The sequence below is a fragment of the Fibrobacter sp. UBA2449 genome (assembly GCF_002342555.1).
GTDB lineage: Bacteria > Fibrobacterota > Fibrobacteria > Fibrobacterales > Fibrobacteraceae > Fibrobacter.
Window position 1 is genome coordinate 98516 of record NZ_DDQF01000016.1, and the last position, 57671, is coordinate 156186.

Consider the following 57671-nt stretch of genomic DNA (forward strand, 5'->3'; position numbering starts at 1 on the left):
TATTTCAGTTATCGTACGGTTCAGGAGTTCCTCCTCGCCAAGCGGAACGAACGGGACTAGCCATGCGTCTGCTTGTCGCACTGCTGTGTTTATTTGTTGGCCTTTCCGTGGCGGCTCCGAAGAAGACGGAAGCCCAGATCAGGGAGCAGAAGAACGCCCTCAAAAAGCTGGAGTCCGATCTTGCCAAGAAGCGCGAAGAGCTCGTGCTGCTCGAGACGGAAGAGAAGGGGGTCATCAATACGATTTCGCTTTTGGACCAGAATCTGAACCAGACGCGCATCTATATCAACGAGCTTTCGAAAAACGAGTCGCTGGTGCAGCGTGCGGTAGAACAGCTCCAGCACGACATCGATTCCCTGGACCAGAAGATACACGTGCGTCGCGAGGCGATGAAGGTCCGCATCCGGAAACTGTATGTGAGCGGCCGCTACAGCGATGCCGAGGTGCTCTTCCAGCTCCTGACGCGCGAAGGGAACCCTCAGCGCGAGGCGTACTGGGTGCATCACGTGCTGAACGAGGACCGGGTGCAGGTGGAAACGCTTGCCGCGATGATGGCCGAACGCGATGAGATGAAACGGCAGGAGGAAGAGCACCTGGCGGATTTGGGAAAGTTGCGTGAAAAGAAAGCTCGCGAAGAGAAGGGCCTTGTGACGCAGATGGGGAACCAGGAACAGATGCTCCTGAGCCTCAAGCACGACAAGGCGATGCAGCAGCGGGCCCTTCAGGAATTTGAAAGAAACCAGAAACTGATGCTGACGCTTATCGCGAAACTGGAAGAAAAACGCAAGCGCGAGATCGAGGCGGCGAGGAAGGCGGAAGAGGCCCGCAAGGCCGAAGCGGCGCGACGGGCGAAAAAGAAGCAGAAAGAGAAGAAGGTTGTCGAAAAACCGAAGAAGACGATTGCGGGTTCGGTCAAGGGACCGAAGTGCATGCCTCTCGAAGGCGATATCATAAGCCAGTATGGCCTGCAGGAACATCCGGTCCTCCACATTATGACCCGGAATCTCGGGGTGGAAATCCGCGGTAAGCGCGGGGCGTCGGTCCGCGCCGCTGCGGCGGGAACTGTCGCCATGGTTGCCGAAATCGACGGCCGCGGCCCCTCCGTGATTATTGAACACGAGGGAGGAACCTATTCCGTCTACGGACACCTGAAGTCCATCCGCGTCCAGGAGGGAAAAACGGTACGTAATTGCGAAGAAATTGGCGAAGTGGGCGATATCGCAAGCCTAAATGGAATTAAATTGTACTTTCAAATTAGTGAAGGGACCCAGACGGTGGATCCCCTGCAGTGGTTGAAACAGAAATGATCGAGTATAGACTGAATGGACCGGTTTCCCAGGAACGCCAGCGCATCCGCGTGATGGCGGCGCTTCGCGAATGCAGATTTCCGCAGGCCATACTTATTGACGGCCCCGGCGGCATCGGCAAGAAGGCCTTGGCCATGGAAATCGCGAAGGCGCTCCAGTGCACGGACCCGAACGTGCGGCCGTGCGGAAAGTGCTTCGGCTGCAAGATGGCGATGGATCCTGGGGCTACGGACAACTGGGTCTTGCCGATGGAATCCAAGGAGGCGCATGCCCGTAGTGCGGACGAAGTGTCGGCGGGTAGCGTCGCGAAGACGGTGCAGGATTTCAAGCAGGCCTACATCGAGGAAATCGTCAAGAATCCCTACCGCATCGATGTGTTCGGTGCAGGTGCCGAAATTTCCGTGGACCTGGTGAGGAACATGACGGGCTCCTTTGCCTTGAAAGGCGACCGGGTCCGGGTGGTCATTATCGCGGAAGCCGACAGGATGAACGATTCTGCGGCGAACGCCTTCCTGAAGACTCTGGAGGAAGTCCCTCCGGATACGTATTTTGTCCTCACGACGTCTTCGCGGGAAAGCCTGCTCCAGACGATTCGCTCCCGTTGCCTCGCGTTGCACCTGTTGCCGCTGACCGATGCCGAGGTCCGCAGCGAGACCCTGCGCGTTTTGGGGGATGATGAAGATGCCGAACTTTCGGACGACGTGGTGGGCCTTGCGGTCGGTTCGCCCGGCAAGGCTCTCTATTATATGAACCGCGCTGCGCCCTGGTGTAAACTGGCCGCGGATTTTGTCGTCTATAGCCTGCGCAACGAGTATAGCGAGGCGTTTGCGAGCCTGGCCGAAGCGTCGCTGGAAGATGCTGCCGAGGCGAACCGTTTTTTGGAAGTGCTCTCGTTTCTGCTTTCGGACCTTTTGCGCAAGCAGGCGCATGCGCCGTTGCGGTTGGCCTCTACGACGGGTGCATTGGACATGGACGCTTTCCCCAGGGTCGACGCGAGCGCTCTGGAACTAGCCCTTTCGGCCGTGCAGGAAATGATGACCCGCATCGCAAGTCGACGCTCGGCTCCGATGGTCTGCCTGCAGTCGCTGTCCATCAAGCTTTTCGAGGGGTTTAAGTGATGCTCGATACGGTGGCATCGACCCTTTCTCGGGAACTCAAGATTCCGCATCTTGTAGCGCGGTTCCTGGTTTCGCGTGGAATATGCAATGCGGTCGATGCAAACCGGATTCTTTCGGACGGAACGGGCGCAGAACACTCTCCGTGGCTCATGATGGGAATGGAAGAGGCCGTGCGCTGGGTGCTGGATGTCCGGGAAAAAAAGCAGAAGGTGTTTATCTTCGGCGATTACGATTTGGACGGCATGACCTCGGTGACTCTTCTGTCGCGAAGCCTTTCGCAGATTGGAATCGAGTCGGACTGGCGGCTCCCGAACCGCTTTGGCGATGGCTACGGGCTTTCCATTTCGGCCGTGGACGAAATGTACGAGGCGGGCGCACGCTGCATTCTCACGGTCGATACGGGTATTACGGCAAACGAGGAAATCGCCCATGCGAAGTCGTTAGGCATGTCCGTGATGGTTGTCGATCACCATCAGCCCTCGGGGGATGGACTTCCGCCTTGCGATGTCCTTTTGGATCCGCATCAGAACGGGGATTCTTATCCCAATCCGGAACTCTGTGGCGTCGGCGTTTCGTACAAGTTGATATGCGCCATCTACGAACGCCTGCAGATTCAGGTCCCGGAATCGCTCCTGGAGCTTGTAGCCCTCGGGACTCTTGCCGACCTCGTGCAGATGACACCCGAGAATCGAGCCTTTACGAAGCGGGGGCTCAGGCTGTTGCAGAATAGCGGCTGGCCCGGAATCCAGGCGCTCTATGCTTCGCTGATGAAACCCGGCAGCATGGTCGGCGGCATCGACGTGATGTACAAGGTCGCCCCGCTCCTGAATGCGCCCGGCCGCATGGAAAAGCCGGATCCGGCACTCAAGCTTTTGATGTGCGAAGACAAGAATCTTGCGGGGACGCTCCTTTCCGAACTCAAGGACTGGAATGCGCTTCGCAAGCAGAAGGAAGCGGAAATCACGGAAATGGCTCTGAAGCGCGTGAAGGAAATCTATGGAGACGAGATTCCGAAGGTGCTTGTGGTCGATGGCGAAAACTGGCATGTGGGAGTCATCGGTATCGTTTCGGCGAAGCTGGCTCAGGAATTTGTGCGGCCTGCGGCGGTACTTTCTGTTGTTGACGGTATCGCCCATGCGAGTGCGCGCGCCGTTCCCGGTTTCAACTGGCACAAGGCCCTGTTCAGTTGTCGGGAACTTTTTGACCGATGGGGCGGGCATGCCAATGCGGCGGGCTTTTCCCTGGCTACGGACAAGATTGGCGAACTGCGCGAACGTCTCGAGGCTTCGGCGGTGGAGCAGGGATATTCGGGCGATGCGGAAATCGTGGACGAGTCCCACGCCTATGACATCCAGGTTGCTTTGGGCGAACTCGTCGTCGAGGGCAGCCGTCACCGTATCGACAGGACGGTTCTCGACTATTTTGACATGATGGAACCCTTCGGTGGAAACTTCCCGTATCCGGTGCTCAAGGCGACGGACGTGACGGTTCACCGTGTGAAGGAACTCCGCGGCGGTCACTTGCAGATGGAAGTCTCCCAGGCGGGAAGCCCCGTGTTTTCGGCCATCGCGTTTGGATTGCGGAAGTGCAAGTCGCTCCTGGGCGCGGGGAAGAAAGTGTCTATCGTGTTCGAGCCCTCGTGGAACTACTTCAACAACAAGAAGACCATGCAGCTTTGCATCAAGGCTATCGAATAGCGGACGCATGCGTAAACTCCTTCCCTACTTTTTCTCCTTCCTTACGGTCGTCGTGGCCGGTATAGCCTTGTTCGAACCCTATGTGCGGTTGCGCGACGTGGGGGCGGTTCGCGAGATGGCGGAGCCTGTTCCGGAGGCGGAGGAATTCCGGAGTTTCAGCGGACGGGTGGTATTGCCTTCGGTCGATGACATCTACGTGTTGGACAATTCTGCAGGCCGTGATATCCCGGCGTTCGTAAAGTACCTGGAAGGCCGTGCTGCCGGACTCCACTGGCTTGCTCGGGCCTACTTCAAGGCCCACCGCGGTTCGGGGGATGTGGCTCTCGGACTCCGCCTCACCATAGATTCGTTGGGGGTCTTCCATTGTGGGGAGTTCCAGTTCTCGGATGCCAAGGACCGCTCCCTGGAAAGCGACCTCAGGGAACACATCGAATTTTACTGGCGATACCGCCGCAGTACGCAGGGAAAGACGGAAATCTGGTTCCCGATTCGGTGGAATGAAAAGTATAGCCGTTGATGGAGCGGGCGGCTAGCCCTTCAAAATCTTCAGCAGCTGTTCGGTGCGCTTCTCGATGAGGATGAACGCTTCGAACATGCGGGCTTCGCGCCACTTGGTCAGGTACTTCACGCGCCATTCCGCGGCCACCTGGTCAGGGGCTTCGGGTGCGTCTTCGTTACGGTACCACACTTCCTTCGTGATTTCGCGAATCATGTCGCCCATCTCGGCGGCAGGCTGGAGGGACCCCTTGCACAGAAGCAGTGCGCGGAGGTTGTCGAGCAGCACTTCGTCGCTCGGGTTTTCCGAGTCGTCGCGGGCGCAGTCCCAGATTTCGCCGCGGTGGCGTTCCGTCCAGCCCATGAGGTGCTTCTCGGTGCGTTCGAGTTCACCCTTCGCGAGCTTTTCTTCCACGGCTTCGCGGGGGTAGTAGATGCTGTTCGGGTAAAATTCGATCATGGTCATTCCCAAGGTTAATGCCCGGGGCGGGACTTGAACCCGCACGAGGTTGCCCCCAAGGGATTTTAAGTCCCCAGTGTCTACCATTCCACCACCCGGGCAGGTGTGCGTGCCAAATATAGCATTTTCCGTGGCCGCACTTGCAAAAAATTGTTAGATTGTTCTTTGATGACACCTCTTTCGAAAAGTTTTCGTTCTGTTCTGGGGGCAATCGCCATTGCGTTTGCCCTGTGCGTGCCCGTGTTCGCTTATGACGAGGATCTGGATACCTACCGCGAAGTCCGCGAGGAACTCGCTTCGCTCCGTGATAGCTACATCGCCGACATCAACATGGCCATGGAGGAGGCCAATGCGGATAACCCCGAGGGCTGGTTCAAGGCTCGGCAGGACGGGTTCGGGCGATCCTGGAAGGATACGGATTTCGAGGCCCCGATGAGCGAAGTCTTTACCATCGAGGAAATTCCCTACGGGTTCAAGGTTCGCGGGAAAAAGGGCGAATACAAGTTTAATTTCGAGGTCGTGGTCGCAACCCGCGATTCGGACATCTTCTACGTGGTCTCGGTCCGCTCGGGTACAAACCCCGCCGCGAAGGAAATCGTAAATGAGGTCTTCAAGAACGAAGCCTCGGATTACCATAGTCCCTGCCCGAAGGATGCCATTACCTGCTATAAGGGCCGCGCGGTCTACGGAAAGTAGCGAAAATAGTTCAAAAACGGCAAAAAATCTTATTTTTGCATTATAGTAAATAAAACTTTACCGCATCCGGCGTTTTTAATATATATTTAAGGAGCCGGTTGTCCGCGGAGCCGGTTTTTTGAGGTGTATAAAAATCCGCGGAGGGTTTGAATTGCTAACTTTTTGAGTATCAAGTAGTTGTGATTTTACAGGAGTGCAGGATGAAACTGGGAATACGCCCCGGAAAAGCTGGTTTTACCTTGGTCGAGGTCCTCGTGGTGGTCACCATCATGGGCATCCTCTCCGGTATCGGGGTGGCCAGTCTGCGAAACGCGGTGGCGAACAGTCGCATCAAGGATGCGGGCATCAACGTGACTGCCTTCATGCAGCGCGCGGCGAACGAGGCTACGCGGTTGAACGAGAAACTGACTGTGGAAGTGGAAAATAACAACAAGTCACTGAGACTTTATAAATGTACTACAGTTGGCGATGATGGAAACTGCTCTGCGCATGATTCACAAATTCTTGATGAGATGACGCTCGAGTCGATAAGCGCGTTTGTTCCTGGACAGGCTGATGGTACTGACTGTCCGACGCTTGGGGGCGAAACGACGCTAAATGCCAAGACGTCAATATTGCTTACTCCTAAAATAGGTGTGTCACCTATTTCCAGTGGTTGTATTTTGATCCGATATGGAAGTACAGACCGGTTTGCGGCCTCCATCAAGTCCCCGACGAAGTTCTCTATGTATTATGAGTTGAGTTACGATTCTGGTGCGAGCTGGTTTGAACCGTAGGTGTGTTATGGATAAGTTAATGAAGAGCAAGAAAGGTTTCGGCATCACGGAGGTGCTTATCTCCGCGGTGGTTCTCGGTCTTTTGTACATGGCGATTCTCCACATGCAGACGGGCAACCGCGAGGCTTTGCTCCGTATCCGTGGGCGTGACGGCGCCATCGAGGTCGCACAGCAGGTCATAGATTCCCTGAACCGTATCGGCATCGCGTCCATTCCCGATGAGTCTACGCCACCAGGGGACGACAGTGAAGATGAGGTTGTTGGCCATGACTATATCTGGAAATGGGACCCGATACAGCGTTCCTGGGACCGTGGCGAAAAGGTCGGTGGAGGACAGTCCACCATCCAGTATACTCCGACCGTGACGGTTTCTCCTACGACCGACTATACTGCGACAAGCGAATCGAACCTTGAGTCGGTTCAACATGTCTATGCCAAGCAGGTGAACGTGCAGGTCTCCTGGCAGTTCAAGGGCTCCACGCAGTCCATTAATATGTCCACCGTGATTCGCTAGGCCGCATTGACTGTGATTTTCGCCGGGATTTGCTCCCGGCTTTTTCTTTTGGATTTGCATTTCTAATTTTTTTATATACTTTTTAAAGAGTATGGTTTTATTAGGAGATTCCGTATGGTTAGGAAATCTACCCTCTTGAAAACAGTAACTGCGCTTGCGCTTTCTTTTCTCGTGACAATCTCCTGGTCCGCGGACCTTTCGGACGAGCAGGAAATGTCTTCCAGGTTCTATTGCGTGAAGTTGACGCGGAATGTTAATTATAATGCTGCAATCCAGCTGTCGCAGCAGAATGCATCGTACGAACCGGACTCGGGCGAGTCGTGTTTCGAAAAATGGGATTCTCCGGAGGGTTACCAAACGGCATATGAGTTTATTGGCGAACTTCTCTATAATTCTAACGTTCAGCCAGAAGCGTTGTTGCTTGCTTCGGATATCGACTTCGGCGGTTATGACGGGCAGACGCGGTCGTGTAACGAATATTTCAAGCCATTCGAGTTTGATATTACGTCTCAGATAAAACTTACAAGTGCGGAAGACGGTATCTATACGATTAGGGGAATCTGTTATACCTCGCTTTCTGATGAGGCTTCATTTGGCGGAAACCTGATTGGTTCCATTCAGAACGTCCGGTTCGAGAACATTCGTCTGGAATCCCTTACCTTTGCGAGCCTTTTTGGCACGGCTGTGAATGAACCCGAAGTGAATAATGTCTATGTTGCAAACGCGGCCATAAGTGCCCCTGTAGCGGGCCTTTTCGTTTCGTCGTCGGTCGGGCTTTATGTGACGGATTTCGAGGGAAGCTCCATTCAGGTCCGTTCTGTTCCCGATATGGACTTGAATGACGCTGTCGATTTAATTTATCCTTCTTCGGTCGCGATTGGAGGCCTTGCGGGCAGCGTGTCTAATATGTCTGCGGTCGGCGTCTCCGTAGATGGCTTTAGCGTGTCGAACAACGCATACCTCTGGGATGGCGCCCCTCACTTTGTCGAGGAGGTTGCCATGGTTGAAGCGCACATAGGTGGAATTGTTGGTCATACAGGGCGTGTCGAACTGCGCCGGGTGGGGCTTGACAGATCTTTGTTGAGCGACGATGCTTCTGCGGGAAAAAAGCAAATGTCTTACCTGGGCGGACTTGTCGGCTCGCTTACGTACAATACGATGGTGTGGTTCCATTCCACCTACACCTTTAGCGATATCACTTGTTCATTGGAAAGGGGCCCGCAACATTGCAAGGCGGGTTACCTTGTCGGTTTGGCCGAGTTCCCGGATTCCCTGTATAAGGGCGCAAATGATATGAGTATAGTCTCGAACTTCCATTACACCGAAGCCGCCAACGATTCCGCTTCAGGCATGTTTGGTGAAGCTTACTGCGACTACCTGAAAGAATATATGCCGGAAAATGAGCAGAACCAGGAGCATATATCCTGTGCATACGAATTGAATACCTTTGGCGAACTTTCCGTGATTGACGTTGAAGAGAAAGCCCTCGCTCCCAAGGCCTATGCCCACGGCAACTACCGGAGCGCAGCCGGGAATACGGTGGCGACGGACAACTTTGACTCGGACACCTACATGTTGGGTGGAGATACGCGCGAAGCGGTCTCCGTGGGCATCATTGAGAAGGAGTATATGCAGGGTCAGACCTTTGCCGATGTCCTGAACCGCTTCAATGCAGATTACGGGAATGCCACGGTGGAGTGGATTGCAGATTCCTCACGCGTTTATCCGTATGTTGCATCGACTTTCCATGGAGTAAATGCGGAAATCTCCAACGTGCACAGGATTGTGTTTATGCTTGACTGCATCGAGTCGGGCTGCCTTACCGAAAGCGAAGAGCGCATGCTTGGACAGTTTAATAATTACCGGATGGGTACTAACGAGTTCGAATTTGAGACGGACGAATCTGGAGCAATCACAAATACGGCGTGGCTCGAATTTGCGGCTAGCCTAGAACAGCCGAATGCTGACCGCGACCCTGTTCACTGGGAAGGCCCGAGCGACAACGGTCCGTACAAGAGGTTCTCTGCGGACGAGGCGTACGATGGTGATTACTTCTTCAAACTTATGGCAGGTGCTTCGCCAGATTCAAACGGCGTGGATGAGGGAGAAGTTGATGTGGCTTCCTCGACTCTGTTCCTGTCGGGTAACGCTGTCCAGCTTGCCGTAAAGACGGACGACTTCACGATTGGAAATGGAACGCCTTTTGTAAGTGTTTTCCTCGAGGATTTGGACGGAAATGTAATCGATGATTCCACGATGGATTTTCCGAACGGCGGATGGCCCGAAATGATCACGTGGGAAAAGTATCCGCTTGCCGCAGGCATGTACCATGTCGTCGCAAAGATGTACAACGGGAAGGGCGACAATCCGGACGTGCGCGAGTGGGATTTCGAGGTGAATGGCGAAATCGCGAATGATTGCGGAGACTGCTGGCAGATGATTGCGCTTTCGGATGTCGATTTCGATAGCTATAAGTGGAACGATGACGGGGTGTTCTACTGGTGGGATGAATTTGCCAGTTTCGGCGATTACTGGCAGTACAAGAATTTCACAAAGAAGGATTCTCCGGAACAGGGAAAGGGGTACTGGTACAATTCGCTCGAAGGCCGCCCGCTTGTGCTCAAGGACGAAGCCTTTACCGGCGAGGCCGTGTGGCAGCTCGATAGCGTGAACAGCGGCTGGAACATGGTGGCCAACCCCTATGGCTGGAAGATGAAGATTGGCGTTGCTGGCCAGGAAAATCGGGAAGAAATGCCTGAGTTGGAATTCTGGCATTGGAACGCGCAAACTGGCCAGTACGACCCTGTGACGGAGTTGGGACCTTACGAAGCCGTGTGGGTAAGGCTCAATCGCGGCGTGGCAAAGGATTTGCCGCTTTCTACGGAGCCGGCCTTTGTCGATTTCGTGAATGAGGAAGGTGAAACGGAACCCGTGAAGTCGCTCAACAAGAAGGGTGTGCTTGCGAAGGCGGCCGGCGCCGACGGCTGGGCATTGCAGGTGGAACTCTCCGACGCAAGCGGCAAGATGGACAGCTGGAATATGCTCGGCGCGGGCAAGGTAGCCTGGAGTTCCGAGGAACCGCCCGCAGGCATGGGCAACCGCGTGAACCTCAGCATCATGGATGCGGGCAGGCGCCTTGCAAAGAGCGTGAAGGCACTCGGCGAAGACGCGTATGAATGGGACGTGGAGCTTTCGGCAACAAGCGCGCGTGCGGGTTACCTGAAGTTTGCGGGTATCGATGGAATTCTCCCGAGCGGGCTTCGCGTGTTCGTGACGGTCGATGGCGTGACTACCGAAATGCACGATGGCGAAAAAATGCAGGTGAAGCTCTCCACGACGGCGAAGTCCGCAAACATCCGTGTGGCGAAGTCTGCAAGGAAGGTTGTCGCGCAGACATTGCAGGGCTTGCGCGCCTCGCAGAAAGCCGGCGCCCTGCAGGTTGTATTCGATGCTTCTGCCGGCTTGAACGGTGCCAGATCGCGTGTCGATGTTGTCGATACGAAGGGATCCGTTGTCGCTACTGTGGATTTCAAAGCGGTCGAAGGCTCTAACAGGATTTTGCTGGAAATCCCGCGCCGCGGTCTCCACGTTATCCGCGTTGTCTCTGGTAGCCAAGTCGCCTTGCAGAAGATTATGGTGAAATAAGGGCGGGCGCACGCAGGCTAGCCCTCCCTAGGGCGCCGATCGGCGCTGCGCGTTTGTTTTTCTAAATTATACCGCACGATGGCAGAGAACTCCCCGAACGCAGGTGCGAAAAAGCCGGATTACTTTCCGGCGATTGACGGCCTGCGCCTGCTCGCGAGCATAAACATCGTGATGCTCCACTTGGGTAGTTCGAGCGCGCTTGCCTACATGGCAAGCAACACTTGGCTTATGCCCGTCTTTACCGCACCCGCATTTGCGGCAGGCATATTCTACGTGTTCGCGGGGTTCCTCTTTGCAAGCAAGTTCAGCGATCCGGAACGCCGCATACCGGTAATCCCGTTCATGTTCGCCCGCATAGCGAAGCTATACCGGCTCCACTTCTTCATGACCCTCCTCATGTTCGTGGTGCTCGTGTTCAAGTTCAGCGGCTACACGCACTTGCCCGGCCCAGGCGAAATCGTCGATTGCGCCTCGGCGGGGCTTGCGAAAATGTTCCACCCCTGGCGTAGCCTGCTCCTGCATCTTTCGCTCACGTGGTCCATCGTTCCCGACCTGGGCATGAAACTCAATGAACCCAGCTGGTCGCTCACGAGTTTCTTCATGTGCTATGCCATCACGCCGTGGTTCAGCCGCTGGCTCTTTAGGCAGAATCGCCGCACCCTCTGGATACTCTTCTTCGCGGTGTTCATCCCGGGTATCGCGTGGGCGGTGTTCTTCGGGCTTTCAGGCAACCTCTGGTTCGACAGTTACGATGAAAAGTACAGGTTCTTCCACATGTTCGCCCCCGTGCGCGTGTTCGAGTACATCTTCGGCATGGTCATCTTCCGCCTGTACAAGGAAGGCTTCTTCGAGTTCCTCAAGAAGGACTACGTGAGCGGAATCATTCAGGCATTGCTCCTTGCCGCCCTCTACGGGAGCCTCTTCCTCATGTCGCCCTCGTTCAATCCCGGCGTAAACTACTTTATCCACCATAGCGTCGCCGTGTTCATCTACGGGCTGTTCGTGCTCTCGCTCCTTTCGGGCAAGGGCTTCATGGCGCGGTTCTTCTGTATCGGCATCGTGCGCAAGGTGGGCCGCGCGAGTTTCTACCCGTACCTCATACACCTGCCGCTCATCACGATTGCTTGGGGTATATGCAACCTGAACACTCCCAAGAACACGCTCCTCTTTATGCTGTTCGTCTACACGGTGAGCACGCTCTACATGGAGTTCAAGGTCTGGAACAAGAAGCGCAGGGCGCGCGCCGTGCAGTCGAAATAGCTGTTGCTTAATGTTCGAAAAAGTCGAGGGGGAGCTCGGTCTTCTTGCGACCGGCAGGCTCGATGACCGCGGCGGAGAATTTCGCGGCGCCGAACAGGCGGTTTACGGTACCGACGACTTCTTCTTCGGTCATGGACTTGATGATTTTCTCGGAGTGCTCCATCGTGTGGAACTCGCCCAGGTGTAGCGTCTGTTCGGCCATGCGGACAACGCGTTTTTCGGGACTGTCGGCGCCGAGGTACATGCCTCCCAGAATGTTCGTCTTGGTGCGCTCGAATTCACCCTTGCTGAACCCGCGCTTCAAGAAATTGCGGGTCTCGTTCAGCGAAAGCTCGAGGGCAGTCTTGAGCTGGTGCGGCTCGGTCGCAAGCGATACGCCCCAGTCGGTGCAGTCGCAGTAGATATCCGCGGTAGAATACACGGAGTAGGCGAGGCCCTTGTCTTCGCGAATCTTCTGGAACAGGCGGGATGCCATGCCCGCACCCATCGCGACGTTGAAAAGCGAGAGGGCGCAACGCCCGCGCTCGTCCATCAGGTTGCGGTCAAAGCTCAAGCCCCAGAAGAGGTTTGACTGTGCGATGTCCTGCTTTTGCACGACCTTCACGCTGTTGTGCGCCCTGTAGGTGTCTGCAGGCAACACGCCGGAACAATTTTTCTGTGCGAACTTTTCCGCACAAAGTTGAACGAGTTCCTCGTGGTCCACCTTGCCCGATGCGCATACGAGAAGGGGTATTTCGTTAATGACCTGGTCCCTGTACTTGAGCATCTGCCTGTGTGTGAGCGATTTGACTTGCCGGATGTTGCCGGTGATGGAATGCGCGATGCCGCTGCCCTTGAAATGGATGGCGTTGAACACGTCGCCCACGATTTCTTCGGGAATGTCGTCGTAGCTGTGGATTTCCTCGATGATTACGCGACGTTCTTTTTCCATCTCGCCCTTGTCCATGCGCGGGTGCATGAGCATGTCGGCAATCACGTCTATAGCGAGCGGAAGATGGCTCCGTTCAATCTGCGCGTAGAACCCGGTCTCTTGCCTTGTGGTGTATGCTTCCAGGTTCCCGCCCTTGTCCTCGATGGCGTGCGCGATTTCGAGGGCGCTGCGCTTTTCGGTTCCCTTGAATACCAGGTGCTCGTAAAAATGACTTAGGCCAAATTCATCCTTCGCCTCGTGGCGGGATCCGCGCGGCACCCAAACGCCAACCGCAACCGAGTAAGCGTGCGGCATGTAGTCTGTCAGGATGGTGATGCCGTTATCGAGAACTGTCTTTTTTACAATCTGCTTCATAGTGTATCGTTTTAATTTTGTTCGCGGGATACTCCCTTTCGGTGCGTGTAATCCCGGTGCTTCGCCTTGACTTCTTCGCTTGCATTCATGCAGGTGGTGAGTTTGTAGTAAAAATCCTCGATTTGTTTCGGGGTATAAATTGTCTTACGTCCCGATATGCGCTTGAGCAGGACATCCTGCAGTTCGCTGCAGTGGACGATGCTCCAGAATTCGTTGTCCTTTGGTACCTTGCGGAGAATGCAGCGGTCGCTGAATACAATGAACGAAATAAAGTGAGCCTGCTCGTGGCGGATTTTCAGGAAATGTTCCAGTGCGAGGATGTGTCCGATGTTTTGGCGGATGGGGTTGTGGAACGTGTGCTCCGTGTGCTCGGTTAGGTGCTGATTCCAACGTTCGCTTTCGAGGTCGCCCGAGATTTCGCCGGAGAGGTTCTTGCTTTCGAGAACGTAGAATCCCGACTGGTGCAAAAGCAGCGCGTCGATTTCGGTGTAACCTGCGCGCGCGGGAACGTAGAGGTTCCGCATTAGCACGTACTTGCGCTTGTCGGTGTCGCAGACGCGAGCGGTGAGCGCCATCATCGCCGCTTCGCCGAAAATGCCGCGCGGGTCGTTCACGATGCGTTCATCGTTGAATTTCGGGTCTAGCTTGAAGAAGTTCTCGCTGCGGTTGGGGGCATGCGTGATTCCGTAGCCTCCTAGTTCGAAGGGCTTGCCCATGTCGCGAGCTTTATTCCCGAGTCCCTGGCGCCGTTCGTGCTCAAAATCGTGAAAGGTCTTGCGCCCTCCATCGCTGTGGTACATCTTGTGGTTCTTTTTCGGCGCCTTGCCCTTGATCTTGAAAAAGACAAGGGCGAGCAGCAGAATTAAACCGAGGAGAGTCGAAAGCGAAAAGGACATGCCGCAAGTATAGAAAAACTAGACTCTGCCGAATCGCCTTGTCTTGCGGAAGGGCTTGTCGCCTCTCTTTTCGCCGAAACCTCGCTCGTCGCGGTCTCTGTGGAACTTGCGGTCGCCGAACATGCGTTCTCGGCGGGCCTTGCGGTTTTCGAACGGGTGCGCCTTGCCACGCGGCTTGGTTCCGGGAGCGGGGCCGGTGGGCGGCTCGTCGGTCATCAGGCGGAAGCGGGCTTCGTTCCCGCGGATGGTCATGCCCGACAGAATATCAAGCACTTCCTGCGGCATGGTCTCGGGAAGCTCTACGGTGCTGAACTTGTCGAACAGCTTGATGCGACCGATGTTGCTGCTGCTGATGTTGCCTTCGCCGGCGATGGCGCCCACGATGTCCTTGGGAGTCACGTGGTCGCGGCGGCCTACGCCCAGGTAATAGCGCAGGTAGCCTTCCTCGACTCCATTTTCGCCTTCCTTGCGCTCCTTGCGGAGTCGATTCTTTTCTTCGCGGTCGAGCCCGAAGTTGTCTCCGCGTTCGCGGCGTTCGCCTCTTTCGCGCGGGGCGTCGAGCGGTTTCAATTCCGGGAATAGCGGCTGCTTTTTCTGCCAGATCTTGATGACGGCGGCAGCGACATCTTCTGCCGTAATTTCATGCACGGAACCGTCTTCGAGAGCGACGCCGTTTTCCATATTGCAGCCTTCTGCGACCATGCTCTGGACAAGTTCCTTGAACTTGTCGAGTTCGCCGTAGCTGAGCACGCTCTTGATTTTTGCCTTGAACGCGGCGACACGCTTTGCGCTGATGACGTCGGCGGTCGGCATCTCCATCACCTCGATGGGCTGGCGGGTGGCCTTCTCGATGGTCTTGAGCATGCGCTTTTCGCGCGGGGTAATGAAGAGGATTGCGTTCCCGCTTCGCCCGGCGCGGCCCGTACGACCTACGCGGTGCACGTAGGATTCCGTATCGTAGGGAATGTCGTAGTTTACCACGAGCGAGATGCGGTCCACGTCGATACCGCGGGCGGCCACGTCGGTGGCGACGACGATATCGAGCTTGCCCATCTTGAGGCGGTTGATGGTGCGTTCGCGCATGGACTGCGCGAGGTCGCCGTTGAGCGGGGCCACGTTGAATCCGCGGCTTTCGAGCTTCTCGGCGACTTCGGTGGTGCTCTGCTTGGTGCGCACGAAAATCAGAACGCCGTCAAAGTCTTCGCCCTCCAGCACGCGGGCGAGCGCCTCGATCTTGTGCTCGTTTTTCACCAGCAGGTAGCGCTGTCGGATATTCTCGACGGTCGTCGTCTTGCCTTCGATGCGGGCTTCCTCGTATTCGCCGAGGTGCTGGTCGATAATCTTCTTGACTTCGTTCGGCATCGTGGCGCTAAAGAGCGCGCGCTGGGCCGTGGCCGGGATTTCTTTCAGGATGGTTTCCACGTCTTCCATGAATCCCATGTCGAGCATCTCGTCGGCTTCGTCGAGCACGATGGCCTTCACGCCCGAAAGCACGATGGAGCCGCGCTTGATGTGGTCAATGAGGCGGCCCGGGGTGGCGACCACGATGTTCGCCTGGCGTTTGAGAGCACGGAGCTGCACTGCGATGTCCTGCCCGCCGTAGACGGGGACCACGTGCACCTTCGGCATCTTGGCGGCATACTGCTGGATAGCTTCCGCTACCTGGATGGCGAGTTCGCGTGTCGGCGTGAGCACGAGCATCGTGGTCTCATGGCCGTTGAAGTCGAGCCTGGAAAGCAGCGGGAGCGAGAAAGCGGCTGTCTTGCCGGTACCGGTCTGCGCCGTGCCGAGCAGGTTTGCTCCTTGCAACAGTGCCGGGATCGCCTTCGCCTGGATGGGGGAGGGAGTCTCGTAGTTCATCGCCTTGATGGCTTCGAGAACTTCGTCGGCAAGTCCCAGGTCTTCGAAGGTTACGAGTGCTTCGTCGCCCGGATCTTCGTCTGATTCTTCGGCCGGTTCCGCGCAGTCCTTCTTCGACTCGGCATAATCCTCGTCCGAGGTGGATGAAGTTGCCGAATCGTCATCTTCGGGCTGTTCGACTTCGCCGTCCTCGATTTCGACCTTCGTGCCGACTTCGATGGCCGATTTGGGGCCCTTCTTCAGCACGTCGCCTTCTTCGTCGACGACAACGCCGTTCGGGTTTGTTGCGAAGAATGCGGCCTCGTCTGCCTCGTCTTCGTCGGCGCCGCCGGCGATGGCAATCAGGAAAGCGTCCGCCTCGCGTGCAATTTTGGATTTCGGGTCAATTTCCTCTTCAGGGATACGCTCTTCGGTATCTTTCGACATAGTTCACCTTCAGGACCCGTAAACTTCATCTGCGGCCCATGCCGCACTATCGAATGGTTCTAGCGCCGGTTGCCCGGCCGAACCTTGAAAAGCCCCGAAGCGCACTCGCGCTTATAAACCTGAAGTTCTGTTGGATCCTTTTTTTGGATTCGCGGCCAAATGTAGAAATACGGCAGGCCGTTTCAAAGGGTGGCAAGAAAAGAAAACGAGCGGGGGAAGACCTGTCGTGGGGCCTAGGGTAGACAAACCGCGAAATCTTTACTAAATTATGCGAACCTTGGAGAGATGCCAGAGTGGTCGATTGGGCCGGTCTCGAAATCCGGAGACTGTCACAGGTCCGAGGGTTCGAATCCCTCTCTCTCCTTGAAAAAATAAGGAACCCCTTGCGGGTTCCTTATTTTTTCATAGGGTAGCGGTTCGAACCCTCGCAGAGGGTTCGACAGACGTCTGCGGAACGCAGTGAAGCGCAGACGTCTGAGATTTTGGCCGAAGGCCAGAACCCGAAGGGCTGCACGGGAATGAAATGACCGCGCAGTCCATCCCTCTCTCCAATCACACACTTTCATAGCTCTCCTCGTTGTCGCACTCTCAACAAAAAAAACTCCATACCCTTGTATGTTAATAAAAATAAACCTAAATTTGTGCGCGAAAATTTTCAAACAGGAGCTCAAAATGAAAAAATTCGTCTATATCGCCATGATTGCTGCGGTCGCTTTTGCCGTGACCGGTTGCGCCGGAATGATACCCGTGCAGCAGACCCAGAAGAAGGAAGGACCTGTCCGCACCGAGAAGTACGGCTACGTCGACAAGCAGAGTTCTACCATGGGCGTCTATGGCGCCAGCACCTACGAGATTGTCGGACCGGTGTCCTGGGAAGACAAACACAAGTGTTCCGTTCTGGATTTTGTCACTTACGCAACGGTCACGAGCCCGAGGAACGGAGCCCAGGACGTCATCAATGTCAGGGCCGAGGAACTCTGCAACAACGTCAATGGCGAAAAGAAATGCTCCTGCAAATACTGGGGCCTCTCGATCCGCTACAAGATGCTTTCTTCGAGGGAAGTCAAGGACATGCGCTCTACCGCCGAAACTCCGTCTGACGCTTCCGTCAACCAAGAATAATTGTCTGTTAGCGTAATGAAGAAATTATTGCTCGTTTTGCTCGCCCTCGCCTGTCTCGCGTGGAGTGACGATTATGGAGACCGAGGTACTTACGGTTCAACGGCGTATGGCTCGACGGCGTATGGCTCGACGGCCTACGGCTCGACGGCGTATGGCGAGAAGGGATATGGTACGGCCGGCTACGATGGTGCCGAGAATCCGAAATCGAAGGCGAAGTCTTCCAAGGAGGCGCCTTCCTCGTCTTCGTCTTCCTCGATTTTTGGCTCCTTGCTCTCGAAAATTGCTCCCGCATCCCAGACGGCTTCGTCCGCAGGTGGAGCATCCGGAGCGTCCTCGGCAGGCGACGTTTCTTCCGCCAAGCCTAAGACAGAAAAATCCGGAGATCTCAAACCGTACAAGTTCAGGCTTGTGTTCGATCTTGACGGCTTATTTTACGATGCCGATCGCATTCGCTTTAATGGCTTAGGCGTTGGGGCTAATGTGCAGGCCTTTATGCGCTCGGGCCAAGGAAAATTCTTCGTGGAATATGGCCTGGGTCTGGGGCTTAGCTCGTGGACTTACGAAGACAGCTATTACGACGATATCTGGGAATGGTGGGTCTATAATATAGATGCGCTGGTCCAGGGTGGGCTGCAGTTAGGGAACGCCATTTTGCGTTTTGGCGGGTATGTCGGTTATTTGAAGGATAACGACGTCCGCTATGGTTACTATGACGACAATATGTTAGTGAACAATTATCACTATGGTATTGCTTTGGGTGCGTCGTACTATTTTTCCCGCGTCGAGCTGGGCGTAGTCTTCAGGGATGACCTTTCCGAGATAAATCCTGAAATCGGGAAAATGGACTTCGGGAAGAAAGGCTTTATCAGCGGCGGCTTCTCCGTCGGCCTCGTCTTCTAGAACGCCTGGTAAATCTGGAATATCGCGAGTATCTTCCCGATAATCGCGGGGATTCCCGGACACAGGAAGCAGAGGATTACGCGGGTCACGCGGTTCTTCCACCAGCGCTTCACCTGCCAGATGTCATCGGAGAGGGTTTCCATCTCGGACACGCGCGGCGGCCTCATGTACACTTGCGTGAGCGCGGTAAAGAAACCGACGCCGATAAGCGGAGTGAGTCCCGTGAACGGGGCGACTAGCAGCGCTACCAGAATGGTGAGCGGATGCCCGCCTGCAATAATCGTACCGAGCATGGCGCCGCCGCCGGTGAGCATTGCCCATTGCAGGCTCAGTTCGCCAGCCTTCTCTACGCCCGCGTTGTAGCCCACGAAGATGATGCTTGCGATAATGGCGAGCGGGATGGCCCATCCGATAATTTTCCAGATGGGAGCCCCCTTCGGGATGACCGAGATGGATTCCTCGCTCGGGAGTTCCTTGTTTTCTTCGATGATGCTTGCGATGCCCCTCATGTGGCCCGCGCCGATGACGGCCACGATCTTCTTGCCTTCCGCATTTTTGATTTTGCTTGCAAGGAACTGGTCGCGTTCGTCGATGAGCACCTGCTTCACCTCGGGGAATGTCTTGCCGAACTCCTGCATCATGGAGTTGAGGGCGTCCTGCTCCTTGATTTTTGCGAGTTCCTCCTCGCTGATTTCGGTCTTGTCGAAAATGCTCCCGAAAAGGCCGCCCAGCAGGCTGAACTTGCGGTACCAGGGGGTGCATGCCCAGGTGCGCCTGAGTGTTATCTTGATGTCGCGGTCGGCGAGGACTAGAGGAATTTGCCTTTCGTTCGCTATGTTGACGGCTTCCTTGAGCTCGGAACCGGGTTTCACGCCCGTTTGGTCGCCCATGCGCTTCTGGTAGGAACCCAGCACGAGGTTCGCGATCAGCGTCGAAAGTTGCTTTTTCTTGATGACTTCCTTTAGGTCCGTCTTTTTCCAGCGGTCGGGGTCCTGGATGGACTTGAGACGGCCTTCGTCGAGTTCCACGCAGACAGTATCCGGCTTTTCGGTTTCGATGGTCTCGTGGACCAGTTCCAGCGAGGTCTTCGAAATGTGTGCGGTGCCAACAAGGATGATTTCTTTGTTGTCGGGCGTATGGATGCGGTAAATGTCTGCGTTTTCGCTCATGGTGGGGTGAAAAATAGAAAAAAAGGGGCTCGGATGTCGTCGTAACTGCAATAATGACACGGAGTTAGCTGAAAAATAGAATTTTTTTTGGCTTTTTTATAAAAAAAATGTTATATATTTGAAGTGGTATCATTTTTTTGGGAGGTTTCCTCTATGAAAAAGTTATTGATGGGATTGGCTCTTTTTGCTCTGGTGTTGTCCGGTTGCGCCGGCACTTCCGATGACCCGGAAGCCCTCGACAACGCCCTTGTAGGCTTTACCTCTTGCGTGCAGAGCTCGCGCTGGCAGGAAGCCCTCGAATATGTCACTTCGGACGAAGCCCGCGAAATCAGCAGCGACGGTTACGAATTCAAGCAGGAATACCAGGTCGCCGCACGCCGCCTGCCGCTCTCCACTCTCCGTAAGGCTGGCCTCAAGGTCGATGGCCACGGTCGTCTGGTGGGCATCAAGGCCGCCATGGACGAAGCCAACGAACGCTACGTCGTTTCCGAGGAACAGGCCAAGGTAGGCACGAACCTCGAGGAAATGGAAAAGCAGCGTATCCAGCGCCGCCTCGAAGAAGGCCAGAAGATCCTCCAGGGCGAGGAAGAAGAGGCCAAGGCTGAACCCGAAGTCGAGGTGTTCACGAACAAGTTGACCGAGGAAGAAAAGAGGAAGTACGGCAGCACCCGTGACCTCCAGGCTCCCGAGGAATACAAGGACGAGAATACGGAAGAAGCCGAAGAACAGATCTTCAATGGTGACTACGAATCCAACGACTAGCTGTTAGTTTGTTTTGAACGAATCCCCGGCGCCCGTCGGGGAATTTTTTTAGGAATTTTTGATGTCCCGTTTTACCGCAAAAATGACGTTTGCCTTGGCGGCGCTCCTTCTCCTTGCGTCGTGCGGCGATTGGACCGCCGGATCCCCGGATGCGGACGGCGCCGTATTTAGCCGCTCGTACCGATACTACTACGTGATGGACTGCCGGTTCGACGGCATCGGACTTTTCGATTGCAGCCTTGCCGCTCCGATAAGCCCTGCCTATACGGCCTCGCTCCGGATCGATTCCGACGACCTCGCAACGCTCTCTTTGGACGGCAACTACAGCTACTATTATACGACCCACGAGTACACCTCGGGGCACGACGACTACGGTAGTTACTACTACTTCTACGACAACGGCTGGGAGCTGACCTTCTACAAGGACGGCTCGGAGCTGATTTTCTGGGATACCGACGAAAATACTGCCACGGTTTACCTCAACGACTTGGACTACGAGTAGTTTTTTCTAAATTTGCGCTCACTATGGTAAAAACCAGTGAGCATTTCGTTATCGCCCTTGATGGCGGTTCGGGTACCGGGAAGAGCACCACGGCGAAGATCGTGGCGAAGACCCTCGGTATAACCTACCTCGATACCGGCGCCATGTACCGCGCGGTGACGCTTGCCGCCCTCGACAAGGGTCTGCCGGCCGAAGAAGGCCCCGCCATGGACGAACTGCTCTCTGACCTCACCCTCGGGTTCGACTCCGAAAACCACATCCTCATCAACGGTGTTTGCCGCGAAAGCGAAATCCGCGGCATGAAGGTCTCGAGCAACGTGAGCATCTACTGCGCCCTCCCCTCCGTCCGTACCGCCATGACCAGGCAGCAGCGCGAAATCGGCAAGAAGCAGAGCTGCATCCTGGACGGCCGCGACATCGGCACGGTCGTTTTTCCCGACGCGAAGTACAAGTTTTTCATGGTGACGGACGTGAAGGTCCGCGCCGAACGCCGCTACAAGGAACTCCTTGAAAAAGGCGAAAAGGTTACCCTGGAAGAAGTCCTCGAAAATCTGGTCGAACGCGACCGCCTGGATTCTTCCCGTGCGAACGCCCCCCTCAAGAAGGCGGACGACGCTATCGAAATTGACACTACACACATCTCAATCCAACAACAGGTCCAAAAGATTCTCGACTACGTAGGTGTAGTGGCGTAGTCCCGAGTCCTTTGAACCGCAACCCCAAAAAACAATATGTCTCAAAATCTCAAATTCGGAACCCAAGAAGATCTCGCTGAAATCCTTGCCGCCCAGGGAGAATGCTCCCCGGACTTCCGCAAGCAGAACGCCGACGTGTATGCCGGCATGGGCTGCCTCGAACAGGGCAAGCTCGTCATGGGCAAGATCAGCCAGGTGAACGACCAGGAAGTCCTCATCGACGTGAACTACAAGAGCGAAGGTGTTATCGACCGCGCTGAGTTCAAGGACTCCGACTCCCTCGAAATCGGTTCCGAAATCGAAGTGTTTGTCGAAAAGCTCGAAGATGAAGACGGACGTCTCATCCTTTCGAAGCAGAAGGCCGACTTCGTGCGCGTGTGGGATCGCATCCACGCGGCATTCGAAAACAACGAAGTCGTGCGCGGCACGCTCACGAAGCGTATCAAGGGCGGTGTGGTTGTCGACCTGTTCGGCATCGACGCCTTCCTCCCGGGCTCCCAGATCGACCTCCGCCAGATCCCGGACATCAACGCCCTCATCGGCCAGGAATTCGACCTCAAGGTTATCAAGGTCAACAAGGCTCGCAGGAACATCGTCGTGTCCCGCCGCGTCGTTCTCGAAGAAGAACGCAACAAGCAGCGTGGCGACGTTCTCGAAACTCTCGAGAAGGGCCAGGTTCGCAAGGGCATCGTGAAGAACATCACCGACTTCGGTGCCTTCATCGATCTCGGCGGCGTGGACGGTCTCCTCCACATCACCGACATGAGCTACAAGCGCATCAACCACCCGACCGAAATGGTCCAGCTCGGCCAGGAAGTCGAAGTCATGGTGCTCGACTTCAACGACAAGAAGGAACGCATCTCTCTCGGCATGAAGCAGCTCAAGCCGCATCCGTGGAAGGACATCGCCGAACGCTACCCCGAAGGCGCTATCGTCAAGGGCAAGGTCGTTTCCATCACCGATTACGGTGCTTTCGTCGAACTGGATTCTGGCGTCGAAGGCCTCATCCACGTTTCCGAAATGTCCTGGACGCAGCATGGCAAGCACCCCTCCAAGATCCTCTCCGTGGGTCAGGAAGTGGAAGCCGTCGTGCTCAAGGTTGAAGAAGATGCAGAACGCATCTCTCTCGGCATGAAGCAGCTCGAAAGCGATCCGTGGGATTCCATCGAGACTGAACTTCCGCCGGGTGCCCGCGTGGTTGGCGAAATCCGCAACATCGCTTCCTTCGGCGCCTTCGTCGAAATCAAGGAAGGTGTGGATGGCCTCATTCACGTGTCCGACATGTCCTGGACCAAGAAGATCACTCACCCGAACGAAATGGTCAAGAAGGGCGACAAGGTCGAATGCGTCGTGCTCGCTGTCGATAAGGAAAAGCGCCGCATTTCTCTGTCCATGAAGCACCTCACCGAAGACCCGTGGGATTCTATCGAAACCACGTTCCCGGTGGATTCCGAAGTGAAGGGCAAGATTGTCCGTATGCTCGACCGCGGCGTCGTGGTTGAACTCAACGACGGTATCGAAGGCTTCATCCCGGTCTCCAAGCTCACTGCTGAATACATCAAGGTTCCGGCCGATGCATTCAAGGTTGGCGACGAAGTCCCGGCTGTCGTGACCGAAATCGACCAGAACAACCGCAAGATCTACCTCTCTGTGGTGGACTACTTCAAGAACCGCGAATCCGCAGAACTCAAGGCTTGGATGGATTCCCACAAGCCGGGTGAATCGGGTACGACGATCGGTGAAGCCGCCGCTCCGAAGAAGAAGGCTGCCAAGAAGAAGGCTGAAAAGCCGGCCGAAGACGCCGCTGCTGAAGAAGCCAAGTAAGTTGCCGTTGCAAACCCCGTAAGGGGAACAACAATCGCTTGCGACATTAAAAGTCCCGTGGGTAAAACCACGGGATTTTTTTATTATGAATTTTAATAGTAAGTTATTGTTGTTTGTACAAATTATTACATTTGGTAGTATAGAATAAACAAGCAATTCTGCTGTTTACAAAAAAGGAGAACACGATGGTCGGGAATAGCAAGCGATGCTGGGGAATTTTCGCAGCAGGAATTGTCACATCCATGGTTTGTCTTACTGCCTGCAATGACACCATTACAGAATCAAAAGGCGTAGAGTCTGTCGCTACTTTCGAAAAGCTCGGTGACTGCACCAAGGACAAAGACGGCGAAATGATGTTCGTTGCGGATTCCGCAATGCTCTATTATTGCTACGAAGAAGAATGGACGAGAGTGAAGGGCCTTGATGGCGAAAAGGGAGAAAAGGGCGATAAAGGCGACAAGGGTGACGATGGTGCCAAGGGAGACAAGGGTGACGACGGCGACAAGGGCGACGATGGAAGTAAGGGCGACGACGGTGCTGATGGCAAGTCGGCCTACGAACTGGCCGTTGCCGCCGGTTTCACCGGAACGGAAGAAGAATGGCTCGCTTCGCTGAAGGGTGAAAAGGGTGACAAGGGCGATGACGGCAACGGTTGCGCCGTTGCTAAAACCTGGAATGGGGTCAAGTTCGTATGCAGCGGAGACACGCTCGAAGTCTCCCTCCAGGATGAACAGGAATATCCTCTTTGCGGCGGCATTCCCTTTAATCCCTCGACTAGCTTCTGCGATGTGCGCGACAGTTCGCTGTATTACTATGTTACCATCGGTAACAAGAAGTGGATGGCCGAAGACCTCAGGTACATCGATAGCGTCCAGACCCCCAGCCTGCAGAACAATTTCTGGTGCAAGGACAGCTGTGAAACGGGTGGCCGCTATTACAAATGGGCGGCAGCCATCGATTCCATTTACACTTACGAGAACAGCGATATCAACTGCCATGATTCGGTCGACTGCAATCTCCCCGAAACGCTGAGAGGCATTTGCCCCAGAGGCTGGCACCTGCCGACAATCGAAGAATGGGAAGGCTTGTTCATCCTTATTGGCGGCCTCGAAAATGCATCGTGGGTTCTCAGGGAAAGAATGGAATGCTACGGACAGTGGTACGACCATGGAGGCATTCCCGGCCTGAACTCGTTTGATTTTACCGCAGATCTTGGCGGTCACATGGAATACATGGATTACTACGGTTACGAGCATGTCCAGAACTACGGTGGCATTGCAGAATACTGGACCGCATCGACTCCGTTCCAGGAGGCCGACAAGGGTTACGGCGTCCAGTTCTCGTGCGAAAGGAAAGACGCCGTCTACACAAAATACAAGAAGGATATTGCGCTTCCGATTCGCTGCACCAGAAATTAGCCGCTAGCTTGCAAGAAATATTTCCCTGAAAGGGCCGGCCATGCCGGCCTTTTTCTATCTTGCATTATATGGAACTAGCTGGAAAGAAGATCCTCCTTGGCGTTTCGGGCGGAATCGCCGCCTACAAGAGCTGCGAACTTTTGCGCCTGTTGCAGAAGAAGGGTGCTACGGTGCGCGTGTGCATGACGGAGGCCGCGACGGAGTTCGTGGCGCCGCTTACGTTCGCAAGCCTCAGCAAGTGCCCCGTCTACCTCAAGAGCGGAGCCGTCGAGGCGCGCCCCTTCCAGCATATCGATTTCCCGCATTGGGCCGACCTCTACCTGGTGGTACCCGCGACGGCAAATGCCATCGGCAAGTTCGCCTGCGGTATCGCCGACGACCCGGTGAGCCTCTGCTTCATGAGTTGCACGTGCCCGCGCGTCATTGCCCCTGCGATGAACGTCGCGATGTACAACAGCCCTGCCGTCAAGCGCAACCTCGAAGTCCTGCGTAACTTCGACGATACGACCGTTCTTGAATCTCCTGCGGGGGAACTCGCTTGCGGTGAAGTCGGGCAAGGCCGCCTGATGGAACCGGCAGAGATTGTGAAGTGGCTGGAAGGGGCTGTACTTTGTCATCCCCGCGAAGGCGATAGGGGCCAAAGCAATCCGCCCGCATTCCCTGTCGCACAGGACGTCCAGCCCACGCAAGACAAAACGCTCCCCGGCCATGGCAAGAAGCTGCTCTTGACGGCCGGCCGCACCGAAGAAGCGATTGATCCGGTCCGCTACATCTCTAACCGCAGCAGCGGAAAGACCGCGGTTGCGCTCGCCTCGGTATTCTATGCGAACGGCTTCGAGGTCGAAGTTGTCGCGGGCCCGATGGAGGCGGCGTTCCCGGGCGGCGTCGCGGTTACCCGCGTGAAAAGCGCCCGGGAGATGCACGACGCCGTGATGGCACGGCTCGCCGAGGCGGACGCCGTCGTGCATTGCGCGGCGGTAGCGGACTACCGCCCCGCCCACGCCGCCGACGAGAAAATCAAGGACAGCCGTAGCCAACTCACCATCGAGCTTGTGCCGAATCCGAACATCTTGCGCGGCTGTACCGCGGCCCGCGCTGGAGCCAAGATGTCCCGGCACCAGGTCATCGTCGGCTTCGCGCTCGAGACGGACCACTTCGAAGAACATGCGGCAGAGAAACTCAAAAAGAGCGGTGCCGATGCGCTCCTTCTCAATGCGCCGGTCGCCTCCGACTCCGGCTTCGGTCTCGACCGAGTGCGCTTCGCCCTAGTGGTTCCGGGTGCCGACGTGCCGCCGATGAAGATGGGGGGCAAGGTAGACCTCGCCGAAACAATCTTGAACTTTTGCCTGGAGCGCCTGAATGCCTGAAGAATATGACATGAGCGAATTGCGCAACTACTTGCGCGGTCAAATCGACATGGGCGATTCCGAAGTTTTTTTGGATGAACCCTGGTCTCTGAATGCGAAGAAGCCGCGTGCGGTTCCGCAGCCGCGGCCTGTTGTCACACCGCAAGCGGTCGCATCCCGCAGTGCTGTTGCCCAGGAAGTTCCCCCTGCACCCGTGCGAACGCAGGAACCCCTGTCCGTGGGCCCCGCGATGGCGGCTCCGTCTGCCCGCCCCGTCATGAGGAAGGCTGCGTCGGCTTTCGAAGCGGCGGAATCCCTGGATGCCTTCTACGACTCTATCCAGAACGAAGCCGTCTATGCGAAAGTCGGGGACATTGTCCGCTATGCGGGCCCTGCGAATCCGAAACTTCTTCTGTTGATGCCGAATCCGCTTCCGGACTCGGGTGATTTTTTCTCGTCGGAACCGGGAGCCATGCTCGTGAGGCTCTTTGCGAACCTGAACGTTGCCGAAAACGAAATCGGGGTCACCTACTTCTACAAGGGCCATGCCGCAAGGAACATTCCCGCCCTGCTCGAAACGGCGCTCCGCAAAATGCTTGCGAAGGAACTCTCCTTTATCGCCCCGCAGGTGATGGTCTCCTTCGGCGAACCGCTGTTCCACCAGCTCTTCGGCAAGGGCAAGGTCTTTAACGACCTGGCCGGAACAGACCTTGATTTTTCGGGCGTAAAGACATGTTCGCTTGTGGACGCGGTCGCCATGTCGCAGGACAAGCAGCTAAAGTGGCTCACCTGGAAGGTCCATATCCCGAAGTGCACTTACTTCAAGGCTTGATGGAGTGCAGACCGATTTATAAAAATTATATTTCCGATGTATTGCTATGTCTGAATTTGTAAACGAAGGTGGAAGTTTCGAAGGTCGCCAGGTCCCCATGGACGGCGAGGCCGAACGTTATTTGCTGGGTGGAATCCTGCGCGATCCGAATGTCATGACTCCGGTCATCGATGTTGTTTCGGACGATGACTTTTTCTACCTGGAACGCCATCAACTGATATGGAGGGCGATGCGGCAACTCTATAGCGCCGGAACCCCCATTGACATGCTTACCCTCCCTGCTGAGCTCGAGAAGATGGGCAGGTTGCAGCAGTCGGGCGGCCGCGAATATATCTTTGAACTCATGGAGAGCGTCGCTTCCTCGGCGAATGTGGAATGGAACCTGGAGCATCTGCGCGACAAGTTCGTGCTTCGCAAGCTTATCCGCATGTCGTCCGATACCATCAAGAAGGCCATGGACGTCTCTTCCGCTCCCGACGAGGTGCTCCAATCGGCGGAACGTGCCGTTTTCGCGATTGCCGAGAAACAGGTGAAGAACTCGCTTCGCCCGATTGAAAATTTTGTGACCCCGCTGCTCGACCGCTTGAACAACAGGAAGGACGGCATTACGGGAATCCCCACGGGACTCACCGAACTGGACGAACTTACGAACGGTCTGCAGAATTCCGACCTCATCATTCTCGCGGCCCGTCCGGGCGTCGGCAAGACGTCGTTCGCCCTGACGATTGCGGCGAATGCGGCCATCGATTTCAACAAGCATGTGGCGTTCTTCAGCCTCGAAATGGATGGCGTGCAGCTCGCCCAGCGTTTGCTCTGCTCCCGCGCTCAGGTGGACCAGTCCAAGCTGCGTAACGGAAAGCTCAACCGCGACGAGATGAACAAGCTCATCGCGCATGTCGCGCCGATTAACCAGTCTCCGCTGTTCGTGGACGACAATGCGGACCTGGGCATCATGGAACTCATGAGCAAGGCGCGCGACCTCAAGCGCCAGGGCAAGCTCGACCTCCTCTTGATTGACTACCTCCAGCTGATGAAGACGGGCAAGGAAGAGAACCGCGCCGTCGCTATCGGTGCTATTTCGCGCGGCCTCAAGATTCTGGCCAAGGAACTCCACATCCCGGTCATCGCGCTTGCTCAGCTGAGCCGTAAGGTCGAAGAAAAGGGTCGCGAGCGTCCGCAGCTCTCCGACCTCCGCGAATCGGGTTCTATCGAACAGGACGCCGACATGGTCTGGTTCGTGGAACGCCCCTACGTGCGCACCCACAAGGACGACGACAAGTACAAGGCGGAACTCATCGTTGCAAAACACCGTAACGGTTCTGTGAAGGATATCCCCCTCGCGTTCGTTCCCGAATACACGACCTTCTACGATGCGACCGCGGACGACGGCGGCTCGGATGACGGTGGCGATTACCAGTTCGGCGGTGACGACCAGGGCGGCGGCTACAGCTTTGGGGAGTTCTAGCGATGACTGTTTTGCTCAAGCCCATAGCGTGGATTGGACGTGTCATCGTGGATGGCATTTCGAGCATCGGCGAGGTGCTCTGTATACTGCTCTTGACGCTCAAGCAGATGCCGCACGTGTTCAAGAACCCGGACCTTATCGTGAAGCAGATGATATCCATCGGCGTATCCTCGCTCCCGCTCCTGTTCGTGACGTCCATATTCACGGGCATGGTGGCGACTGTCTGCGCCGAGTTCGAATTCCAGAACCTCGTGGCGGACAAGTTTGTCGGTACTGCCGCCTGCAAGATGGTTCTTATCGAGCTTGGCCCCTTGCTTACGGCTATCGTGCTTTCGGGCCGCGTCGGCAGTGCGGTCGCAGCCGAACTCGGGAGCATGAAGGAGAAGGAAGAACTCGCTGCCTATACGGTGCTCGGCCTCGAACCCTACCGCTATCTTGCACTCCCGCGCTTTGTCGCTTTCATGACGATGATTCCCTGCCTCACCGCTATTTCGAACGCGCTCGCCCTCATCGGCGGCTGGATAGTGTGCGTACTCGGCCTCGACATTACGACCTATACCTACACGACGGGCATGCAGTACCTGTTCGACTCCATGGACTTGTGGTCGGGCATGATCAAGTCCCTCGTGTTCGGCGTGCTGATTTTCGTGCTCGGCTACTACCACGGGATTAACGCCCAGGCGGGTGCCCGCGGTGTGGGGCTTGCGACCATGAACGTCGTGGTCTCGAGCTGCCTCATGATTTTGATTTCTGACTTTATACTTGACGCTATCATGTTCTTCTAGTTCCAGGTGAAATTATGCCAAACGTAAAGATTGACCCGAACGATATCGCCATCCGCCTGAAGGGTCTCAAGAAGTCCTTCGGTCCGCAGACCGTCCTCGAAGATGTGAACCTCGACATCCGCCGTGGCGAGACCATGGTTATCATCGGCAAGTCCGGCGGTGGCAAGTCCGTGATTTTGAAGCACATGATCGGCCTGTTGCAGCCGGATGGTGGCGAAGTGTCCGTCGATGGCGTGACCATCAGTACCCCGAAGTTTTTCGACACGCATACCATCCGCCGTAAGATGGGCATGCTGTTCCAGATGGGCGCGCTGTTCGATTCCATGAACACCGGCGAGAACATCGCGTTCGCCCTCCGCGAACACCATCCGGAACTCTCCGAGAAGCAGATCCAGGACGTGGTGACCGAGAAACTCCAGATGATCAACCTCGTCCCCGAGTTCCGCACCAAGATGCCCTCCGAACTTTCGGGCGGTATGCGCAAGCGCGTGGCGCTTGCCCGCGCGATTGCCCTGAACCCCGAAATCCTCCTTTACGATGAACCGACGACCGGCCTCGATCCCATCACGAGCGACGTGATTAATGACCTCATCCTCGACATGCAGAGCAAGCTCGGCGTGACCTCGGTGGTGGTGACCCACGACATGGTGAGCGCCTTCAAGGTGGCCGACCGCATCGCGATGCTCTTGAACGGGCGCATCATCGAGGTGGGCACGGTGGACGAAATCAAGAACACGAGCAACCCTTACGTGCACCAGTTCATCACCGGGCAACGCAAGATTTCGGTCGAAGAATAGGGCGAGGAGCGCTTTTTAGCCCCAAAAAGCCGTTTTTTTTGTGTTTTCCTTCACGAAAAATTGTTTTTTGTGTCCGTTTTTGCAAAGATTTATGTAAATTTCTCTAGAAGAGGTTTTTATATGAACAAGAAACTTTTGATAGGTCTTTCCTCTATCGGCATGGCTGCCGGTTTTTGGGCCTGCGGTAGCGGTTCGATTGAACCCATGGCCGACGACACGGACGTCTTCGTCGAGGCCATGCTGAGCAATTTGGATTTTAGCACCCAGATTAACGATGCCATGAGCAAGTGCAACGAGGATATCGTTTGCATGAACGAGATGGCCAAGGCCGCCCATGGCGCTGTCGAACTTTCGTCGGAATCTACGCTTCCGGAATCGTCCGCAGATGGACAGCCGATCGTGAGCTCCAGCTCCGAATCCTTCTTCAAGTTCTCCTCGATTGGCGATGTTGGTCGCCTGTCCAGTTCTTCCGATGCGGGAACCGTAGTGAGCAGCTCCAGCGAACAGGTCGTAATAACGGGCATGGGTCGTTGCTACCCGCTGTCCGAAACGATTGAATCGAACGGCCAGGCTCAGTGGAAGGTGGAGTGGAACTCCAACTATGGCATAAGGGATGTCGCTGCTGCCACGTATAGCTGGGCTTTCGGCATGGATGCGACCCCCGATAATAATACTGCGGCGAGCCCGAAGGTCTCTTACTCGAAGCCCGGTCCGAAGTCCGCTTCTGTCGATGTCGTTATCGGCGGCCAGAAGGGGCACATCGACTGCGACAAGACTGTGAACGTGAACGGAGCCCCGATTACGGGATGTGTATGCTCTACGGCCGCCACTTCGGTTGACTTTACTGCGACTCCCGATGTAGTCTGGACGGTGGCCGGGTGCAAGTCGCAGGGACAAACGACGTTCTTCTATTCATGGGAGGGTGGCGCTGCCGGTGCAGAAGCCAGCTTTACCAAGACATTCACGGCTGCGCAGGCTGGATATGCCCCGAAGCTCAAGGTTAGCCATGCGGATTACTCGATACAGGAATTTCAATGTCCGGCAGTGAAAACGACCGATGGCCCGGAATACACATTTAAAGTTAGTCAGGATAAGCTTGATATTCCGGCAGGAACACATTCGGTGACTACGAGAGGAGATGCCTCTGTCACTCAGTGCTATTTTAGCTGCAATGCGGAGGGTAATATATCTGTAAAATTAAGCACTGGAGAATCGATGACAGGAAGTTATTATGCGGGAGGCCCTGTTTCAGCGGATGCTTGTAAGGGTACATTTGAGTTGACTTTAAGTGCTGCTGCAACCTGCACAATACAGTGGAATTAAAAGAGATATCAAACGTTAATGCGAATATTAAAGAAGCTCCCCGTCGGGAGCTTTTTTTATAAGTAGAAAGGTGGGATCCTGTTACAGGAACCAGTATCCGATGCCGGCCTTGAACGTCATCTGCTTGCCGCCGTCCATGGACTCAATCAGGTCGTTCTTTAGGGGATCGATGTCGGGGTAGACGTCGGTAAGTCCGAGGACGACCCCAGCATCAATGGAAAGGCGTTCCATCACGAAACCTCCGACTCCAAGGGCGATGCCGAATCCGAATCCGGCCTGGTCGATATCTTCCTTGTACTTGTAGTCGGTTTTCCCGAGGTCTCCGCCCAGGGATATGTCGTCTTGTTCGAGCGAGACTTCGCTGCTCAGGTTCAGCGAAAGCTGCACGCCGGCCGCGACATAGAAGCGTTCCTTGACGAGCGCCCGCACCATGAGGGGGATTTCGAGGTCCATCTGCTTGAACTTGTGGTCACAACCTTCCTCGTCCATGGAAAGTTGCGCATAGTGGAAGTTGATTTCTGGCGTGAATTGCAGGATGCTTGCCATGGGAATCCTGCCGCGGAGGCCTATATCGAACCCGATTCCGGAAGGAGCCTCGGCATCGTCTCCCAGGTACCAGTCCTGCGGAAGCCCGATGAGGTAGCTGTAGTTGAAGTCGGCATGCGCGCCGATGCCGGGTTTGCTGTTGATGCCGTCCTGGGCGTTGGGGGTGGCGCCGTCCTGTGCAAGCGCGATGGACGATGCGATTGCGCCTGCGGCGATGATTCTGGAAATCTTCATATTTCCTCCTTGTATGGGTGAAATATAGGAAATTTGCCTGTGGATTTATTGTCCATGAAACATGCTTTTGTATGTGAGCGGAATCACCGTATTGAAAGTAGTTTTGTATCAGGTGAAACTCTAACGGAGTGTTTGGTATGAAACATACTTTATGGACAAGCGTGTCCTTCGGTGTTGCAATGGCTCTCTCTGCCGTTGCGGCGAATGCATTCACCCTTACGGGTACGGTGAACGACGAAAGCGGCAAGGCCGTTCAGGATGCTGACGTTTCTCTCCTGAAAAACAAGCTCGATACGAAGACCGATGCGGACGGGAAATTCTCGTTCAACCATGAGGTTTCGGCCTTGGCTTCGTCCGGTTCGGCCGGGTATCTTTCCGTAAGCGGCGGCATCCTCTCGTTCTCGCAGAGTTCGAACGCTCCGGTGCAGGTGCAGATTTTCGACATGGTCGGCAACCGCCTGCTAAACGAGACCCTGTACGGTACGGGCACGGTAGACATGAAGGCTTCCGTGAAGGCCCAGGGCACGTATTTCGCCCGCGTCCGCGTGGGGAGCGCCCAGCAGAATTTCAAGTTTACTGCGGACGGTAGCTTCAACGCCTCGTTTGGCGACCGCTCGCCTGCGAAGGCCCTGCTCAAGCTGGACAACTCCGACATGTTGCGTATCGTCAAGGACGGTTTCGACACGCTGAGCGTGAGACTCTCCAATCTCGATACAAACGTCACGCTCACGCTCAAGAAGAAGGCCGCTCAGCCGCAGTACGCCTACGGTTGGGGCTTGAAGAACGATCCGGTGCCCACACGTGGTTGCGGCAAGACTTGGAACCGCGTGAAGAGCGGCAGCTACGAATTCCAATGGAGCAAGGGCAAGCGTACCATCCGCATCGATATTCCTGACAATTACGACAACAAGAAACCGTACAAGCTCATCTTCGGCATGCACTGCATGGGCGGCTGGGCCGGCGGTGTGCAGCAGGAAGGCTACTACGGGCTGAAGCCGCTTGATACCCAGAAGACGGCAATCTTTGTCGCTCCCGAAGGCAACGGAAACCAGGCTCCGTGGGGTCAGGATGACTACCTCCTGTTCGATGAGCTCCTAGCCGATTTGCAGAGCAACCTCTGCATCGATTCCAGCCGAGTGTTCTCTACTGGCTTCAGCTACGGCTCCATGTTCAGTAACGGTCTTTCCTGGAACCATCAGGATGTGCTCCGCGCAGTTGCCGTGTACGAGACTGCCGAACGAAACATTTGGCTTCCGCAGCGCCAGAACAAGGGCATTGGCTGGATGGGCGTGCTCGGCCTCGATGACAACCTCTGCACTCCCGAAATGGGCCGTGCTGCCCGCGATATCATCTTGACGCTCAACTCCGAGAATGGCAAGGCGAAGAATGAACAGGCCCAGGAAGCCCAGCGCAATGCGGCCCACAAGTGTTACGATTATACGACCGTTGAAGAACGCTTCCCTGTCCGCTGGTGCACACAGTCCGGCGGCCACATCTGGGACCACAAGGATCCGGGCCAGCAGAAGTCCTGGGTTCCCGAGACCACCTGGAATTTTTTCAGCAAGTTCTAAAAAATATCCACACATCCAAAACACCTTCCTGGCTTTACGGCCGGGAAGGTTTTTTGATTAACCCTCTCTTGTCTCATTTTCTATCTTTGTATATATGGAATTCAAGCGTTTTGAGGCCCTGATCGAGATGTTTCCGCAGGTGCAAATCTTTAGCACCGAGGGCGAGGACCTTGACCGGGTCATTACTCACTTTTTGAACCAGCGGAAGAATGTCTCCACGATGTCGGAAGCGATGCAGCGGAAAATCCAGCATGCGCTTGCTCCGTTTTTCCAGCAGCGGTTCATCAGCCTGCACGACGAGGAAGCCCCGCTGGTGCGTCACCTGCTGTTGAAGAAGAAATTCTTCTTGCAGACGGACCGCTACATCGACGACATGGCCTGGCCGGAGACGGACCCGGAAAAGCTGGGCGAGGCCTTGAAGATTGCCGACCTTTCCGAGGAAATTCTTGACCGCAAGTTGCTGAGCCTCTCGAACGGGGAACTGCGCCGTGTTCTCCTTGCCCGCATGTGGATGGAAAACCCGGAATGGGTCTACTTCAATGATTTGTTCGGAGGGCTAGATCCGGAGTACCGCAGGCACCTTGCCGCAAGCGTGGTGGAACTCTGCAGGCGCCCGGGCCTGAAAGTTGCGGTGCGCCTTGCCCGCGAAGACGAACTGCTGCCCGAGATTCCCGCATTCGTGTATGCGAACAAGACCTTCACGCAGTATGCGGGCGAGTTGCCTTCCGAAGTCGCGAAGCCGAAGTTCTCGAAGGCCGAACTGAAGGACTACGAAATCGTGGATCTCAAGGCGGAGAAAGGTGGTGCCGCAGGCAAGTTCGTTGAGTCTGCCGAAACGAATGGTGCGAATTCCGAAATCCTCTTTGACCTGAAAAACGTGAACGTGCAGTTCGGCGATACGACTGTGCTCAAGAACCTCAACTGGACGGTGCGCAAGGGCGAACATTGGGCGGTGATGGGCGAGAACGGTGCCGGCAAGAGCACACTCCTCGGGATGCTCACCGCAGATCACCCGCAAATCTACAAGAATGATATTACTTTGTTAGGAATGCGCCCGGGGCACGGCCTCAACATCTGGGACCACAAGGCGAAACTCGGGTTTTTCTCGCCGGAGCTCGCGCTCCAGTACCGCGAGGACTTGAACCTGCAAGAGGTGCTGTGCACTGGCTTTACCGCGAATTTATGCAAGGCGGAAAACACCACCTGGGAAGAGCGTGCGAAAGCGAAGGAATGGCTTACTTACCTGGGCTTTGACGATGTGGAGGCGCGCTACCGCAACCTCTCTCCCATCGACAAGCGCGTAATCCTCATGGCGCGTGCGGCAATCCGCCCGCCCGAGGTTCTGCTGCTCGACGAACCCACGCAAGGCCTCAAGGGCGAGTACCGCGAAAAGATTTTTAACTTGTTGCAGCTGCTTTCGAAGGAGACGACCATCATCCTGGTGAGCCACTACGAAGAGGAATGGCCCCCCTGCATGACGCACCTCCTCCGCATGCCCAAATTCTCGGGGTGATTATGCAATTGAACGAACAGAACATACTGAATGCCTTGCAGGCGGTCCAGGACCCTGACCTGCACAAGAATATCGTGGAACTGAACTTTGTCCAGAACCTGAAGATAGAGGGCGACAGGGTGAGTTTCGACCTGCGGCTCACGACGCCCGCATGCCCCATCCGCGACAGGTTCAAGGACCAGTGCATCGCCATAGTGAAGGGCCTTGGCGCAAGTGAGGTCGAGGTGACGTTTACCGCGCAGGGCCGCGTGGGCGAGGGCAATACCGCAGCGCAGGCCCCGAAGGTTTCTTACATCAATGAGGTTGCACACGTGGTCGCGGTAGCGAGCGGCAAGGGCGGCGTGGGCAAGTCTACGGTGACGGCGAACCTCGCGATGGCCTTGAGCCTTTCGGGTGCCCGCGTGGGTATCCTCGACGCCGACATTTACGGTCCCTCCATGGGCCTCATGTTCGGCATCGACCGCGCTCCCGAGGTGTTCGAGGACAACACGATTGCGCCGGTCGAGGCGAAGGGCGGCATCAGTATCGTCAGCATGTGTATGTTCGCCGATAGCGACAAGGCGACCATCTGGCGCGGCCCGATGGTCTCGCAGATGATCCAGCATTTTATCCACCACGTGCGGTGGGGCAAGCTCGACTACCTGCTGGTGGACTTTCCTCCCGGAACGGGAGACATCCAGCTCACCCTCACGCAGAACTGCCCGATGGCGGGAGCGGTCGTTGTGACCACGCCGCAGGAGGTGGCGCTCGCAGACTGCCGCAAGGGGCTCGCCATGTTCGACAGCGTGGGCGTTCCTGTGGTGGGCGTCGTCGAGAACATGAGCTACTTTATCTGCGACCAGTGCGGCAAGCACCACAACATCTTCCGCGAAGGCGGTGGCGAACGCATCGCGAAAAGCTGGGGCGTGCCGCTCATCGCGAAGGTGCCGCTTGAACCTGCAGTGGCGGGTTGTGGCGACGAGGGAACTCCGGCCGTGCTCCGGTACCCGAACTCCGAATCGGCGAAGGCTTTTATGCAGGCGGCCGATGCGACTGTCCGGGCGCTCTCGGTTTTTGAATCCGAAGGCGACGGCGTTCTCAAGACTTTCAATTTCGAATTCGCGGAACTTCCGGAGGAGGACGTATGATTCAGCCCAAGAAGATTTTCAGGACAAAGGACGGCAGGCTCGGGTTCGAGTGGAACGATAGTTCACGTGGAGCATGTTCCATACGCGAACTTCGCCTCGCATGCCCCTGTGCGCTCTGTGTCGACGAGCATACCGGCGAAAAACTGCTTGACGAATCCACCGTTTCTGCCGATATAAAATTGGTAAAGGTCCAATCCATCGGTCGCTATGCGGCGGGACTGACCTTTAGCGATGGTCACAACTCGGGAATTTACCCTTACGACAAGTTAAAAGAATTGACGAAAAACGCGTAAAAAACCATATTTGTTTGACCGAAAGGTTATGGAAGATGGATAGATAGGTGTAAAGGTTATGAGTGATTTTAACGAAGCGCTTTATTTTCGCGATTTGAATCGTTATCCGACGCTCTCCCCGCAGGAGGAGATGGCGCTCTTGACGATTATCAGGTCGGACGAGAGTGAAGAAATCCGCAAGTCGGCCCTGCAGCGGTTGATTCGTGGCAATCTCCGCTTCGTGGTCAGCGTCGCCCGCAAGTACCAGGGCCGCGGCCTCGCCCTCCTCGACCTCATCAACGAGGGCAACCTCGGACTATTCAAGGCGGCAAAGCGCTTCGACATGGATAAGGATGTGAAGTTCATCTCCTATGCCGTGTGGTGGATTCGCCAGTCCATCCAGAAGGCCTTGTTTGAACAGGTGGGCGCCGTCCGTATTCCGCCCAACAAGCTTGCTCTTGTGAACCGCTTCAAGCGCGCGCTGATGCTCAATGGCGGTGACTACGACAAGACGATTTCCATGGAAGAATTCGCCCCGTTCGAAAAGGACATCGTCGAGGTGATGGAAAAGATTGTCGATATTTCCCTGGATGCGCCTATCGGTGACGATGTCGGCGGAAGCGGAGCCGATTCCGTGAGCACGCTCATGGATGTGCTTGGTTCCGACGGCAACCAGGACGACGACATGGAGAAGGAAGAACGCAAGAAGCTCATCCAGGAAACGCTTGCTTCGCTCCCGCGCCGTGAAGAGGAAATCCTCCGCATGTTCTATGGACTTGACACCGTGGAAGACACGACGCTCAAGGATATCGGCGAAGACCTGCGCCTTTCCCGTGAACGCGTCCGTCAAATCAAGAACAAGACCTTGCGCCGCCTGCAGCGTAGCAAGGAACATAAAGAAAAACTTGTCGATTTCCTGGAGCTTTAATGTCTCGATCATCGTCGGCGGCTCGTAAGGCCGCATATTGGTTTCTGGCTGTATGCTGCGGAGCCCTCCTTGCTTTTGGCGGCTTCAGGCTCTATGAAGAATTCGGCCCTTCCAAGATTTCGGTCGATGGAGTCCCGTTCGGGGTCCCTGCGGGAACTACGGTAGTCCGTGGCGACACTCCCGACATGAACAAGCAGCTCGAACAGCTTCCCCTGCAGACCCAGACCGAAGTCCGTCGCGCTTTTGAACTTTCCCGTTCCGGTTCCAGCCGTCCCGCCTACGAGATTCTCGATGCGGTGGTCCTCCTGTTCCCGAGCCTGATGCCTGCTGTGTGGGGCGAAGTTAATACTTTGTTCGAAATGGATTCCCTCACGGAACAGGAAAGGGAACGCCTGAACCTGCTGGTGGCGCGCCTCCAGACGGCCTATCCCAATTCCGGCGTCGAGGCTTACCTCGAAAGCCGCAAGGCGTTCGCTGCAGGAAACTCCTCGCTTGCCATGCAGCTGGTCCGCGCTGCGGCAGAAAAGGCGCCTGCCCTTTACGAGGCGAGGCTCTGGTACGGGATGCTCCTGATGAACGAGGGACGCTATGCGCAGGCGGTCGCCGAGACGCGCACGGCCATCAGCCTTTCGGCGGGGAACTCCCCGCGCGCTTACGAGACACTCGCTAAACTCTATCACGACCAGGGCATGCTCGATAGCTGTTCTGCCGTTGTGGAATATGCCCTTTCGCAGTATCCCGTAGATGCGGAACTGATGCTGCTCCAGGGATACCTCGCGGAATACCGCGGGCATTTCGATGCGGCCGACAAGATCTATCAGCGCATCCTCGCGTTCCGCCCCGAATTCAAGAAGGCTGCCGCCGCATCTGCCACGCTCGGTGAAAAGTCTCCTCCGGGACCGGGCTCCGCGGTGAACCTCACGCCCAGGGACCGTGCGCAGATGGCCATCGATATCCTGGAACCGCTGGTGGACCGCTATCCTGAAAACCTGCCGCTGCGCGAAGCTCTCGGCCTTGCCTTTCTCAAGGGCCGCGAATTTGAACGTGCCCGCATCCAGTTCCAGGAAATCATGGGGCGCGATGCGGAATATCCCGATATCCAGTTGCGCCTCCAGGAAGCGAACGTGACGAAGCCTGCGCCGGTCTCGGGTTCCGACGGCCTGGCCGCGAACTTGAACCGTGCACTCGACAGCATCAAGGGCTCGACGGCGCCGACAAAGGAACATGACTTCACGACGATGCTTGGGCACTACCTTGTCCGCTACGGAGCGACTCCGGGTGAATTTTTCAAGAAGTACGCCATCAGCAATTTCCGCCCCATCAAGACGAACGTGTGGCAGGAGACTTTCTACGAGGCGCCCTACCGTCATACCTATACGGTGGTGTTCGATTCGCTCAACCATTTCCGCAAGGTCCATGTGACGGTTTTTGATTCCTCGTCTTCTTCGAACCATATCGGGCTTGCCCCCGAAATCTACACGCGGCTCCTGAAGCAGAACTCCCGCATATCGGGAATCGGCAGCAGCACGGGCGAGACGGTCTGCAGCGACAGCGTCGTTATCGATGCCGCCGTGTGGGAGACGCAGGATAACTTCGAAATCCTCGCCCGGTTCGTGGGGGTGCAGGCTGAAGTGCGCATGGTCCGTTTCGACAAGTCCGCGCTTCCGCCGGGGCTCAAGCTCTGCGACTATATTCCCTACCTGAAGGAATTCTAGAACTTTGCCGAAAATTGGCCACGTTGCCGGATAACGGCGGTGGCTAATTTTGTATTTTTACACATATGTTGCGCATCCGCTATATCGTGCTCGTTTTTGCCGCCTTTCTGTTCGAGGGCTGCACGTGTTGCGCATACCTGAACCACATGTTTAACGCGGAACGCCTGTACGACGAGGCGACCGAGATGCGGACGGCGCGTCTGGATAGCGTGCCCGATGCGGAAGCGTCTTCGCCGTCTAGCGAAGAACGCCAGAAATACGACAAGGTCATCGAGAAGGGCTCCCGCGTCCTCGAACGTTTTCCCAAGAACAAGAAGCGCACTGCCGAAGCCGTGTTCCTTATCGGGGAATCCTTCCGTCACAAGGGCGAATGGGGCAAGGCGATAATCAAGTACGACGAGTTTGAACGCTATTTCGCCGACCACGATTCCATGCGCACGGTGGAATACCAGCGTGCCTACTGCCTTTACAAGAACCAGGAATACAACATCAGCCGGTTTGCCTTGGAACCTGTCATTGCAAGCAAGGACCATCCTTACTATTTCCAGGGGCTGAACCTGCTTTCGCTTCTGGACGAAAAATCGGAACATCCGGACCAGGCCATTGCCGCCTTGGAAGCGGTGCTGGCCGATACGGCGGGGACGCCCTTCATGCGGGCGAAGGCGCACTTCCGGTTGGCGGGGCTCTACTACAAAAAGGAAAACTGGGACAAGGCGCGGGAACATTACAAGGCTCCCGAAATCGAACAGCTGACCGTGCGCGAAAGACAGACGGCGGGCGAACAGGCTGCGGAATGCCTCATCAACAAGAAGGAATACCTGAAGGGCGCCGACGAATACAAGGAACTCTACAAGAATCCGGAATATGAGGCGAAGAAGGGCGATTACCTGGTGCGTATCGGTGAGGCGACTTTGCTCGGCGACCGCTATCCCGACGCTTTTGTCATCTTCCAGAAGGTGAACACGGAATACCCGAAGTCGACGAATGCGGCCCGCAGCTACTTTAACCTCGGCGACTACGAGCAGACCAAGAAGCTCAATTACGAACAGGCGATGGTCTACTACGACAGCAGCTTTATCTCGAGGACGATTTCGGAATGGGGCAAGATGAGCCGCGAACGCCGCGATGCCCTGCGCAAGCTTGTCACGCTCAGGAACCAGAGCGATGACATGAAGCAGAAGGATTCGATTCCCAACATGGACCACTTTTTCGGCGTGGAGTTCGCGATTGCGGAACTGTTCCTGTTCAAGCTTTCCGAAGTGGACAGCGCGATTGCTAGGCTTACAGAAATTATCGAGACGACGGATGACTCGGTGAAGGTCTTGAGGGCGACCTATGCGCGTGCCTTTATCTACGACGAGTTCAAGGGTGACGAGGACAAGGCGGAAGAACTCTACAAGGAAGTTATCGAGAAGTTCCCGGGTACCGAGTACGCAAAGCAGGCGCAGGCGAACCTGGGCATGAAGGTGACCATCAAGACCCGCGACGACGAGGCCCGCGAAATCTACATGCGCGCGGAGAGCCTCTGGACGGTGGCGACGGAAATTCCTCTCGACCAGATGGAACTCGTGGATACGGCGTATGCGAATGCCTTTGCCGTATTCGACAGCCTCTACAACGAATATCCGGACACGGAATCGGGAATCCAGGCCCTCTACATGAAGGCTATCTACTATCGCATGAATCCGGAGCGCCTGGATAGCGCGGTGGCAATCTACAAGACCCTTCGCGACAAGCATGGCCGCACTCCGTGGGGCCAGGAAGCGGCGAAGGTCCTGAATACGAGACTCAAGACGTCGGATTCCGACCTCGAACGCTTGCGCAAGCGCGTGAAGGAAAGCGTCGAGCACATAGAGCAGCTTTCGGCGCAGTATTACCAGAACCTTAGCAAGAAGCCTGAAGAAAAGCAGGCCGAGGTCAAGACCAAGGAAGACGAGGTGCTCGAGAATACGTACAACAGCATGTACGATTTCGAGTAGGGTAGGCCTGTGCGCACTCTTCTAGTTTTCTTGGCATGTGTCGCGGTCCTTCTTTCGGGATGTGCGGCGGGCAATGCGAAAATCGCATCGCGCAAGGGCTACGTGCGGTTCCCCGAAAAGCATTACGCGTCTGGCGAAAAAGCCGAAATCGGCCTGAAAATTCGGGGGGAGGCGAGCTATTACGGCCCCGGATTCCATGGCAAGCAGACGGCGAGCGGAGAAATCTTTGACCAGGAAGACTACACCTGTGCGCACAAGAGCCTGCCCTTCGGTACAAAGCTGAAGGTGGTGCGCGTCGACAACGGCAGCAACGTCGTGGTGCGCGTGAACGACCGGGGCCCATACGTCGACGGCCGCATCCTCGACTTGAGTGTTGCCGCCGGGAAAAAGATAGGCCTTGACAAGGTCGGCCACGCCGAGGTGGTTGCGACCGTCGTGGAGTGACATTCCCGCCTCCGAAAACAAAAATCAGAAAATAATGACGAATGTCATTATTTGACATTGCGTGATTCTATATTTTACTGCACAGAGAAGCACTTATGCGTTTGTGTGCTCCTCTTCGAAAAAAAGAGGTAAAATATGGTTAAAAGAGTCAGTCCCTGGGATTCCGGTTTCTCGATGTTCAAGCGCCGCATTGGCGAACAGCTGCAACTGAACGGTTTTTCGGACGGCCTTGTCGATGATTCCGAACTGCTTTCGTTCTACCGCATGGGCGAAAGCGAAACCTACGTGCTTTCTGCACTCGGTTGCGCGGTTGGAATGTAGGGCCCTATTTAGCCTTGTAGCTGACGAAACGCACGTTTCCGCAGAAGTCCTTGTGGCTTCCGGTAAATTCGAGCCAGGGATATTGGGGGGCTTCCGCCTCGAGCATGGGGGCCTGTTCCGAACCGATTTCGAGGAAAATCGGGGCGCCCGCGTTCAGCTTGCCTTCGGTCTGCTGGAGCATCTTGCGCACGAGCGTGAGACCGTCGGGCCCGCCGTAGAGGGCGAGTTCCGGGTCGAACTTGTCCACCTCGGGCTGGAGTTTCCCCTTCTCGCTGTCGGGAATGTAGGGGAGGTTCGCGATGAGGCAGCTGATTTTAGGCAAGGTCGCTGATAAGGTTGGTGAGCCCGCCGAACCAGCCGAAGCGCCGACAATCTTCGCCACGATGTCGCCCGTTACGGCGTCAAGCAGGTCGCCCTGCGCGAAGGTGAGGCTTGCGCCTTCGGTGCTTTCTCCGAGCCCGTTCGCTTCTGCATTTTCGCGGGCAAGTGCGAGCGCGTCTTCGGAAATGTCCGTTGCGAGTACTTTTGCACCTTCGATTTCTTTTGCGCAGGCGATTGCGATTGCGCCCGTTCCCGTACCCACTTCAACCACGAAAGGGGCGGTTACGCCTTCCAGTGATTTCTTCGCCATGTCGACGAGTTCCTCGGTTTCCGGGCGCGGGACCAGTGCACGCGTGTCGCACTTGATGATGTGCCCGCGGAAACTCGTATCGCCAATGATGTGCTGCAGCGGCTCGCGGTTCGCGCGGCGCGCCACCAGCGGGCGGAGCGTGTCGAGTTCGGCTGCGGTCAGGGGCTTCTCGAAGTTCAGGTACAGGTCCATGCGGTTTTTCATGCCGAGACCATGGCTGATGATGTATTCCGCATCCAGCCGCGCATCGGGCACGCCCTTCTTTTCGAAGAAGACCTTCGTGCGATTGAGGATTTCAAGTACGGTCATTTGCGGCATTTTCTTGTTATGCCCGCGAAGGCGGACATCTCCTTTAAGCGGTGAACTTCCCGAGTTTCTCCTGCGCGTTCGCCATCTGGAGCCCGTTGATGATTTCATCCAGGTCGCCGGTGATGACCTTGTCCAGGTTGTACAGGGTAAGGCCGATGCGGTGGTCGGTCACGCGGTTCTGCGGGAAGTTGTAGGTGCGGATTTTCGCGCTGCGGTCGCCGGTGCCCACGAGGGCCTTGCGGCTGGCGGCTTCTTCCTGTTCCTTCTTCGCGATGACCGCGTCGAGGATCTTGGAGCGCAGCATTTCCATGGCGTGGAGCCTGTTCTGCAGCTGGCTGCGTTCGGTCTGGCAGCTCACCACCACGCCCGTCGGGATGTGGGTGAGTCGCACGGCTGAGTCCGTCTTGTTGATGTACTGGCCGCCCGCACCCGAAGAACGGTAGGTGTCCATGTGGATGTCGGCTTCGCGGATTTCCACGTCGACTTCTTCTGCTTCGGGGAGAATCGCCACTGTTGCCGCCGAGGTGTGGACGCGGCCCTGCGCCTCGGTCTCGGGCACGCGCTGCACGCGGTGCACGCCGCTTTCGAACTTGAGCGTGCCGTAGACGCTGTCGCCTTCAATGAACACGCGGATTTCCTTGTAGCCGCCCACGGTGCCTTCGCTCGCATCCTGGATGGTCATCTTCCAGCCCATGCGGCTGCAGTAGCCCTGGTACATGCGGAACAGGTCGCCCGCGAAGAGCGCCGATTCGTCGCCGCCGGTACCGCCGCGGATTTCGAGCGTCGCGTTGCGGTAGTCCCACGGATCCTTCGGCACCATCAGTATCTGCAGCTCGTCGGTCACGCCCGGCAGCTTCTTCTCGATGTCCGAAATCTCGGCTTTGGCCATCGCGACCATCTCGGGATCCGGGTCGCCGAGTGCCGCCTTGTATTCGGCGAGGTCGTTTACCATCTGAAGGTATTCCTTCGCCTTTTGTACGGCCTTCTCGATACCCTTGTACTGCTTGTGAATCTTGTTGTAGCGGGCCTGGTCGGCGAGAACGTCCGGGTTCCCGAGTTCCGATTCCAGTTCCTCGTACTTTTCGATCAGTTTTTGAGCCTTGTCTTTCATCGTGCCCAAATCTAAAAAAATTTATATACTTTAGTATAGGCCTATCTTGAAATGGTCGCTCGGAATCCTGCTATGCTTTTATAGACAACATCCCGACTATGAATTTGTAGAGGGTCGTTTCCGGTTCGATGAGCGGCATGGAAATCCTGAAAGGAGAAATAGTGTCGAACCCTTAATCCGGACGTCCAATGCCATTTTGGATAAAATAGATAATCTGGGACTTTCGAAAGAATTTGGCGCAACTCAGGGCCTCTTGCAGAATCAGGTGTCGAAAATGCTGGGCAGCTATGGAATGTACAATGGCGAGGATGCGTTTCGGACGTGCAATTACCGTGTGAATTGGCCTTGTCAAGACCGTAAGGATAGGACGTCAGGAGTGGATGGACCATAACGTGCTCTTCGGGGAAGGACTTACGGGAAAATATGGCGTAGCACTTGTAGGGAACGAGGATTTGTCCAATATCACCAGTGTGGCCATGGATCGGCTTTCGTACGCAGTCCCTAGCGGCGAAGCGAATTCCTGGTTCGTAATGATGGACCTGAATTTGCGGGCGCTGATCTATCAGGATTTTATCGAAAAACCTGACATCAAGGAAAATCATCGCGGGGTTTGCCCTGTAGGTTTTCATGTCCCGACCCGTGCGGAATGGGAGGATCTGATTTCTTATGTTGCCATGGATATGGTGAAATTCCGCAGCTATAGCCTGTTCCGCGATTATGCAAAAGCCTACGAAGCGGATGACACGAAAGCGAAGTCTCGGATCAATGACGAACTGGATGCGTCTTACAGCAGGTGGCGAAAGGGCCGGAAGGACGTCTTTGACTGTAGGCATGGAGAAAGGTGCCGCTTCAATGTATGGGATATGCAGTGTGTCATCGAGGAGGAAATCGTGAAACACCTCTGCAAGAAGGGCGCATGGCCGCTTGATGAAAACGGAAATGACCAGTGCCTGGATTCGTATGGATTCTCCATGCTCCCCAATAGCTTGACAGGAGGGGACATGTCTTATTGGACGGCGGACGCCAATATTTCGAAATGCAGGGATATCTTTGAAAAAGGCCGCCACCAGTGCGTGTACGATATCGAGGGCTTGGGCTTTACAGTAAAATACGGTGCCTCTGTAAAGAAAACCTGGCAGGGCTTTGAATTCTCGCGTATTGAACCGAGACTCGGATTTGCAAATCTCCGTTGCCTAAAAAACAGGGAAAATACCTATATTTCCAGGTAGGCGCTTTTGCGTTGAAGGTGGGTTAGAATGTTTTTTGGGAGCAAGAGGCTCGTTTCCTTATTCCTATTCTTTTTGCTTGTCGCATGTGGCGATGACGAAAGTTCCGGTGGAAAAACGGGAACTCCGGTTGCGACCGAGAGGACGATTTCGGGCGTGGTTCAGAAAGGCCCCTATGCGCAGGGCGCGTCCGTCTCCGTGCATGAACTTGATGCGGGCGTGCTGTTGCTTACGGGAAACCATTACGAAGGAAAGGTGCAAAACGATTCGGGAGCCTATTCGGTCACCTTCGACGAGTTTGAATCTCCGTATGCCATACTTGAGGCCAGTGGCCTTTTCAGGAATGAACTGACGGGCGCAAAGACCAAATCGTCTGTGACGTTGTATGCGGTGACGGATTTGTCCGAGCGTGATTCGGTGAATGTGAACTTGCTGACCCATCTGGAATACGCACGCGTGCTTTACCTTGTCACCGTGAAACACATGTCGTTCTCCGAAGCGAAAGCGCAGGCCGAACGCGAGGTGATGGCCGCATTTGGTATCAAGGGAGACTTTGGACTGGCGGAGGATCTGAATGCCTTTGGGAACGGGGATGGGAGCGCGGCTCTGCTTGCCATGAATGTGCTTGTGCTTGGATGCTTGAATACGGAATCCGGCCCCTTCAGCTTGGGGAATCCCAAAGGGGGCGCTGGTGAGGAATCGAAACTTTCGGAACGCCTTTCGGATATGGTTTTTGATATCGAGAAAGATGGCGAATGGAACGACAAGTCGACCATCGTGAAAATAGCCGACTGGGCGGCAAACCAGAGCATGGAAGGCGGTCTCGACTCAATCCGTGAAACGGTCGCTTCGTGGAAGATGTCCAAGAAGGTCCCGGCATTTGAAAAGTATGTGGACAATTTTTGGTGGATGGCTTATGGGTTCGATGTGTGCGATGGAAAACGCGAGAACGAGGCGCGACGCAATATGAACCCGAAAAGCGCAATGGAAGGTGTTTATTTTGTATGCCAAAACGGGAAGTGGGTGTCGGAAGAATACTTGGAGGATGATTCTGACACGACGGATGTCAAGGACACGGCGCAGGTAGCGGACACTTCGGTTGTAGATACCGCTGGCGTCGCGGACACTACGGTTGTCGATACCCTGAGCGATTTCGAAAAGGATACGCAGGGTCAGAGGTGCACTTACTTTGGACGGATTGTACATGGCGTTGTCGATACGAACAATGTGTACTTCTGCGATGGTGTCAAATGGAAACTTTTCGATGGTGATGAAAGTGCACGGTACTATAAGCTGATGGATAACCGTGATGGACGAATCTACCGGTATGTGAGGATTGATATCCAGAACTGGATGGCGGAAAACCTGAATTATGGCGATACTGCATATAGTTGGAACGAGGCGAAGACCGCGTGTCCGGCCGGATGGCACCTTCCGAGCAAGGAAGAGTGGGATTACTTGTTCAGGAGTATAGGTAGCACGTCACAATCTGAACTGGATAAACGCGGTTTTGCGGCAAGGCCTGCCGGACTGCTGGGCGTGAGTTATTGGACGAGTTCGTATGACAAGGATTCCCAGGGCAGATACCCGTATGACATCTTTTTTTCAAATACGGGAACAGGGTTGTCGAAGTTGCATGATTCGACTTCACGATTCCCGGTCCGTTGCGTGCAGGATTACGAAACGCTTTCTGCGTGCGATGAGGAAAATTTGCACAGGGTCGCGAGATATAACAACATGGTCTACTATGTCTGCGAAGAAGACGGCTGGCATATGATGAACTATGACGAATATAACGAGTTCAAGTGGACGGGTGCGGTGGAAGGCAAAACGCTGTGGGATGGCTCTGATCCGCGTATGTGCTATGTTTACGATAATGGTGCCTGGTATGAACGCGATAGTTCCAACTGCAAGTTAGGACTTGGTGGCTGTACTGCGGCGCGACAGGGGGAATTGTCGAGGTCGTCTAAATCCGTATGGTACACTTGCGATAATGGCACTTGGGTGGGGACAATGGATTCCACTGTGGACCAGATAATGTTGGGTACCGATTTCGACGAGGGCACTGTCGTGAAATGCCCGTCAAATGGCCGCTACTGTGTGTTTCAGGATGGCCATTGGCGCGAGGGAACCAAGATGGATAGCGTCCTCTATGCTTTGGGAGGCACCCCGTGCATGGTAGAGGGTGATACGTCCAAGGTGAAGTATGCAGGTGAATACTATGTGTGTCGCTACGTGTCGTGGCGTGCGGTTCACATGCAATGGGAGACGGCTCCGCTGATATACAACGATACCTACGAAGACCGGGATGAGTGTAGTGCGACAGGGCTATATGGTGATGGTACTTTCCATAACAAGCATGATAATGCGACTGGACGCGTCTACGTATGCGAAAATGGTGGATTCCGGTTGCCCACGGAAAGGGAAATGCGATTGAATTTAGGCTGTACCAGTTATATCTACGGCAAAAAAATCATGGTGAACAACACGCATTTCGTGTGCAGCGAAGAGGGCTGGAAAATAGATTCGACCGCGTGGGAATATGGCTCGTTCACGGATGCGCGCGACGGCAGGGTGTACAAGACAATTGACATCTGGGGCCAGACATGGATGGCCGAAAACCTGGACTACAGGGATTCTGTCGCAAATCCCGAACTGGAAGGAAACCGCTGGTGCTACGACAATGAGGCTGATCAGTGCGACACCTACGGCTCGTTCTATTCCTGCGAATTGTCCAGCCAGGTATGCCCTGCGGGTTGGCGTTTGCCGTCGATATCGGATTGGATGAACCTGTACAATTTTATAGTGCTTATGGGTGGTGACCCGCAGAATGGTTTGCGGGCGAAGGAAGGCTGGTCCGATAATACGGGACATAGCAGGAACGGAACTGATGTGCTTGGTTTTACGGCACTCCCTGGCGGAATCATGTATGAAGTGGGTTCGTATGGAGATGCTACGCGACAAGCGTGGTTCTGGTATGCACAGGACTGCTCGCTGAACGAGTATGAAGCGTTCTATTTGTCCAGCGAGGAAGTAAACTTTGTTACGAGCTCCGTTTCGGGAGGCGTGGTATCGGATGCGTATAGCATCCGCTGCATAAAGGATTAATGCGCTTCTAGCCAGTTTTCGCCGAAGCCGACGCTTGCGACGAGCGGGACCTTCAGCTGCATGGCGCCTTCCATCTCGGATTTCACCATCTGGGCCATCGTTTCCACCTGGTCGCGGGGGCATTCGAACACGAGTTCGTCGTGCACCTGCAGCATCATTTTGAGCGGAAGGTTTTCTTCGTTGATTCGCTTCTGGATGCGGATCATCGCAATCTTGATGAGGTCGGCGGCGGAGCCTTGCACAGGAGTATTCACGGCCATGCGTTCTGCCATCTGCGATTCCATGCGGTCGCTGCTGTCGATGCCCGCAATGTAGCGGCGGCGGCCCGATAGGGTTTCTACGTAGCCGTCTCGGTGGGCGGCCGCCTTGGTATCTTCGATAAACTGCTGTACACCCTGGTACATCCCGAAGTAACCGTCGATAAAATCCCTTGCCTGCGACATCGGGATTTTTAGGTCACGGGCGAGGCGGAAAGCCGTCATCCCGTAGAGTACGCCGAAATTCACCACCTTTGCATCGCGGCGCATATCGCTCGTGACGGCGTCGAGATCCACCCCGTAAATTGCTGCTGCTGTGCGGGCGTGAATGTCGATGCCTTCCTTGTAGCTTTCGATGAGCGCGGCATCGCCACTCAGGTGCGCAAGCATTCTGAGTTCAATCTGCGAGTAGTCTACCGCAAGGATTACGTTGTCCTTACTCTGCGGGATGAATGCTGCGCGAATCTTCTTGCCCAAGTCGCTGCGTACGGGAATGTTCTGCAGGTTCGGATCGCGGCTCGAAAGGCGGCCTGTCGCGGTACCCCACTGGATAAAGCTCGTGTGGATGCGGCGCGTATCCGGATTGATGAGCGTCGGGAGCACCGAAATGTAGGTGCTCTGCATTTTCTTGAGTTCGCGGTACTCGATGACGGCAAAAACAATCGGGTGTGGCGCCTTGTAGCTGAGTTCTTCGAGAACCACGGCGTCGGTACTGCGCTTCTTGATTTCGGGAAGCCCGAGTGTATCGAAAAGCACATCGCCCAGTTGCTTTGGCGAGCCGATGTTGAACTCGACTCCCGCCATGTCGCAGATTTCCTTTTCCAGGTTTTCGATGCGGCGGGCAAGTTCCTGTTCCAGCGTTTTGAGGGCCGGAACATCAATCGCGACCCCTACGGATTCCATCTGGTACAATACCTTCAGGAGGGGCATCTCCTGCGCGAAGAAGTACTTCACGTAGTCGAGCTTTTCGAGTTCCTGCTTGAGCGGCTTCCAAAGGCGGAGCGTGTAGACTGCATCTTCGGCGCCGTATTCGGTGGCGTCCTTGATGGGCGCGCGGTTAAACGTAATCTGGTTTTTGCCGCGGCCAATAAGATTTTCTATCGGGATCATCTCGTGCTGCAGGCGCTGCATCACCTGGTTGTCGAGTCCGAGGCCAGATTGCCCCGGCGAAAGCATCCAGGCGGCAATCAGCGTGTCGATGATGTTTGCGTTGTCGATAACGGATTGCGGAATCTTGAACGCGCGTGCGAGAACATGCAAGTCGAATTTTGCGTTGTGGAAAACGAACGCGCGCTGGGATGTCGCGCCCGCGAAAAATTCCTTGAACCACTCCTTCGCCTTGTTGAAGTCGAAGTTGCCGCCCTTGCCCGCGGGGAGCGAGAACCCGATTTCGTCGGTGTGCGCAAGGGGAATGTAGTAGCCCTTCGCAACCTTGCCATCGCTGTCGGCGGAGGCGAGGCACATTCCCACGAGGCCGCACTGCATCGGGTCGAGGCCGTCTGTTTCGGTGTCTACGCCAATCAAAGACGATGCGGAAAATTCCGCCTTCATCTGCTCGAAGACTTCATCGGTATCGACGCAAATATACGGGGGAGGAACATCAACTGCAAAATCTGCGCGTTCCACTTCTGCGTCCGTTGAATTATCGACGCCTTCCACGCCATCAGAACCTTCTCGCACGAATCCCGACTTGCTCGGAACTTTCTCAAGCAGGCGCAACAGGCTGTTGATTTCGTGGTCCTTGAACATCTGCGCCAAGGTGTCCACGTGCAGGCCGTTGTATTCAAGCGCATCTAAATTTCCGCTAAAGGCGCGCTTGGTCTGGAGCGTCACCAGTTCGCGGCTGAGGAAAGCCTTTTCGCGGTTGTTCGCCAAATTGTCGTGCAGGCCCTTCTTGGTAATCTTGTCGAGATTCGCGTACAAGTTGTCCATGTCGCCGTAATCGTTCAGCAACTGGATGGCCGTCTTGGGCCCCACCTTCGGCACGCCGGGAACATTGTCGCTCGCATCACCCATGAGCGCCAGGTAGTCGCGGATTTTCTCCGGCGGAAGCCCGTACTTTTCAAGCACCTGTTCTGGGCCAAAGTCAATACCGTCGGCACCCTTCGTCAGATGGAAAAGGTGAATCTTGTCGGTTACGATTTGCGACATGTCCTTGTCTTTACTGAGAATCACGACGCTGTCGAAACCTGCTTCGACTGCGGCTACCGCGGTACTTGCCATCACATCGTCCGCTTCGTAACCCGGTTCCGAGAGGAGTGGGATTCCGCTCGCTTCAAGGCTTTCTCCCAGCAGCGGCATCTGCGCCGCCATCTCTTCGGGCATGGGCCCGCGATTGGCCTTGTAGTCGGGGTAAAGTTCGTGCCTGAAAGTCTTAGTGTGCGCGACATCGCGTGCAATCGCAAAATGCGTCGGCTTGTGCTTGGCCAAAATGCGGAGCACCGCACCCCAGTAACCGTGCATCATGGAAACGTCTTCGCCTTGGCTGTTCTTGAGCGGGTTTTGCGAGTAGGCGTAAAACATGCGGAACGCAAGCGCGTAGGAGTCGAGCAATAGTAAAGTCTTTTCAGGCATGCTTTGAATGTAGAAATTTGTTATATTCGTGTTTGTAAAACAAGAGGATAAATCATGAAGAACTTTAGCGAAAATATCAAGTACATCGGTGTCGATGACCGCGATTTGGATTTATTCGAAGGCCAGTACGTGGTGCCCGAGGGCATGGCGTACAATTCGTATGTGATTGTGGACGAAAAGATTGCCGTGACCGACACGGTCGATGCCCACAAGGTGGGCGAGTGGCTTGCCAATCTGGATGCTGCTCTCGCGGGTCGCAAGCCGGATTACCTCGTGATTCACCACCTGGAACCGGATCATGCCGGCGGCATTGCGGACTTTGTCGCGAAGTACCCAGAAGCGACGCTTGTGGCGTCTGCAAAGGCGTTCGCACTGTTGCCGCAGTTCATGGCACTCCCTGAATCGGTCAAGAAACAGACCGTGAAGGAAGGCGATACGCTTGCGCTCGGCAAGCATACGCTCCAGTTCATTGGAGCTCCGATGGTGCACTGGCCCGAAGTGCTGTTCAGCTACGAGCAGAGTGAAAAGGTCTTGTTCTCGGCCGATGCGTTCGGCAAGTTCGGCGTGTACGATGCCGATCCGGACGACTGGGCGTGTGAAGCCCGCCGCTACTACTTCAATATCGTGGGCAAGTACGGCAACCAGGTGCAGGCGGTGCTCAAGAAGGCTGCCGCGCTCGACATCAAGACGATTTGCCCGTTGCACGGTCCGGTGCTCACCGAAAACCTCGGCTATTACATCGATAAGTACAACACCTGGAGCAGCTACGCTCCCGAAGACAAGGGCGTGCTTGTGGCGTATGCCTCTATTTACGGCGGAACCAAGAAGGCCGCGGAATTGCTCGGCGAAAAGCTCAAGGCAGCCGGTGTCGAAAAAGTTGTGGTCTCTGACCTTGCCCGCAGCGACATGGCCGAAGTTATCGAAGATGCTTTCCGTTACGATCGCATGGTGGTGGCAGCTCCCACGTACGATGCGGGCCTTTTCCCGGTGATGGAAGATTTCCTGAATCACCTGAAGGCAAAGAATTACAGCAACCGCAAGGTGGGTGTCATGGAAAACGGCACCTGGGCTCCGATGGCCGCCAAGAAGATGACCGAAATCCTCGCCACGCTCAAGAACGTGACGCTCGCCGAAACCGTGGTGACGGTGAAGTCGACGCTCAACACCGAATCCGAAGCGGCGCTTGACAAGCTCGTGGCCGAGATGGTGTAGAAAACGCCGTAGTTGTCTTTGTAAAATAAATTTTGAGAACATTTTGGGAATGGCGAATTTCTTTGAATTTCGCCATTTTTGTTTGTTTTATGGCTAATTACGGGCGAAAGAGCGGTAAAATGATAAAATTTCCTATTGACTTTTTCCTTTTTTGAATATAAATTTTGAGAAAAATTTTGAGAACAATGCGGGCGGGTTGTCCGCGACTCAAAAAAAGGATGGATGTTATGGGTTGTAATTCGTTGAAAATGTCGCTCTCGGCGCTGCTTGTGTGCGGGGCGACGGTTGTCGGTACGGCGACTTCCGCGTTCGCGGTCACCTCGCCGGATTTCCCGATGGCGGGATTTGCCACGCAGAATGGCGGCACCACGGGTGGCAAGGGCTATTCCGAGGTCACGGTGGACAACGTGAGTGACCTTAAGAGCTACGCCAAGGCGGGCAACAAGATTATTTATGTGAAGCCGGGGACGTACATGGGCCCCGTCGAGGTCGGCAGCAACGTGACGATTTACGGTTACCAGGGCGCCATCATCGCGCAGCCCACTTCGGGCAGCGCCATGAAACTGAGCGGCTCGAAGAACGTCATCATCCGCAACCTGAAATTCAAGGGCGTCGGCGCGCACGACGATGATGACGAGGATTGCCTCCAGGTGAATCACGAATCCAAGAATGTGTGGATTGACCACGTGGATGTCTACGACGGTCACGACGGCAACCTGGACATTACCAACGCCTCGGACTACGTGACGATTTCGTGGACCAAGTTCAGCTACACCTCGGCATCGACCGGACACCAGTTCAGCAACTTGATTGGCAACAGCAAGACAAAGACGAGCGACCGCGGACACCTGAACGTGACGATTCACCATACGTGGTGGGCGGACGGCGTGGTGGAACGCATGCCGCGCGTGCGTTTTGGCAAGGTGCATGTGGCGAACAACCTCTTCGACAGCAAGGACGCGAGCTACTGCGTGCGTGCTGCCATCGAGGCGGATATCCGCATCGAAAGGAATGTGTTCGTCGGCGTGCAGAAGGCACTTGACCTCTACACGAGCGACGGTGCCATCACTGCGGCGCAGATGATCGAAAATTACGAGGAAAACGTGAAGAAGCCGCAGTCGGGGACGGGCACGGCGTTCAAGCCGAGCTATTCCATGAGCCTCACCGACGTAAGCACGCAGGCGAAGGCCTATGCCCTGCGCGATTCCATTAAGTTGTATGCAGGAGCTACACTCCCGGATCCGGGTGCATCGTCTGTGGTGACTCCGGCAAGTTCCAGTAGCGCAAAGTCGAGCTCCAGCGTGGCATCGAGTTCTTCCGTGAAGTCGAGCAGCAGTGTCGCAAAGTCCAGCTCGTCGCAGGGGACTGTTGCGGGCGAGGCTAGCCTCACCAAGCATGGCTCGGGCAGTGCAAACCAGGAGGTTGCCCAGGGCGCTGCGGTTACGGAATTCTACTACACGATTGCGGGCGCGACGGGTGCCACAGTGACGGGGCTTCCGGATGGCGTGTCGGGTACGCTCAAGGGTTCTGACTTCTACATTTCGGGAACGGTCTCTGCGACGGCTGCGCCGGGTGCATACAAGTTTACCGTAACGACAACGGGTGCTACGACGAATGCCTCGAAGAGCGGGACCATTACCGTGACGGGGAACGGCACGGCGCCTGCATCGAGTTCCTCTGCAAAGTCCAGCAGTAGCGTCACACCGCAGTCGAGCGATAGCGAGACAAGTGTGTCCAGCAGTAGCAACAAGGTCACTGAACCTGCCGAAGTGACGTCCAGCAGCAGCGAGGCTTCCGATGCAATTCGCGGAACGGGTTTTGCCCCGCAGTTCACGGTCTCTACCGCAGGTCGCGTGTTGCAAGTCCAGAATGCAGCGGGCAATACGATGGCGATTTTCGACATGCAGGGCCGCCTGCTCTTGACCAAACGCATAGCGACTTCCGTCGAGTCGGCGCTACTCCCGCATACGGGGACGTTTATACTGAAAATCGGCCCGCGCACCATGCGCGTGAATGCCCGCTAAACGAAAAATTTCTCCTCCAAAATACCGGCGTCCGCGTAACAGCGGGCGCTTTTTATTACATTGTGTAAAAAAGGAGGACTGCTATGAGATGGAGAATTTTTGCCCTGGCTGCATTATTGTGTCTGGCCGCTTGCGGCGATGACGACAGCGATTTTGCGACACGTCCGGACGGGAAAGAATCTTCGTCGAGCGTCGTCTCTTCTTCGAGCGTCACGCCGAAGTCGAGCGATGGCGAGACAAGTGTGTCCAGCAGCAGTTCTGCGAAATCGTCATCGTCGAGTGTTGCTTCAAGTAGCTGTTCTAGCGGTGGCTACGTAAAGCCTTCCACTGTGGTTGTGGGATCTATGACCGACGAACGCGATGGCCAAACCTATAAGACTGTGACCATTGGTACGCAGACGTGGATGGCGGAGAATTTGAACTACGCATACACTGACGTTCCTTATGAATATGAGAAAGTCAAAGAGGTGTTCACCTCCGATTCTACTAGCTGGTGCTATAATGATTCTGCAGAATATTGTGCTAAGTACGGTCGCCTTTATACGTGGGCAGCCGCGATGGACAGCGTGGGCGAGTGGTCTGCAAACGGCAAGGATTGTGGCTATGGCAAGAGCTGTTCTCCGACTTATCCGGTACGTGGAATTTGTCCCAAGGGTTGGCACTTGCCGGATTTGACGGAATGGAGAACGCTGGCTACCGCAGTTGGACGAGCTGAGAGACTCAGATCTACTAGCGGCTGGGATGGTAGCGGCAACGGCACGGACTCCTATTCCTTCTCGGCGTTGCCTGCCGGCGACAGGGAGTACAATGGGAATTATGTCGGCGAGGGCGGTCGCGTAGACTTTTGGAGTTCTACTGAGAATAGCACGTACAGCACGTACCAGATAAACGTGAGCTACATCGGTACCTCCATGGGCATGGTCACCTACCGCAAGTGCAGCGGATTCTCCGTCCGTTGCGTCAAGGACTAGTTATTGATTAGTTAAACGCCTGCGGCAACGCGTCGATGACATCGCTCGGGAGCATGCTGAATGCTCCCATTTTTGTGCGGGCTATGCGGCCCGCTTTTTGATGCAGTAATGCTCCGAGCACGGCAGCTTCTGCAGTCGGTAAGCCTTGTGCGAGCAGAGCCGCGATGATTCCCGTGAGAACGTCGCCGGAGCCGCCCTTGGCGAGGCCCGAGTTGTGTGCGGGAATCACGAATACGCGACCGTCGGGAACGGCGACGAAGGTCGGCGCGCCTTTCAGGAGAATGACCTTCTTCGTATTGCGGGCGATGTCGCGAAGTAGTTTGGGTATGTCGATATCGTTTGTCGGGAGCGCTCCGAAAAGCCTTTCGAATTCCCGGCGGTGCGGCGTGAGAATTGCCGCTGCGGTCTCGATGCTGTGCAGGTAAGATGCCGCGCCCGAAGTGGGGCTTGCGGATGTCTTGTTGTGTGTGGCGATGGCGTTCAGCGCGTCGGCGTCGATGACTAGCGGGCAGTTGAGCTGCGGGAGTATTTCGATGACGGCGTCGCGCGTGCATTCGGCGCTCCCTAGCCCCGGCCCGATGGCGAGTGCCTGGTTGTGCTTCGCCTTCTCGAGAATTTGCGGGATGTGAGCGGGGGAGAGCGCTGTGGCGCGGTCGTCCGTGGAATCCGCATCTTGACCTGCGATATCTTGCAGGTTTACGAATACGGGTTCCGAAAGTTTCGCCTGCAGTACGGGCATCACGGCTTCGGGGCTTGCGAGCGTCACGAGGCCGGCACCGCTCCGGAGTGCTGCTTGCGTGCAGAGCGCGGCGGCTCCCGGCATATCGCCGGAACCTGCGACAATCATGGCGCAGCCCTGGGTGCGCTTGTCGCCCCAGTCGTCGCGCTCGGGCAACATTTGCGGAATGAGCGCCTCGGTGGCGAGGAACGTGTTCTCGCTGAACTGCTCGACGATGCCTGCGGGGTAGCCGAGCGGGGCGATGGAGGCTTCCCCGAATGCGGACCCGCCTTCGCGCGTGTATGCATCCAGCCGCGGGAACCCGAACAGGAGGGTTTCGCATGCGCGGGTACAGGGTTCCCGGCGCACGTGTTCCTGTGAGTCGTAACCGGTGGGTGCGTCGGCCGCGACAACCGCGACCTTCGACGCGGCAATGTCGCGGACCGCGGCTGCGTACAGTTCTCGCAGTTCGCCGTACGCGCCGTTCCCGAGCATGCAATCTACAATCAGGTCAAAATCCGCGAACCGCGGCGTGCGCGGTGCAGTTCCTGCCTGCGACAAACTTTCCGCTGCCGGCGAATACGGAATTAAACGGCCGCCTGCCTGCACAAAATCATCCAGAGCCATCTTGGCTTCGTTCTGGAATTTGTCCGCGGCAGCAAGTGAATACGTTGTGCAGGGGATTCCCGCTTCGATAAGCAACTTCGCGAGTACGAGTCCGTCACCTCCGTTGTTACCCCCGCCGACAAATACAGCCACCGATCGCGGTGCATTTCCAGCCCCGCGATAAGCATCTAAAACCTCGACCACCTTCTTGAACAGCGCGGCTCCCGCCTGTTTCATCAGTTCATAACCGGCCTCAATCGCCGCGCGCGTCTCACCTTCAATTGGGGCGTCTGTCTGGCGAACGTCCTTGGCGAGCGCTTCCTTGGCCGCCTTGTCAAGCGCCCTCATCCCCTCGGTCGAGAGGGCGGGCATGAGTTCCGTATAGCTGAACTGGTCGAGGTGTTTCATATCTTGAATATAAATTTATACAGCGGCCTTTGACAAGACCTCGATGGCGTATTCGCTGTACTTGACGCCGCCTTTTGCTGCATTGCGCTTCAGCCCTTCAATGACCCAAGTCGGCAAACGGAAAGATGCCATCTTCGTTGCTTCGCGGGCCTTGCGGGCCTTGATTTCCTTTACGGTTTCTTCCCAGGGGCCGTTGCTGACGATCGTTGTGCCATCTTCCAAACCCTTGCGGAATTCCTCTGCAAAATCGTGCTCGTTAAAATAGCGGAGTTCTTCTTCCGTCATGTCGGGCTTTTCCATTACTTTGAATGCCATAGATTTTCCTCGTCTTTGTGTGCACGCCTTGCCGTGACGACTGTGTACATGTCTTTTTCTAGTACGACTGACCATATTTTACCATCTACCTCTCCGATTGCTATGTATCGGTCTGGAAAAGAATTTGAACGCCTAAACAAACATCTGCCATGGACGAGTTTTGCTGCCATTTCGGG

49 protein-coding genes and 2 tRNA genes (2 of these 51 running past the window's edge) are annotated in these 57671 nt (G+C 55.7%); 38 read left to right on the plus strand and 13 right to left on the minus strand.

Features of this window, described 5'->3' with window-relative positions:
• The 5 genes in view from B4B27_RS10470 to B4B27_RS10490 are tightly spaced (at most 7 nt apart) and all read left to right on the plus strand, a layout consistent with a single transcriptional unit that may run on beyond the window.
• On the plus strand, positions 1-60 hold the 3' end of the coding sequence (locus tag B4B27_RS10470; RefSeq protein ID WP_290726279.1) for a cell division protein FtsX. 735 nt of this gene lie to the left of the window's left edge; 60 of the gene's 795 nt are visible here — the last part of the coding sequence; the start codon falls outside the window, past its left edge; its stop codon occupies positions 58-60.
• Between the two features lie 2 nt (positions 61-62).
• On the plus strand, positions 63-1307 hold the full coding sequence (locus B4B27_RS10475) for a murein hydrolase activator EnvC family protein (protein WP_173365576.1): 1245 nt from the start codon (positions 63-65) through the stop codon (positions 1305-1307).
• Positions 1304-2425, plus strand: a complete 1122-nt coding sequence (locus B4B27_RS10480) for an ATP-binding protein (protein WP_173381858.1) — start codon at positions 1304-1306, stop codon at positions 2423-2425. The genes B4B27_RS10475 and B4B27_RS10480 overlap by 4 nt, the downstream gene beginning before the upstream one ends.
• On the plus strand, positions 2425-4122 hold the full coding sequence (recJ, locus tag B4B27_RS10485; RefSeq protein WP_290726283.1) for a single-stranded-DNA-specific exonuclease RecJ: 1698 nt from the start codon (positions 2425-2427) through the stop codon (positions 4120-4122). Before B4B27_RS10480 ends, recJ begins: the two co-directional genes overlap by 1 nt.
• Positions 4123-4129: 7 nt before the next feature.
• Positions 4130-4639, plus strand: coding sequence for a hypothetical protein (locus B4B27_RS10490; RefSeq protein ID WP_173365579.1), 510 nt, complete (start codon positions 4130-4132; stop codon positions 4637-4639).
• 12 nt (positions 4640-4651) lie between these two features.
• Here the strand turns inward: B4B27_RS10490 and B4B27_RS10495 are convergent, their stop codons facing one another.
• Both B4B27_RS10495 and B4B27_RS10500 read right to left on the minus strand, forming a co-directional pair.
• A complete protein-coding gene (locus tag B4B27_RS10495) occupies positions 4652-5077 on the minus strand; it encodes a hypothetical protein (protein WP_173365580.1) in 426 nt (141 codons plus the stop codon).
• 18 nt (positions 5078-5095) lie between these two features.
• A tRNA-Leu gene (locus B4B27_RS10500) sits at positions 5096-5178 on the minus strand.
• Between the two features lie 67 nt (positions 5179-5245).
• Here B4B27_RS10500 and B4B27_RS10505 point away from each other — a divergent pair.
• The 5 genes from B4B27_RS10505 to B4B27_RS10525 all read left to right on the plus strand — a co-directional run bounded on the left by B4B27_RS10505 (position 5246) and on the right by B4B27_RS10525 (position 11968).
• A complete protein-coding gene (locus B4B27_RS10505; RefSeq protein ID WP_290726286.1) occupies positions 5246-5773 on the plus strand; it encodes a hypothetical protein in 528 nt (175 codons plus the stop codon).
• A gap of 200 nt (positions 5774-5973) precedes the next feature.
• Positions 5974-6549, plus strand: a complete 576-nt coding sequence (locus B4B27_RS10510) for a pilus assembly FimT family protein (RefSeq protein ID WP_290726288.1) — start codon at positions 5974-5976, stop codon at positions 6547-6549.
• Between the two features lie 7 nt (positions 6550-6556).
• The gene (locus B4B27_RS10515) at positions 6557-7063 is read left to right on the plus strand and encodes a type IV pilus modification PilV family protein (protein ID WP_290726290.1); all 507 of its coding nucleotides are present in this window, start codon (positions 6557-6559) and stop codon (positions 7061-7063) included.
• Between the two features lie 114 nt (positions 7064-7177).
• Complete coding sequence (locus B4B27_RS10520; protein WP_290726292.1) at positions 7178-10708, plus strand: hypothetical protein; 3531 nt, start codon at positions 7178-7180, stop codon at positions 10706-10708.
• Between the two features lie 78 nt (positions 10709-10786).
• On the plus strand, positions 10787-11968 hold the full coding sequence (locus B4B27_RS10525) for an acyltransferase family protein (RefSeq protein ID WP_290726294.1): 1182 nt from the start codon (positions 10787-10789) through the stop codon (positions 11966-11968).
• Between the two features lie 7 nt (positions 11969-11975).
• Here the strand turns inward: B4B27_RS10525 and B4B27_RS10530 are convergent, their stop codons facing one another.
• From B4B27_RS10530 to B4B27_RS10540, 3 genes are read right to left on the minus strand one after another with little or no spacing between them, the layout of a single operon-like run.
• On the minus strand, positions 11976-13253 hold the full coding sequence (locus B4B27_RS10530) for a M16 family metallopeptidase (protein ID WP_290726296.1): 1278 nt from the start codon (positions 13251-13253) through the stop codon (positions 11976-11978).
• An 11-nt stretch (positions 13254-13264) separates the two neighbouring features.
• Positions 13265-14149, minus strand: a complete 885-nt coding sequence (locus tag B4B27_RS10535; RefSeq protein ID WP_290726297.1) for a nuclease-related domain-containing protein — start codon at positions 14147-14149, stop codon at positions 13265-13267.
• Positions 14150-14167: 18 nt separating this feature from the next.
• Complete coding sequence (locus B4B27_RS10540; RefSeq protein ID WP_290726299.1) at positions 14168-16435, minus strand: DEAD/DEAH box helicase; 2268 nt, start codon at positions 16433-16435, stop codon at positions 14168-14170.
• 279 nt (positions 16436-16714) lie between these two features.
• Here B4B27_RS10540 and B4B27_RS10545 point away from each other — a divergent pair.
• The 3 genes from B4B27_RS10545 to B4B27_RS10555 all read left to right on the plus strand — a co-directional run bounded on the left by B4B27_RS10545 (position 16715) and on the right by B4B27_RS10555 (position 18457).
• Positions 16715-16799 (plus strand) — tRNA-Ser (locus B4B27_RS10545).
• A 308-nt stretch (positions 16800-17107) separates the two neighbouring features.
• Positions 17108-17557 carry a hypothetical protein gene (locus B4B27_RS10550; RefSeq protein WP_173366416.1) on the plus strand — a complete coding sequence of 150 codons (450 nt, stop codon included), beginning with the start codon at positions 17108-17110 and terminating at the stop codon, positions 17555-17557.
• A 15-nt stretch (positions 17558-17572) separates the two neighbouring features.
• Complete coding sequence (locus B4B27_RS10555) at positions 17573-18457, plus strand: hypothetical protein (RefSeq protein WP_173366415.1); 885 nt, start codon at positions 17573-17575, stop codon at positions 18455-18457.
• On the opposite strand, the gene B4B27_RS10560 is transcribed toward B4B27_RS10555, so the two are convergent.
• A complete protein-coding gene (locus B4B27_RS10560) occupies positions 18454-19626 on the minus strand; it encodes a TraB/GumN family protein (RefSeq protein WP_173366414.1) in 1173 nt (390 codons plus the stop codon). The genes B4B27_RS10555 and B4B27_RS10560 overlap by 4 nt on opposite strands.
• A 153-nt stretch (positions 19627-19779) precedes the next feature.
• Here B4B27_RS10560 and B4B27_RS10565 point away from each other — a divergent pair, with 153 nt between their 5' ends.
• From B4B27_RS10565 to B4B27_RS10615, 11 genes are all read left to right on the plus strand, one after another.
• Positions 19780-20388: a hypothetical protein gene (locus tag B4B27_RS10565; RefSeq protein ID WP_290726301.1), complete on the plus strand. Its 609-nt coding sequence runs from the start codon at positions 19780-19782 to the stop codon at positions 20386-20388.
• Between the two features lie 61 nt (positions 20389-20449).
• Entirely contained in the window at positions 20450-20890 is a 441-nt protein-coding gene (locus B4B27_RS10570; protein WP_290726302.1) for a hypothetical protein, read from the plus strand.
• A 23-nt stretch (positions 20891-20913) separates the two neighbouring features.
• Positions 20914-21585: a (d)CMP kinase gene (cmk, locus tag B4B27_RS10575; RefSeq protein ID WP_290726304.1), complete on the plus strand. Its 672-nt coding sequence runs from the start codon at positions 20914-20916 to the stop codon at positions 21583-21585.
• Positions 21586-21621: 36 nt separating this feature from the next.
• Positions 21622-23409, plus strand: a complete 1788-nt coding sequence (gene rpsA, locus B4B27_RS10580) for a 30S ribosomal protein S1 (RefSeq protein ID WP_290726306.1) — start codon at positions 21622-21624, stop codon at positions 23407-23409.
• A 242-nt stretch (positions 23410-23651) separates the two neighbouring features.
• Entirely contained in the window at positions 23652-24827 is a 1176-nt protein-coding gene (locus B4B27_RS10585; protein ID WP_290726308.1) for an FISUMP domain-containing protein, read from the plus strand.
• 68 nt (positions 24828-24895) lie between these two features.
• Positions 24896-26194, plus strand: coding sequence for a bifunctional phosphopantothenoylcysteine decarboxylase/phosphopantothenate synthase (locus B4B27_RS10590; RefSeq protein ID WP_290726310.1), 1299 nt, complete (start codon positions 24896-24898; stop codon positions 26192-26194).
• Positions 26187-27005: a hypothetical protein gene (locus B4B27_RS10595; RefSeq protein WP_173365746.1), complete on the plus strand. Its 819-nt coding sequence runs from the start codon at positions 26187-26189 to the stop codon at positions 27003-27005. Before B4B27_RS10590 ends, B4B27_RS10595 begins: the two co-directional genes overlap by 8 nt.
• Before the next feature lie 46 nt (positions 27006-27051).
• Complete coding sequence (gene dnaB / locus B4B27_RS10600; RefSeq protein WP_173382789.1) at positions 27052-28470, plus strand: replicative DNA helicase; 1419 nt, start codon at positions 27052-27054, stop codon at positions 28468-28470.
• Positions 28471-28472: 2 nt separating this feature from the next.
• Entirely contained in the window at positions 28473-29255 is a 783-nt protein-coding gene (locus B4B27_RS10605) for an MlaE family ABC transporter permease (protein WP_173365744.1), read from the plus strand.
• Between the two features lie 14 nt (positions 29256-29269).
• Positions 29270-30052 (plus strand): ABC transporter ATP-binding protein, encoded by a 783-nt coding sequence (locus B4B27_RS10610; protein ID WP_173382787.1) that lies wholly within the window; start codon positions 29270-29272, stop codon positions 30050-30052.
• 120 nt (positions 30053-30172) lie between these two features.
• The gene (locus B4B27_RS10615; protein WP_290726315.1) at positions 30173-31375 is read left to right on the plus strand and encodes a hypothetical protein; all 1203 of its coding nucleotides are present in this window, start codon (positions 30173-30175) and stop codon (positions 31373-31375) included.
• 81 nt (positions 31376-31456) lie between these two features.
• On the opposite strand, the gene B4B27_RS10620 is transcribed toward B4B27_RS10615, so the two are convergent.
• Entirely contained in the window at positions 31457-32155 is a 699-nt protein-coding gene (locus tag B4B27_RS10620; RefSeq protein ID WP_290726318.1) for a porin family protein, read from the minus strand.
• A gap of 137 nt (positions 32156-32292) precedes the next feature.
• On the opposite strand from B4B27_RS10620, the gene B4B27_RS10625 reads away from it, so the two are divergent.
• The 9 genes from B4B27_RS10625 (at position 32293) to B4B27_RS10665 (ending at position 42025) form a co-directional block, all read left to right on the plus strand.
• Positions 32293-33726 (plus strand): T9SS type A sorting domain-containing protein, encoded by a 1434-nt coding sequence (locus B4B27_RS10625; protein ID WP_290726321.1) that lies wholly within the window; start codon positions 32293-32295, stop codon positions 33724-33726.
• Between the two features lie 94 nt (positions 33727-33820).
• A complete protein-coding gene (locus B4B27_RS10630) occupies positions 33821-35239 on the plus strand; it encodes an ATP-binding cassette domain-containing protein (RefSeq protein ID WP_290726323.1) in 1419 nt (472 codons plus the stop codon).
• 2 nt (positions 35240-35241) lie between these two features.
• On the plus strand, positions 35242-36366 hold the full coding sequence (locus tag B4B27_RS10635) for an Mrp/NBP35 family ATP-binding protein (protein ID WP_290726325.1): 1125 nt from the start codon (positions 35242-35244) through the stop codon (positions 36364-36366).
• Positions 36363-36659 (plus strand): DUF971 domain-containing protein, encoded by a 297-nt coding sequence (locus B4B27_RS10640; protein WP_173365739.1) that lies wholly within the window; start codon positions 36363-36365, stop codon positions 36657-36659. The genes B4B27_RS10635 and B4B27_RS10640 overlap by 4 nt, the downstream gene beginning before the upstream one ends.
• A 58-nt stretch (positions 36660-36717) precedes the next feature.
• Positions 36718-37566 carry a sigma-70 family RNA polymerase sigma factor gene (locus B4B27_RS10645; RefSeq protein WP_173365738.1) on the plus strand — a complete coding sequence of 283 codons (849 nt, stop codon included), beginning with the start codon at positions 36718-36720 and terminating at the stop codon, positions 37564-37566.
• Positions 37566-39281: a tetratricopeptide repeat protein gene (locus tag B4B27_RS10650; RefSeq protein WP_290726328.1), complete on the plus strand. Its 1716-nt coding sequence runs from the start codon at positions 37566-37568 to the stop codon at positions 39279-39281. The genes B4B27_RS10645 and B4B27_RS10650 overlap by 1 nt, the downstream gene beginning before the upstream one ends.
• 65 nt (positions 39282-39346) lie before the next feature.
• Positions 39347-41260 carry a tetratricopeptide repeat protein gene (locus B4B27_RS10655; RefSeq protein ID WP_173381750.1) on the plus strand — a complete coding sequence of 638 codons (1914 nt, stop codon included), beginning with the start codon at positions 39347-39349 and terminating at the stop codon, positions 41258-41260.
• A 9-nt stretch (positions 41261-41269) separates the two neighbouring features.
• The gene (locus B4B27_RS10660) at positions 41270-41704 is read left to right on the plus strand and encodes a septal ring lytic transglycosylase RlpA family protein (protein WP_290726331.1); all 435 of its coding nucleotides are present in this window, start codon (positions 41270-41272) and stop codon (positions 41702-41704) included.
• Between the two features lie 135 nt (positions 41705-41839).
• Complete coding sequence (locus B4B27_RS10665) at positions 41840-42025, plus strand: hypothetical protein (protein ID WP_173381751.1); 186 nt, start codon at positions 41840-41842, stop codon at positions 42023-42025.
• 4 nt (positions 42026-42029) lie between these two features.
• Here the strand turns inward: B4B27_RS10665 and prmC are convergent, their stop codons facing one another.
• A complete protein-coding gene (gene prmC / locus B4B27_RS10670) occupies positions 42030-42965 on the minus strand; it encodes a peptide chain release factor N(5)-glutamine methyltransferase (protein WP_290726334.1) in 936 nt (311 codons plus the stop codon).
• 43 nt (positions 42966-43008) lie between these two features.
• Positions 43009-44076, minus strand: coding sequence for a peptide chain release factor 1 (gene prfA / locus B4B27_RS10675; protein ID WP_290726336.1), 1068 nt, complete (start codon positions 44074-44076; stop codon positions 43009-43011).
• 362 nt (positions 44077-44438) lie between these two features.
• On the opposite strand from prfA, the gene B4B27_RS10680 reads away from it, so the two are divergent.
• Both B4B27_RS10680 and B4B27_RS10685 read left to right on the plus strand, forming a co-directional pair.
• Positions 44439-45305, plus strand: a complete 867-nt coding sequence (locus B4B27_RS10680) for an FISUMP domain-containing protein (RefSeq protein ID WP_290726441.1) — start codon at positions 44439-44441, stop codon at positions 45303-45305.
• Between the two features lie 27 nt (positions 45306-45332).
• Complete coding sequence (locus tag B4B27_RS10685) at positions 45333-48410, plus strand: FISUMP domain-containing protein (protein WP_290726338.1); 3078 nt, start codon at positions 45333-45335, stop codon at positions 48408-48410.
• Here B4B27_RS10685 and polA read toward each other — a convergent pair.
• On the minus strand, positions 48407-51241 hold the full coding sequence (gene polA / locus B4B27_RS10690) for a DNA polymerase I (RefSeq protein ID WP_290726340.1): 2835 nt from the start codon (positions 51239-51241) through the stop codon (positions 48407-48409). The two genes, B4B27_RS10685 and polA, sit on opposite strands and share 4 nt — an antisense overlap.
• A gap of 54 nt (positions 51242-51295) precedes the next feature.
• On the opposite strand from polA, the gene B4B27_RS10695 reads away from it, so the two are divergent.
• The 3 genes from B4B27_RS10695 (at position 51296) to B4B27_RS10705 (ending at position 55448) form a co-directional block, all read left to right on the plus strand.
• Positions 51296-52453, plus strand: a complete 1158-nt coding sequence (locus B4B27_RS10695) for an FprA family A-type flavoprotein (RefSeq protein ID WP_290726342.1) — start codon at positions 51296-51298, stop codon at positions 52451-52453.
• Positions 52454-52680: 227 nt separating this feature from the next.
• The gene (locus B4B27_RS10700; RefSeq protein WP_290726344.1) at positions 52681-54477 is read left to right on the plus strand and encodes a pectate lyase family protein; all 1797 of its coding nucleotides are present in this window, start codon (positions 52681-52683) and stop codon (positions 54475-54477) included.
• Between the two features lie 83 nt (positions 54478-54560).
• Positions 54561-55448 (plus strand): fibrobacter succinogenes major paralogous domain-containing protein, encoded by an 888-nt coding sequence (locus tag B4B27_RS10705; RefSeq protein ID WP_290726346.1) that lies wholly within the window; start codon positions 54561-54563, stop codon positions 55446-55448.
• Between the two features lie 7 nt (positions 55449-55455).
• Here the strand turns inward: B4B27_RS10705 and B4B27_RS10710 are convergent, their stop codons facing one another.
• The 3 genes in view from B4B27_RS10710 to B4B27_RS10720 are tightly spaced (at most 15 nt apart) and all read right to left on the minus strand, a layout consistent with a single transcriptional unit that may run on beyond the window.
• A complete protein-coding gene (locus tag B4B27_RS10710) occupies positions 55456-57180 on the minus strand; it encodes an NAD(P)H-hydrate dehydratase (RefSeq protein WP_290726348.1) in 1725 nt (574 codons plus the stop codon).
• Positions 57181-57195: 15 nt separating this feature from the next.
• Positions 57196-57495, minus strand: coding sequence for a hypothetical protein (locus tag B4B27_RS10715; RefSeq protein WP_072812312.1), 300 nt, complete (start codon positions 57493-57495; stop codon positions 57196-57198).
• A protein-coding gene (locus tag B4B27_RS10720; protein ID WP_290726350.1) for a hypothetical protein crosses the window boundary here: on the minus strand, positions 57480-57671 show its 3' portion. It continues 51 nt past the right edge of the window; only the last 192 of its 243 coding nucleotides appear in the window; its start codon lies off the right edge, out of view — the gene reads right to left on this strand; it ends in the stop codon at positions 57480-57482. Before B4B27_RS10720 ends, B4B27_RS10715 begins: the two co-directional genes overlap by 16 nt.

Bases quoted from the DNA above. Each gene is read 5' to 3' on its own strand.
- B4B27_RS10570 (WP_290726302.1), top strand. From the start codon at position 20,450: ATGTCCCGTTTTACCGCAAAAATGACGTTTGCCTTGGCGGCGCTCCTT.
- B4B27_RS10560 (WP_173366414.1), bottom strand. From the start codon at position 19,626: ATGAGCGAAAACGCAGACATTTACCGCATCCATACGCCCGACAACAAA.
- B4B27_RS10705 (WP_290726346.1), top strand. From the start codon at position 54,561: ATGAGATGGAGAATTTTTGCCCTGGCTGCATTATTGTGTCTGGCCGCT.
- B4B27_RS10490 (WP_173365579.1), top strand. From the start codon at position 4,130: ATGCGTAAACTCCTTCCCTACTTTTTCTCCTTCCTTACGGTCGTCGTG.
- B4B27_RS10615 (WP_290726315.1), top strand. From the start codon at position 30,173: ATGAACAAGAAACTTTTGATAGGTCTTTCCTCTATCGGCATGGCTGCC.
- B4B27_RS10640 (WP_173365739.1), top strand. From the start codon at position 36,363: ATGATTCAGCCCAAGAAGATTTTCAGGACAAAGGACGGCAGGCTCGGG.
- B4B27_RS10510 (WP_290726288.1), top strand. From the start codon at position 5,974: ATGAAACTGGGAATACGCCCCGGAAAAGCTGGTTTTACCTTGGTCGAG.
- B4B27_RS10540 (WP_290726299.1), bottom strand. From the start codon at position 16,435: ATGTCGAAAGATACCGAAGAGCGTATCCCTGAAGAGGAAATTGACCCG.
- B4B27_RS10665 (WP_173381751.1), top strand. From the start codon at position 41,840: ATGGTTAAAAGAGTCAGTCCCTGGGATTCCGGTTTCTCGATGTTCAAG.
- B4B27_RS10595 (WP_173365746.1), top strand. From the start codon at position 26,187: ATGCCTGAAGAATATGACATGAGCGAATTGCGCAACTACTTGCGCGGT.
- B4B27_RS10655 (WP_173381750.1), top strand. From the start codon at position 39,347: ATGTTGCGCATCCGCTATATCGTGCTCGTTTTTGCCGCCTTTCTGTTC.
- cmk (WP_290726304.1), top strand. From the start codon at position 20,914: ATGGTAAAAACCAGTGAGCATTTCGTTATCGCCCTTGATGGCGGTTCG.
- B4B27_RS10700 (WP_290726344.1), top strand. From the start codon at position 52,681: ATGGGTTGTAATTCGTTGAAAATGTCGCTCTCGGCGCTGCTTGTGTGC.
- B4B27_RS10695 (WP_290726342.1), top strand. From the start codon at position 51,296: ATGAAGAACTTTAGCGAAAATATCAAGTACATCGGTGTCGATGACCGC.
- B4B27_RS10715 (WP_072812312.1), bottom strand. From the start codon at position 57,495: ATGGCATTCAAAGTAATGGAAAAGCCCGACATGACGGAAGAAGAACTC.
- polA (WP_290726340.1), bottom strand. From the start codon at position 51,241: ATGCCTGAAAAGACTTTACTATTGCTCGACTCCTACGCGCTTGCGTTC.
- B4B27_RS10535 (WP_290726297.1), bottom strand. From the start codon at position 14,149: ATGTCCTTTTCGCTTTCGACTCTCCTCGGTTTAATTCTGCTGCTCGCC.
- B4B27_RS10620 (WP_290726318.1), bottom strand. From the start codon at position 32,155: ATGAAGATTTCCAGAATCATCGCCGCAGGCGCAATCGCATCGTCCATC.
- B4B27_RS10480 (WP_173381858.1), top strand. From the start codon at position 1,304: ATGATCGAGTATAGACTGAATGGACCGGTTTCCCAGGAACGCCAGCGC.
- B4B27_RS10555 (WP_173366415.1), top strand. From the start codon at position 17,573: ATGAAGAAATTATTGCTCGTTTTGCTCGCCCTCGCCTGTCTCGCGTGG.
- B4B27_RS10495 (WP_173365580.1), bottom strand. From the start codon at position 5,077: ATGATCGAATTTTACCCGAACAGCATCTACTACCCCCGCGAAGCCGTG.
- B4B27_RS10565 (WP_290726301.1), top strand. From the start codon at position 19,780: ATGAAAAAGTTATTGATGGGATTGGCTCTTTTTGCTCTGGTGTTGTCC.
- B4B27_RS10475 (WP_173365576.1), top strand. From the start codon at position 63: ATGCGTCTGCTTGTCGCACTGCTGTGTTTATTTGTTGGCCTTTCCGTG.
- B4B27_RS10590 (WP_290726310.1), top strand. From the start codon at position 24,896: ATGGAACTAGCTGGAAAGAAGATCCTCCTTGGCGTTTCGGGCGGAATC.
- rpsA (WP_290726306.1), top strand. From the start codon at position 21,622: ATGTCTCAAAATCTCAAATTCGGAACCCAAGAAGATCTCGCTGAAATC.
- B4B27_RS10610 (WP_173382787.1), top strand. From the start codon at position 29,270: ATGCCAAACGTAAAGATTGACCCGAACGATATCGCCATCCGCCTGAAG.
- B4B27_RS10550 (WP_173366416.1), top strand. From the start codon at position 17,108: ATGAAAAAATTCGTCTATATCGCCATGATTGCTGCGGTCGCTTTTGCC.
- B4B27_RS10645 (WP_173365738.1), top strand. From the start codon at position 36,718: ATGAGTGATTTTAACGAAGCGCTTTATTTTCGCGATTTGAATCGTTAT.
- B4B27_RS10685 (WP_290726338.1), top strand. From the start codon at position 45,333: ATGTTTTTTGGGAGCAAGAGGCTCGTTTCCTTATTCCTATTCTTTTTG.
- B4B27_RS10585 (WP_290726308.1), top strand. From the start codon at position 23,652: ATGGTTTGTCTTACTGCCTGCAATGACACCATTACAGAATCAAAAGGC.
- B4B27_RS10650 (WP_290726328.1), top strand. From the start codon at position 37,566: ATGTCTCGATCATCGTCGGCGGCTCGTAAGGCCGCATATTGGTTTCTG.
- dnaB (WP_173382789.1), top strand. From the start codon at position 27,052: ATGTCTGAATTTGTAAACGAAGGTGGAAGTTTCGAAGGTCGCCAGGTC.
- B4B27_RS10625 (WP_290726321.1), top strand. From the start codon at position 32,293: ATGAAACATACTTTATGGACAAGCGTGTCCTTCGGTGTTGCAATGGCT.
- prfA (WP_290726336.1), bottom strand. From the start codon at position 44,076: ATGAAAGACAAGGCTCAAAAACTGATCGAAAAGTACGAGGAACTGGAA.
- B4B27_RS10515 (WP_290726290.1), top strand. From the start codon at position 6,557: ATGGATAAGTTAATGAAGAGCAAGAAAGGTTTCGGCATCACGGAGGTG.
- prmC (WP_290726334.1), bottom strand. From the start codon at position 42,965: ATGACCGTACTTGAAATCCTCAATCGCACGAAGGTCTTCTTCGAAAAG.
- B4B27_RS10525 (WP_290726294.1), top strand. From the start codon at position 10,787: ATGGCAGAGAACTCCCCGAACGCAGGTGCGAAAAAGCCGGATTACTTT.
- B4B27_RS10635 (WP_290726325.1), top strand. From the start codon at position 35,242: ATGCAATTGAACGAACAGAACATACTGAATGCCTTGCAGGCGGTCCAG.
- recJ (WP_290726283.1), top strand. From the start codon at position 2,425: ATGCTCGATACGGTGGCATCGACCCTTTCTCGGGAACTCAAGATTCCG.
- B4B27_RS10520 (WP_290726292.1), top strand. From the start codon at position 7,178: ATGGTTAGGAAATCTACCCTCTTGAAAACAGTAACTGCGCTTGCGCTT.
- B4B27_RS10530 (WP_290726296.1), bottom strand. From the start codon at position 13,253: ATGAAGCAGATTGTAAAAAAGACAGTTCTCGATAACGGCATCACCATC.
- B4B27_RS10505 (WP_290726286.1), top strand. From the start codon at position 5,246: ATGACACCTCTTTCGAAAAGTTTTCGTTCTGTTCTGGGGGCAATCGCC.
- B4B27_RS10710 (WP_290726348.1), bottom strand. From the start codon at position 57,180: ATGAAACACCTCGACCAGTTCAGCTATACGGAACTCATGCCCGCCCTC.
- B4B27_RS10605 (WP_173365744.1), top strand. From the start codon at position 28,473: ATGACTGTTTTGCTCAAGCCCATAGCGTGGATTGGACGTGTCATCGTG.
- B4B27_RS10630 (WP_290726323.1), top strand. From the start codon at position 33,821: ATGGAATTCAAGCGTTTTGAGGCCCTGATCGAGATGTTTCCGCAGGTG.